The sequence below is a fragment of the Streptomyces sp. NPDC051217 genome (assembly GCF_044455465.1).
Taxonomy (GTDB): domain Bacteria; phylum Actinomycetota; class Actinomycetes; order Streptomycetales; family Streptomycetaceae; genus Streptomyces.
Genome location: NZ_JBITEV010000021.1, coordinates 1 through 56,778, shown reverse-complemented (window position 1 = coordinate 56,778; position 56,778 = coordinate 1). Strand labels below are relative to the sequence as shown.

Genomic DNA, 56,778 nt, shown 5'->3' with positions numbered 1-56,778 from the left:
TTGTCGGCGTGGAGTCGCTGGGGCTTGAAGTACCGGCCGTGGTGGGGGTCGTGTCTCGTTTGGTGACCCGCGACCATGGGCTTCAGCGCTTGGCTGTCGTGGGTGTTCGCGGCCGAGACGCCGACGAGTAGGGGCAGACCGTTCGCGTCCGACAGGACGTGCGTCTCGGAACCCCGCTTGCCCCGGTCCATGGGGCTCGGACCGGTGAGTTCGCCCCCCTTTGAGGTGGTGCAGGATCGCTTCGTGCAGCCGGCCGGCCCCACGGCCGTGGCAAGCGTCAACGCCAGTGCCGCTCGCAGACCCCGAGGACTCGACAACGTGTGTGCACCCATGATGTGCACTCCCGAACGCAAGGTCGGCCCCAACGGGCCTGATGATGAAGAACCGTCCGGCTTCTCACCCGGTCGCTGTCTGACAAGGAGAACTCCGTCGCTGAACGCCCCAGGAGGGCCATGAGGCAACCACCCATCACAGGAGGGGATTAGCCCCCTACCAGCCACCGTGGGGGGGCGACGTTCCCGGCGAACTGCTGTGTTTCCTGGAGGAGCACCCGGGCACCGCGGTCCGCTTGGCCGTCGCCCGGTACATGCCGCCGCCGCACGGCGACGTCTGGGCACGCTGGTACAGCGGCTGCACCGAGCCCATGAACCTCGGCGAATGGTCCGGCTGCCTGGCGGTCGGCCGCGGTGGCGAGTTGTGCGGCGGTCCCGCCGCCCACGACGGCGCACACGGCTACGACCCCACCGACCAGCGCGGCGACCGGTTGGCATACCCCTACCGGCCACGACTCCTCATCGCCCTGGCTCAGCAGAACTGTCCACTCATGATCAACTAATGCACAGCCACGCCGGCCCGATCCCCGACGCGACCGGCCTCCGGACGGCGCCTCCGCCCCCGCCCCTCGGGCCGGGGGCGTCGTCACGCCGGTTCCGCGACCGGGCGTATGGCCCGCAGACAGTCCGCTTCCCGTGGAACTGTCGCACAGTCGACGGGCTGCGTTCATGGACGCTCGCTCACCACGACCGGCTCCGTCGCCGGGCCGGGGCAGACGGTGGATACGCCTCGGCCATCCGTGTGCAGGTTTCCTGCTTTCCGCGCGTCGCGTCGGGGCTGGGAGAAAGGGTTCTCCCATGTCTCTGACCGCAAGTTGACCTAGTGGGGCTGGTTGAGGCCCTGTCACTATCGTTGGCATGTCGACCACTGGTGCCGGCTACGGCAGCAGTGCCACGTCACCGCGTCCGCCTCCCCCGAGGGACGACGAGCTGCAACCGCCGGACCTGGTCTTTTGAACAGCCGTCGCCGTCCGCCAAGTACGCGAACCGGCTGATGGTTTGGAGATGCCGTTGCCCAGTCATGACACACCCGCCCACGACCACAGCTGTTCATCCCCGGCTCCGGCCCCGGGCCCGTTCCGCGACCCGAGGGAAGTCGCGAACTTCGCGCCCGCCGCGCTCGGATACGCCCTCTTCGCCACCCGCTGGCTCCAGGCTCCGCTCTATTTCGGCTTGGTCGCCGCACAGGGTGTCTATGTCTACAAGTTCTTCAACGAGTTGTGGACATTAATCGTCCATGTCATCAACGGTCACGCCGACGAGACGTATGTCATGCTCGCCGTCCTCAAACTGGTCGACGTCGTGATGATCGCCAATCTGCTGATCATGACGATCGTCGGCGGCTACGAGACCTTCGTCTCGCGCATCAATCTCCAGGGCCATCGCGATCAGCCGGAGTGGCTCTCGCATGTCAACTCGAACGTGCTCAAGGTCAAGCTCGCCACCGCCATCGTGGGCATTTCGTCCGTCCATCTGCTGCAGATGTTCGTCGACGTGCACCACACCTCCCGGCACGCGCTGCTGTGGGGGACCGTGATCCACATGGCCTTCATCCTGTCCGCCGGGATTCTGGCCTATATGTCGGGCCCCATGTTGGAGTCGCGGAAGAGCAATCACGGGTGCGGTGGCCATGAGGGCGGTGGCCATGAGGGCGGTGGCCATGCAGGCAGTCACGGAGCAGGGAACCTGCGGCTGATCCCGAAGCCGTCCACCGGGTGGCACGACGATGCCACGTCCACGTCAGCAGGGCGCGCGGCGCCCTCCGCCTCCGCACCGACGTCGGCTCCGGCAGCGAAGTCGGCCTCCGCTTCGTCGCGTGGAGGTTCGGGCGCCGAGTCCCGTATCCGCGCCGCGGGCTTCCCCGCCCCCAAGGCGCTGGAGGACTTCGACCACGACTACCCCCGGTCACTTGACCGGGAGGCCGTGGCAATGCTCGGCAAGCTGAACTTCATCACCGCCAAGGAGAACGTGGTCCTCCTCGGCCCACCGGGCACCGGCAAGACCCACCTCGCCGTCGCCTTCGGCACGCGCGCCTGCCAGGCCGGCCACCAGGTACTGTTCGCCACCGTCGCCGAATGGGCCGCCCGACTCGCCGACGCCAAAGCCGCAGGCCGCCTCACCGGGGAACTGGCACTGCTGGACCGGTACCCCCTACTGATCGCCGACGCACTGGGCTACTTCCCCCTGCAAGCCGAAGAGGCCCAGCTCTTCTCCTGCCTCGTCGCGCACCGCTACGAGCGCGGCTCGCTGATCGTCACCAGCGACAAGCCCCTGAGCGGCTGGGACCTCGTCCTCAGCGACACCGTGGTGGCCTCGGCCGTGATCGACCGCCTCGTCCACCACTCCGAGATCATCAGCGTCGAGGGGGACAACTACCGGATGCGCGACCACGGCAGTTTCGGTTTCGCGTCCCCGGCCGTCCGTTAGCCGCACACCTGGGCCCTGCTCCAGGTTGGCATCTTGACTTTTGCGTTTTGGCCGTGGGGTTCTGAGGGTCTTGCCCAATTAGTAGTCGAAATCCATGTAGTCGATGTCGTTGATAGCGACATCCGAAAGTCCCAGAGCGCGCCCGCCGCCGTCCTGGAAATAGACGTCCTTAAGCCCATCAGCGATGATTCCGCGCATCTGCTGGTCGCTGGCACCGGCGTCACGCGCGTCGAACAGGCGCCGGGCGTACGTCGCGGGGAGGTGCACGGTGACTCTTCGGAACCGTCCGTCGTCCGTTGTGCCGACCGGCGCGGTGTAGCCGAAGCGGGCCCTGGTCTCCACGGTGATGCCTCCGGTGGCGGCGGCCTGTTTCTGCCGGCGTTTGCGGACCTGCGGCTGCCAGCGTGCCCGTACCGCGCCGTCGATCTTCGCGGCGACGTCGGCGCGGGCGTGCTTGCGGGCGCCGCGCCGGTAGCGGTTGACGGAGTCGGCGGTGACCCCGAGCTCCGCCGCGACGGCGCGCGCGCTGCCCATCTGCCGGAGCAGGTAGCCGATCTGGCCCTTCAGTGTCTTGGGCGGCCGGCGGGTGAAGGCTTCCCGGTCGGCCCGCTCGATCGCGTCCTCGATCTCCCCCACCGTGCTACTCCCCTTCGTCCAGGACGGCGTCGCCGCCCTTGATGTGGCGGGCCGGGTTGAGGCCCTTCTCCATCAGGTCGACCGCCCACAGCACCGTCTGGACGCCCTCCAGCTTCGCCAGGCCCGGGGTGGACCCGAGACGGAATCCGCCCGGCTGCGGCTTCCCGGACGCCGCGTACGGCAGAAAGTCCAGCGGGCTTTCCCCTGGCGAGGGGTAGACGACGCAGTCGGACAGCACCGCCAGCGGGAACAGCCCGGTCATCTTCGCCATGTTGTTGAGCTTGCGGTGCATGTTGACCCGGGCCTTGCTGATGACGGCGGCCCGGATGTCCGGGCGCCAGGTCGGCCGCTGAAGGGCCGGCCACGTCTCGCCCTGCTTGTAGTGCTTGCCCTGCGGGCGCTCGCGGAGTTTCCCGACGCCGCCCTTCACCGTGGCCTTGATGGCCGAGAGGACGGCGGCCAGAGCCGGGTCGTTCTGCTTGTGCTGCTCCATCGCCGCCAGGAACTGGTGGTCGTCCAGGTCCTTGGTGACTCCGAGGTCGGCGAGGGTGTCGACATACGCGTTCTTGAGCCGGTCGTGCCACGGGTCCAGGTACGCGCCGGTCTCCCGCCGCAGATACGCCTCGATGGGCTGGACGTTGTGGCCGAGTTCCTGGGCGTAGGCCACGGTGTGCGTCTGGTACCACGCCGGGCCCGCCGGGCGGGCGCCGTCCGGGGTGAACGGCGACGGCAGGCGCGGGTCCAGCTCGATGTGGGACAGGTCGACCAGCCAGGAACCGGGGATCTTCGGGTTGAACGCCGGGGCATGGAAGTGGTCCGGGGCGGACAGGCCCACGACCAGGCGGGCCGCCGCCGCGAGAAACGCCGTGTTCAGGTCCAGGCCGACCGCGAAGGGCAGCGTGCACTCCTCATCGGACAGCGTGTCCACCGACCGCACCCACTGATACGCCTCCTCATTCAGGAAGCCGCCACTCCAGCCGGAGTTCACGACGACGGGATGCTCCGCGGTGGCCTCCGGCGGCGCCGGGTCCATCGGCTCCGTGCCCAGCGAGCCCGCGTTGTGACCGGACACCCAGTTCCCGCTCGCGGGGTCCTGCACGGCCTTCGTCGGCGGGCGCAGCGCCGTCATCAGCTCCAGCCCCGAGACAGCCGTGGAGCCGCGCGGGGTGATGACCCGGGTCGCGTAGATGCCGAGGACGCGGGCGATGTCGGTCGGCGCCATCTCCGTCACACCGGGCCAGGACCGGTCGTCGAAGGCGTCCCAGGAGAGGATCGCGAGCTGCACGCACTGCCGCTCCCTGCCCTGGGCCTTGCGGTAGACCCTGGCCCACGGCCCGAAACCACGCTGCGTCAACTGCCACTTCGCGCGTCCGACTTGCTTGACCACCGGGTGGTCCTCCGGCAGACGCAGGGAACGGCGCTGCTCGTGGCCCTCCAGGCGCTCCGGCAGTCCGAGCTTCACCGCAGCCGCCGCCGTGAGCACGATCAGCGGATCGGAGTCCTTGCCGTACCGGTGCAGCTTGGGCGAGCCGATCCCGGACTCCTTGAGGGTCCACTCCACCAGTTCGGGGATCGTGGTGGCCGGGCAGTCCAGCACAATGCCGTCGATCCCGTACGCGGAACCGCCCCCGTCCAGGACGGCGAGCGGACCGTGCGGGAAACGCGGATCGACGGCGGGCTTCGCCGTCCTCTTCGCCGCCGGACGGCGCGACGACGTCGCCGGGCGGGCGGGGCGCTCCGGCACGGCTTCGACGGCGGGGCCGGCGGAGGTGCCGGGGGCCTCAGGCGCGGAGGGTCCGGTAAATGTCTCCGGCACCTCCGGCCGGGGCGCGACCACCGGGGCGGGCGCGGGAGTGCCGTGGGCTGGGAACTTCGCCGTCCACCCGTCCAGCAACCGCCGATACGCCGACAGACGCGGCTCCTTCGGCTCCGACCTGCCGTTCTCATAGTTCTTCACCGACTGCGTCGACGTCTTCAACGCGACCGCGAGACGGGCCTGCGTGACACCGGCAGCCTCACGCAGCCGGGCACGCTCCGCCGGGGGCGGCAGCTGCGGCTCCTCCTCCAGCAACGCGTCCACCGACGCGAACAGCTCTTCCTCGGATGCCATGGGTGGATCTCCTTTCACACCCCAACCCTAGCACTATTTACCCTAGTTATTAGCCCATTTTTTAACCCGTTCAGTTCTTCCGGTGGGTGGAGAAAGGACTGTCCTTCGACATCGAAGATAGTCACGTGCAGCGCGCTGATCTGGGGCGGCTGGGTTGGATGTCAATGGATGCGGCTCGTCGTGAGTGAGCTTGGTGTGCTGCCTCGTGAGGGTGGTGCCGCTAGGCGGAACTGGTGGTACTGGTCGGCAGAGCCTGCTGATAGAGCGCCACCAACACACCGTGCACAGGTTGATCCTGTGCATTTCCCTCGGTCTCGTCGACCAGCTTGGCGAGGGCCTCGCCGAGTTCTCTTGCCTTCGCAGAGCTGAGACGCAGATGGCGCAGGGTCAGGTGGGTCTCGGCGGGAGACCGGTCCAGTTCCTGGGCGACCGCGGCGAGCATCGCGGCGGTGCCTGCCGCCTGGGGTTCGGCGACGACCATGCGACGGGCCGTGCGCTGGTAGTACTGCTCGGTGCCGCCGCGGACCTGGCGGGTCTCGGCGACGTGGACCAGCCCGGCTTCGCGGAGCACTTTGAGGTGGTGGGCCACGTTGCCCTTCTTCGCGTCGAGCCGCGCCGCAAGCTGTCTGATGGTGGCAGGCTGGTGTCCCAGGGCGAAGAGCAACCGCTGGCGCAACGGGTGGGCGAGCGCCGCGAACTGCTCAGGCGCACCGATCTCCAGAACATCCTCAGGAGGCGGCAGATGGGAAGGCTGATCACGCATACCGTAAGTGTCTAAATTCTTTGACGCTTTCGCAAGGCAGTGCTCTACTCCCGGGCATGACGACTCTGACGAAGCTTCAGCCTGCCCCTGTCATCGACGAGACAGCCCGACTGCTGACCGAGCACTACGTTTTCCCGGAGATAGCCGAGCAGCTCGCCGGCCTGCTGCGACGACGCCTCGCCGGGGGCGCCTATGACGTCGACGGCGCCGAAGAACTCGCCCGTCTTGTCACCTCGGACCTGCAGTCCGTCAACGGCGACCGGCACCTGAGACTGAAGCACCACCCCGACCCGGTGCCCCCGCAGCAGGGGGCTGCCACCCGGGCCTCCATGCGCCGGGACTTCGGCACCTCGCTGGGCGGGGCGCCCCGCGTGGAGCTGCTCGACGGAGGGGTCGCCGTACTGGAGCTGGCGCCGATGCTGTTTCCGCTGGAGTGGGCCGCCGAACCGCTGAGCGCCGCGCTCACCCTCGCCTCCCGTGCCCAGGCGCTGATCGTGGACCTTCGCGCCAACCGGGGCGGCGACCCGGACACGGTCGCCTTCGTCTGCAGTTACCTGCTGGACGAGCGCACCCACCTCAACACCATGCACTGGCGCGACGGCGAGCGCGGCGAACAGTCCTGGAGCCTGCCGCACGTACCCGGCGCGAGCTTCGGTGGCAGCAAGCCGTTGTATGTGCTGTCCAGTAACAGCACCTTCTCCGCCGCTGAAGAACTGGCGTACGACCTCCAGCAGCTCGGCCGCGCCGAGGTCGTCGGCGAGCCCACCCGCGGCGGCGCACATCCGTGCAAGGGCTGGACCGTGCACCCGCACCTGGAAGCCACCGTCCCATTCGGCCGCGCCATCAACCCTATCTCCGGCACGAACTGGGAGGGCACCGGTGTGCAGCCGGACACCCCTTGCGCCGCTGCTGATTCCCTCGACCACGCGCACGCACTGGCCCTCGCCCGACTGGCAGGCTGACCCAGCGCTCCAGGGCCGTCAGCCTCGCGGTCCAGCGACCTGCCGGCTCTTCCAACTCGGTGGAATCAACGCTGACTCCCAGTTCAACCACGGCGGCAGGGCTGGCACTTCAACGCCAGCCCGGTCCTCTGCGGCGAGCCTTGTCAGAGGTGGCTGTCATAGTGCCCGACATGGACCGCGACACCTTCTGGAAGCTCATTGAGAAGTGCCGAGGTCCGGCACTTGGCCGGGCCGGGCGGCTCGCCTGGTTGCGGGGTGAGCTGGCACGGAAGCCCGCAGCGGAGATCGTGGGGTTCCAGGTGTGCCTCGATCGCCTGTGCGAGCAGGGGTTCACTTGGGACCTTTGGTGTGCCGCCGAGCGGATCTTCGGGGGCTGGTGTTCGGACGACAGCTTCTGCTACTTCCGCCTGTGGGCAGTCGGCCTGGGCAGCACCACGTTCGAACGGGCTGTCCGGAACCCCGACACACTGGCCGAAGCTCCAGAAGTACACCGCTTGGTGGGCCGGCCACGGCGCTCCTGGGACGATAACCGGCCGGAGTGGGAGGAGCTGGACTATGTCGCGGCCATGGCCCATGAACAGGTGACCGGAGTTCCTTACGACGCTGGGTCCTTCTACGAGGCCGTGGCCGCCCGCCGGAGCGGCGACGACGTACTTCGGAATCCGCTGGGAGAGCGTTGGGACGTACGAGACGAACTCGAAGCGACGCGCAAACTGCCGCAGCTGAGCACCAAGTTCCCGATCACGACACAGCCCTGACCTGATCTCACTCACGCATGATGCACTGAATGAGGCCGGTACAAGGCGGTGCCGTTCCACCCTCGCGCTACTCTTCGGCCCGGGTTCTTCCGGGACTGCGCTCGGCTCAGAGCTCTCCTCGCGGCAGCTGAGGATGCCCGCGGCAGAGCAATCACTTTCCGGATACAGCCTCGCTGCTCTGTGCTTGTTCGACCCGGCCGGGTCCCGGGAGGATCCGCTCGGCCCGTCCACGCCGGTAGTGTCGGCCAAGACCGGTCCCCTGGGACAGGGCAGAGCCGACCTGGCGCACTGGCGCAGCCCTCCCCGTCCCGCGCGCCTTCCATGCGGAGCGGGTTCGCGACTGCGCAACCGCGCCGTCGGGGCCATGAACCTCTTCCACACCGCCAGCGGGCCACTCACCACCCCCGACATCTCCCTCGCCCGGGCCCTCGCCGACATCGCCGCCATTGACCTCGACACCGCTCGCACCCCCCGCCCTCGAAGCCTCCCATCGATTGGAGTCATCATCAGCCCTCAAGTCATCGATGCAACTGGGGGCGTCATCGCCGTACCACCACAACGGGTTTGGTATACGTCGTACGGCTCGAACATGGATCTTGCCCGCCTTGCGCACTACATCACAGGGGGACAACCTCCTGGCAGCACGAGGGAGTATCCGGGGTGCCGAGATCAACGGCTACCTGAGCGATCCCTGCCCGTGGAGATCGTAGGCTCCATGTACTTCGCCACCGAGTCGACAGTCTGGACCGGCGGGAGGGCGTTCCTCGATCCGGGCGCCGAGGGCCGCGTGCTGGCGCGAGCACACCTTGTCACCGCCCAGCAGTTCTCGGATATCGCCGCACAGGAGATGTACCGGGAACCGGGAACCGACCTCGACCTGAGCGAGGTTCTGAGCCGTGGCCATGCCGTGCTCGGGAACGGGCGATACGAAACGCTCGTATGTCCGGGGATCCTCGACGGGGCGCCGATGCTCACGTTCACGGCGCCCTGGAGCGTTGATGAGGTCGAACTCAACGCGCCATCGGCCGCGTATCTCACCGTCCTGACGCGCGGTCTGCTTGCCGCAGGGGCGTGGGAGTTCGCCACGATCGCCGAGTACGTCGCTGCCTGCCCCGGCGCGTCGGGCCACTGGACAGAGCGAGAGATCAGAAATCTGATCGCCGCGTAGGGCGCGCCTGTGCCGACACCGCGCTCGACCGTCCTGTTCCTGGGCCCGGCGGTACCGACCACCTTCCGCAGGGCCGCCCGCCGCGCCGGCTTCCGGATTCTGAACGCCGCCTCTCCCAGATCTGAAGACAGAACACTCCCCGACACCGCCGGGGCACGGCCCGTCCCTCCCCCGCTTCCCCCGCTTCCCCCGGTTGGCCGGCGCCTGCGAGACGCGCCGGCCAACCGGGGGAACCGCGTGGAGACGGGGGCGGATCAGCCCAACCCGGCCGCCCGCACGACGGTCTGCGCAACTGAGTTGCCCCTGGCGTCGGAAGCGTGCACCCGCACCGAGAGGAAGTCCGCCTTCGCCGGTGCGCGCAGGTGGGTCAGAGCGCCTCGTGAGGAGTTGCTCAGCGTCGCCCGCTGCCAGGTGCGGCCGTCGTCGTAAGACAGCTCCACCTTGTCGGTACGTACCGCGGCGACCGAGACTCCCGGGATGTGCGCGGGAGTGACGACGAGCTCGGCGTTCCGCTTGGCCGTGCCGTCGGCCCTGGTGGCGATGGTGTAGTCGACCTGGACCAGCGGCAGCGTCTGCCTCGTTCCCTTCTTGGGGGCCTCCGAGACAAATCCCCACTCGGTTGTGGTCGCGGTGGAGTACGGGTACCCCTCCGTGCGCGCGGTGGTGGTCACCAGCCGGTAGCCGGAACGTTCCGCGGGCACCTCGGCGCCGACGAACGAGCCCTCGCCGGAGGCGAGCAGGGTGTCGCCCCGGTAGAGGGCGCTCGTCTGGGACGTGGTGCCGAAGCCGATGACTCCCGCGTGGTCCTCCCCGCTGTCACCGAAACCGGGGAGGAATGCCTGCACGCTGTTGCCGGTGCGCTCCGGCAGCCACTGGCTGCTGTTGAGACGGGGCCGTTCCATCGGACCGAACCACTGCACGTCAGTGGACTTGCCCGCCGAGTAGTCGATCACCCCGGAGAACTGGAAGGACTTGATGCCGACGCTGGCCTCCTCCATCCACGGGACGTTCTTGTCCGCGGTCACCCAGTCGGTGCGGTGCGCAGCCGCGTTGGACACCCGTGTCCCGCCGATCTTCACCCCGAGGTAGGGCTGGATGTCGTAACGGAATTCGTCGACCTCGTCGGCCGGATCGTTGCGGAAGTCGACGTTCACGCGGGCGAGTTGGTGTTCCTTGGGCGCGTATTCCAGATCCCGCGGAATCTTGCCGTGCCAGGAGTGGACCAGGTCGTACAGGTACTCCGTCTTGGCATGGCCGACCACCCGCATCGGTACCGAACCCGTGTGGCTCTTCTGGATGCGGCTGATCAGGGTCTCGCCCTCGGTGCGGGACACCCCCGCGACAGTCAGCGGGGTACGGCGGACCGCCTCGCGGAGCCGCCCGTCGAGGTCGTTGACCATCACCAGGAGCGCCACACCGGCCTGTTGTGCCGCCTGCACCTGGTCGGCACCGGACGGCGCGAAGTCACCGTCCTCGGGTGCGTAGCGGACGACGGCGACCTTCCCCTTCGCGTCCAGGGAGGCGTAGTCCTCGGTCCTGCCGTTGCCCGCGAACACGGCGGGGAGGGTGCGGTTGCCGTTGGAGGGAAGTGCGGAGCCGGGCTGGATCCACAGGTCGTCGAAGTCCTGGTCGCCGGCGGTGAGGGCGAGCAGCGGCTGCTGCATCCGCCAGCGCGCGGTGTAGACCAGATCGCCCCTGGCGGGTTTGGCGGTGGGCAGAGCCCACAGGCTGTCGAATCCGTCGCCGACCATGTGCGCGTCCGCGATGGGGGGCGCGTCGCCGCCGAAAGTGCGGCTGAAGTCGACGCGGACGTCGCTGTCGGTGCTGGTTCTGGGTGTCCTCAGTTCGACCTGGCGTACCCGGGTGCCGTCCAGCACGATGTCGGTGTCGCCGCCGTGCAGGTCGATGGTGGGTGCTGCCAGCAGGGCCAGACCTGCCGACGACTCACCGTGGGTACCTTCGACGGCGAGCCAGGTCCAGGCGGTGTAGGTACCCGCCGGTGCGATGACGTCGAGGACGCCGTTCCGGCTGTACTGGGCCGAGTAGTACTCGTCGCCCTCGCGCTGGTAGTTGACCAGGACGTTGACAGGGGCACCGCTGCGGTCACTGACGTGGATCCGCAGGTGGTGATCCTCCTCGCGGGTGCTGACGGCGACGAGGGTCCTGGTCGTCGTCTTCCCGTCGACCGATCCTGTGACGTGGCCCGTGTAGCGGTTGCCGGCCGGGGCTTGGTCGAGGTGCGTGGTCAGGGTGGTCGAGGCGCTGCCGCCCGCCGGGACGACGAGCTGCCGGTCGGCCAGCGTGAACAGATCCTGTGGCGCGTCGGGGGCGGCGACCTCCAGATTGACGGTCACCGCCTCGTCACCGCTGTTGTTCCACCGGACCGTCTTATCGACGGTCTCGCCCGGGGCGCCGCCGAGCGAGTGGATCCCGGCATCGACGGTTCCGGTCGCGAACAGGGTTCCCTCGGTGGCGGCGACCAGGTCGACGCGGCCGTTGCCGCCCTCGTCGGGGTTGGCGGGTGTCGGGAGAGAGCTGCTGATCAGGGCGTCCTTGATCCGGTCGCCCTTCCAGTCGGGATGCTCGGCCGCCAGCAGGGCCGCGGCGCCCGCGACGTGCGGGGTGGCCATGGAGGTGCCGCTCATCTGTGTGTACGGACCGGTGCCGCCCCCGTACTGGGAGCGCGCGGCGAGGATGTCCACGCCCGGCGCGGTGATCTCCGGCTTGATCGCGTCATCACGCAGCCGTGGTCCTCGGCTGGAGAAATCGGCGACGGCGTCCTTGGAGTCGACCGCGCCGACGGTGAGGGCCGCGTCCGCCGCTCCCGGTGAGCCGACCATGTGGTCGGCGGGGCCGGAGTTGCCGGCCGCGATGGTGAACAGTGCCCCGGTTTCGGCGCTGAGCTCGTTGACCGCCCGGCTCATGGGGTCGGTGCCATCGCCCGGGGCGTCGGAGCCGAGGCTGAGACTGACGATGCGCGCGTCGGCGTCGCGGGCGGCCCACTCCATGCCGCTGATGATCCAGGAGTCCTGCCCGATGCCCAGATTGCTGAGCACCTTGCCCACATGCAGGTTCACGCCGGGGGCCACACCTTTTTCGGTGCCGCCGGACGCGGCCCCGCTTCCGGCGATGGTGGATGCCACATGCGTGCCGTGGCCGTGGTGGTCGTTGACGTCCTCGCCCGGCACGAAGCTGGCGGAGGAGGCGACGCCCGCGAGATCGGGGTGCCCGGTGTCGTATCCCGTGTCCAGGACCGCCACGTCAACACCCTTGCCGGTGTTGCCCTTGGCCCAGACCTCGGGGGCGCCGATCTGCGCTGCGCTCTCCGCGAGGGAGGCCTTGACCTTCCCGTCCAGCCATACTTTCGCAATGCGGCCGGCCAGTTCCGGTCCCCCGTTACCGGGGGCGGACGCGGTGAGCGAGCTCGGTTCGGTGCGGGACGGAGCGGAGGGGGACGGGGAGGTGAGGGAGTGCCAGAAGCTCTCGGCCCGGTCGCGGTCCGCGGTGAGCGCGGTGCTGTCGATGCTGCTGAGAGGCCGTGCGTCGGTCGCGCCTTCAGGCAGGGGCGGTGCCACGAAGGAGCGTCGTGACGAAGGGGTGTAGCTGACGATCACTGGCAGACCCTCGGTGTGGGCGTCGTCCAGTTTGTCGGCTATCAGGCGGGTGACGTTGAAGAGTTCCGTATCGAGTCTTCCCGCCGCCACATAGGGATCGGCGGATGACGGGTAGACGTAGGTGTCCCCATCACGGGTGGTTATGCGGGCGTCGGCGCGGCGACCGTCCGGTCCTTCGACGGTGACGGAGTCGGGGCCTTTGCCGCCGGGTGTGACGGTCACCCGGTCACCGGTCAGCAGGGTGACGGTGTGGCTGCCGGTACCGGAAGGAGCCTCGCCGACGGCTGCGACAACGTTGTCGGGGATGTCGGTGCTGTCCTGGCCGGCAGCGGCGGCCGACGGGGTGGCCGTCAGCACCACCAGGGCCGAGCCGATTGCCAGCAATTTGTGTCTGCTGGTGCGCTTCTGTCTCACTAGGTGTTCCTTGCATCGAAGTCTGCGCGGACGCCAGGACCCTAATGTGATGATCATTAGAAGGGACAGTGATCTTTCGGAAAAAACATCGAGGAAATCTGGCTGTCATCGAGACAGCGAGTCGCGCTCGGGGCAAAGCCTGTCAAAGCTGTCGGCGCCGGGCTCCCGGCGGGTCACGGTCCGAAGCGCATGCTGATGTGGACCGCGAGGTGTCCGCGAAGGGGGCACGGGCGCAGGTCGACGCCCGCAGCCACGACGACGAGCGCGAGGTCATCGAACTCGCGCTGAGGCGGGGTGAGGAACCCTCGTCGGCGGGACCGATATGCGGGTCAACACGGAGCGGACTTCCCTGTGTTCGCGCTCACCACCCAGAGAGTGACGATCGCGGCCCGGCCGGCTTCGGCCGGAGGGCGGATCGGACCGGCCGGCTTGGCCTTCCGTCCGTCCCGGTCGGGCAGGTCGTCCCACGCGGCGACACGTCCCGGCACCAGCCGTGCGAGGGAACACGCTGCCGGACGGCAGCCCCGCCGCGGCGACGGCCAGGTCGGCCGCTCCGCCCAGGACGCGGCGTCGGCTCGGCCCGGAGTTCTGCTCATGGCTCATGAGGGGCTCCTACTTCGCTCAAAGATCAGGGGATCGTGCGGCTCTGCGCGATCTGTGGGCGGTGGTCCACCCGCCGGGCTCGCTGCGCGGTCCGTCGGCACGAGGGGCCGGTCGGACCACTGCGACGGCGCCCGGCGTCCAGGCTGTCCCACCGAAGGACGCCCGTGGTCCCGGAGATCGGCGCCTCCACCAGGGCTCCGGCAACCGTGACGAGGTGACACCCCGGGCAGCACACCCGAGTTCCGATGATCACCCACGCGGACAGTCCTACTCAGGAAGAGGCGCCCTGGCAGGACTTCGCCCCTCCGCGAGTGGCTGCTCTCCATCGCCACCGGCGGCCGGCGGCTCCACCTCTCGCGCATCCACCTCGCCCCCCCTTCCGCATCAGCACCGCGGTGCGGCGAGGCGCGCGCGGGGATGTGACGGCGGTTCGCCGTACGGGACGCGCAGCGGCCCGCGCCGGCACAGACACGGCGCCGCATGACCCGCGCTTTGCGTTCTTGACCGGAACCTGCCAAAGCGGTTGGATCAACCCGGCTGCCCTGTAAGGCCGTTCAGCACGCATGGCCAGTGCCCGACGATCCGAGGAGCCCACATGCGCAAGCCTGTCCCCGCCGTCCGCAGATCCGCCACGCTCTCCGCCGCCCTCGCGGCCTCCGTCCTCGGAGTGACGGTCGCCGTCGCACCGGCCGCGCATGCCACCCCGCCGATCGAGACCTGTCAGGTCCCGGAGAACCCCTCCTGGGACGGCTGGACCAACTATTCGGAGCTGGTCCGCTCCCTCCAGTCCATCGAGCGCCGCAGCCACGGCCGGGTCGACGTGGAGAAGGCCGGGCGGACCACCGAGGGCCGCACCCTGTGGCGGGCGCGGGCCGGCAACGGCAAGAAGGTCGTGCTGGTCACCAGCGCGATCCACGGCAACGAACGCACCGGCACCGAGGCGCTGCTACAGATCCTGAACCGCCTCGGCACCTCCCAGGACCCGCACACCCGCGCCCTGCTCCGCCAGGTCACCTTCGTGGCGATGCCGATGGTCAACCCGGACGGAGGCGAGCTCAACCGCCGCGCCAACGTCATCTCCTGGAACCAGGTCACCGACCGCTTCCCGCAGCTCAAGGGCGCTCCGAAAGCCTGGTACCACTCCGAGACCGGTGACGGCATCGCCAAGCCCGGCTTCGACCTCAACCGCGACTTCAACCCGGACCTGAACTACGTACCGAAGGCGTCCGACCTGCCCGGCGAGCAGACCGACGCAGGGTTCTTCCTCTCCCCCGAGTCGCGCGCGATCCGCGACACGTACGTCCAACTGCGCCGCGAGAAGGGCCAGGTGGAGGCGTACATCGATCTGCACCACATGGGCCCGTGCGACCGGCTGACCAGCGGACCGCAGGCCGGGAAGTTGATCTCGGCGGCGATCGACTACCCGCCGCTCGGCGTCGAGGACGGAGCCAAGTACAAGAAGGACTGGCCCAAGCTCGACCAGGACAAGTCGCGGCGGTACGCGCTGGCCGCCGCCAAGGGGATCTACGGCAAGTACGGCATGAACCAGGCCGAGTCGGCGATCGGGCGGTACGTCCACCCGGACGAGCGGGAGTACGCCGGGCAGGGCCGGTCCGCGTTGGCGCTGAACGGCACCGGGACGGTGCTGTTCGAGGTCCGGGGACAATCGGACGACCTCGGCGAGCAGCACAAGGAGGTGTTCACGGCGACGGTCCGCACCGGCGTGGAGTCGATCATGACGGGGGTCGCCACGGGCGCCGCGGACCGGCTCGACGGGGACGAGTTCTTCACCCTGCCGACGTACGGCTGGGATTCCCCGAAGCCCTAGGTGTATTGATCACGAGCGTTGTTGACGCTGGCGGGGCTTGATCATGGCGAAGACCTCCGGGTGGTGGAGCTGTAGGGGAACTCACCGCACGGAGGTCTCCGTCTCCGACCGTGATGCCCGGCGACCCGGACGGATTCGGTCGAGGGTGAACCGACCCGACTACCGCCGCCCGGACGCTCATTGGTGCCACCTCTGACACTTTGGGCTCGCATCTTGACCTGCGGCTCTCCTGTGCCATCCTCGAAAAGCCCGTCAGCTGAGCCTGCCCGCACGCTGTCCACCCAGTGATCCGTCGTCACCCGGCGTCCTCGTGTCCGCAGTGCGGCACCGCGGGCACCGGTCGCCGCCGCACCTCGGCCGAGCGGGCCCGAGCGCGTGCGGGCCAGTCCGGAGCGCCGCCCCGCACGCCGGCCGGAAGCCGGCACACCGAGGAGGAAAGATGAAACGACTGCTTCGCTTAGTCAAGCTGTTCGTGGCCGTCGCAGCTTCCGCCGTACTCGCCTTCCAGGCCGGTGCGCCGGCTTCCGCGGAGGGCGTTCGCGCCCGGTCCGCGCCGCCCATCGACTTCCAGCTGCCGTTCACGTGCGGACAGCAGTGGCGGCTCGACACCTGGGCGCACGCGCCCGCCCTGGACATGGTGCGCGAACCCGACCAGGTCGGCACCGAAGGGGCCGTGCTCGTCGCGGCGGCGGACGGCGTCGTGAACATGTCCTTCTCCCACGCCAACGCCGGGAATGTCATCCAGATCAATCACGGCAACGGCTACTTCACCACCCATCTGCATCTCCAGTCGCGCTCCGTCGGCGTGGGCACCACCGTGACGCAGGGCCAGACGATCGGGAGAGTCGGGAAGACGGGTCCGACCTCCAACGGCCATCCCCATCTCCACTTCGAGCTCGGCTACGACGCCAACGGCAACGGGGAGGCCAGTTGGGGCACATCGACCTCCGAACGGGTCAGGCCCTGGTTCGACGGGGTCGAATACGGTCAGTCGAACGGTCGGACCTGGCGCAACGTCGCCCGGGACTGCGGCGGCACTCCGCCCACCAGCTGCTCCGGGGTCAACCTGAACTTCTCCGCGTACGCGACGATCCGGAGCGGCTCCAGCGGTGATCTGGTGAAGGCCGCGCAGTGCCGGCTGAAGGACTCCGGTAACGACCCGGGTGCGCCGGACGGCGCGTTCGGTCCGAATGTGCAGACCGCGACCCGGGGTTTCCAGGCCGATGTGGGGCTGAGCGTCGATGGCGTCATCGGTGCGAAGACCTGGACGGCGCTGCTGTCCTACGGCTCCACCCCGACGCTGCAGAGCGGCTCCAGCGGTGCGGACGTCAGCAGGCTGCAGCGCGCGCTGACCGCGGCTCTCGGCAGCACGGTCGGCATCGACGGTTCCTTCGGCCCGGAGACCGGTCAGGCCGTCCGTACCTACCAGTCGTCCAGGGCGCTGGGCGCCGACGGCATCGTCGGTCCGGCCACCTGGGGCGCCCTTCAGGACGGCGAGTAGCGCAGCCGCGCGAGGGGCGTCAGAGCCCGGCCAGGGCCCCGATCCGCACCAGCCGTACGCGGGGACGGCGAGCGCCGGAACGCGTCGCCGGAGCACCTTGTGCACGCCTCATCCGCGGGGCCCCGTCCCGTGGGTGAGGCATGACCCGCCGATCCCCGCCATCCCCCTCCCGAGAGGTCCCGTATGAGTCCGCTGTCCCGCCGCGCGCTACTGGCCGGAGCCTCCGGCACGGCACTGGCCCTCACACTGCCTTCCTCCGCGAGTGCGCAGGAGGTCGCGTATGCGGCCTTCCGTCTCGTCCGGGCGCGCCCCGGTGAGCCGGGTCAGCCCGAGATCACGCTGCCCGAGGGGTACGAGTTCGTCCCCGGCGCCAAGTACCACGTCGGCAGCCGAGCCGAGTACTACTCCTTCGTGCGCGGCCCGGCGAACCCCGCGGGGATCCTGGTCGCCGTGCGCTGGCCGGGCGTCGCGGTGAGCGACGTGGTGCACATGGACACCCGCTTGAGGGTCGAGCGGGACCCCTCCGACCGGAGCCGGTTCACCTTCGTACTCCCCGTCACCTTGCCAACGGCCGACGCCAACCAGCCGACGATCCAGATCTGGAGCCACCCCGATCGCTCGGAGGGTATGTACCTCAAACTCGACCACAACGACCCGGACCGGGTCGCCGGGCCGTGGCTGACCGTGCCGTGGCCGGGGAACGCGGCACGGTCGCAGCTCCACCAGCTCATCGCGACGCACGCCATCCTGCTCGACTCCGGCCTCAAGGACACGGCTGCCGCGAAGGGCCACCGCTGGTTCCTCGCGGGCTTCGAGACCAACAACACCCTGCACACCGACAATCCGCCGCACTGGCACATCTCGTACAACTCCGGCGCCGATTTCGACTCCCCGACGCACAACACCCACTTCTGGCTGAACAGCGGAGCCGAGAACTTCTACAACGGCATGGACGTCACGGGTCTCGGCCGTTTGAAGCACTATGTGGGCGACCCGGCCAGGATCTTCGACTTCATGGGAGACGCCAACGACGGCCGGGGCGACCTCGTCGCCACCGTCACCATCCGTACGGACGGCGGCCTCGACATCGCACCCCCCTCAGGCCCGGGCTACGCCGTCGCGGCAGGGCGTGACGGCACGCTCATCGAGGAAGTCACCGTCCTGCGTGGCGGCGAGCCCTGGCTGCGCGTCACGACGGAGGACCGGTACAAGGTCGGAGTGCTGACCGTCCAGGTGCTCGGCCTGCGGGACGCGTCGGAGAGCCGTGTGAGGGTGATGCGCTACGACAGGTTGACCGGCGTCCTGCTCTGAAAGCGCGATCGGCGGTGCGGCGGGGCACGTCGCGGTCCGTCCGCGCGGTGAAGCCGCTCGGACGGGGTGTCCCGACCGCTCGGACATGGGCGCGCCGCCGTAACGGGCGACCTGTGGGCCGCCACAAGGACGTCCACTCGCGCTCCGACCGGGCCGAGACGGGGTCGGTAACCAGTGGACTACACCACTGTAGTAGCGCTGACCTGCGCGAATGCCTCTCATCAAGGAGCGCTCGCCCTCTTGACCCGAGGTGCGAATGAGCCATAGACACAGGCACACAGGCCTGTCGAGTCCACGCCAACCCGCCCAACGGCAAAAGGAGTGCGCGATGGTTCACGCGATGCGCCGAGACCGACGCTTCCGCAGACAGATCACGGTCACGGCGACCGTGTGCGGTCTGCTGCTGTCCATGCCGACCGCCGTGTCGGCCAAGGCGCCGGTGCCGCGGGGGTGGGTGGAGAAGACCATGGCCCGGATGACACTGGAGGAGAAGGTCGGTCAACTGTTCACCACGTACGCCTACGGCACGTCGGCCGACACCGACAAGGCCGCCGACGTCACGAGGAACCAGAACTGGCTCGGCGTCGACAACGCACAGCAGGCGATCGACAAGTATCACCTCGGCGGCGTGATCTACTTCGCCTGGTCCGACAACCTCCAGAACCCGAAGCAAGTGGCCGCGCTCTCCAACGGGCTGCAGCAGGCCGCGCTCAGACAGCCGGCCGAAGTGCCGCTGCTGGTCAGCACCGACCAGGAACACGGCATCGTCCAGCGGCTCGGCCCGCCCGCGACGCAGTTCGCGGGGAACATGGCGCTGGCCGCCTCCGGCAGCGAGCGGGACGCGCGTGAAGCCGGGAAGATCGCCGGAGAGGAGCTGCGGGCGGTCGGCATCAACCAGAACTTCGCCCCGGTCGCCGATGTGAACGTCAATCCCGCCAACCCGGTGATCGGCGTGCGGTCCTTCAGCAGTGATCCGCGGCTGGCCGCCGATCTGACCGAGGCACAGGTGCGCGGCTACCAGAGCGGGAGTGCTGGCGTGGTCGCGACCGCCAAGCACTTCCCTGGGCACGGCGACACCGATGTGGACAGCCACGTCGGTCTGCCCGTCATCACCCACACTCTCGAACAGTGGCGGGAAATGGACGCGCCCCCCTTCCGGCGGGCCGTCGACACCGGTATCGGCGCCATCATGACCGGTCACATCCAGTTCCCCGAGCTCGATCCCACCGGCGACCCGGCCACCCTGTCGGAGCCGATCATGACCGGACTGCTCCGCGACGAGATCGGATACGACGGCGTGGTCGTCACCGACTCCCTCTCCATGGCCGGGGTCCGGGAGACCTATCCGGACGAGGACGTACCGGTCAAGGCGCTTCAGGCCGGCGTGGACATGCTGCTGATGCCACCCAACCTGGACACGGCGTACAACGCGGTGCTGGAGGCCGTCGCCGAGGGCGAGCTGACCGAGAAGCGCATCGACAGGTCCGTGCGGCGGATCCTGACCCTGAAGCACCAGCAGGGCATCGTAAAGCGGCCTTTCGCCAACCCGTACGGAGTTGACAAGACCGTCGGATCGCCCGCACACCTGCGGGCCGCCCAGCGCATCACCGACCGGACCACCACGCTCGTCAAGAACGACGACCGGGTGCTGCCGCTCGCGGACGACGGGCAGAGCGTACTGGTCACCGGCTGGGGCGAGGGCACGACATCCCAGCTGACCGCGCTCATCGACAAACGCGACGTGACAGCCACGTCGCACTACACCGGCGCCAACCCTGGCGCCGCCACCATCGCCGCCGCCGTGGCCGAGGCACGCGGGCACGATTCCGTCGTGGTCACCACCAGCGGCGCCGGGGCCGGCCCGGGACAGTCCGCCCTGGTGAACGCCCTGATCGAGACCGGCAAGCCGGTCGTCACCGTCGCCGTCGGCACGCCGTACGACATCGCCCGCTACCCGGAGGCGGGCACTCACCTGGCCACGTACTCCTACCGCGAAGGCGCCCTGGAGTCGGCGACCCGGGTGCTGTTCGGCGAAGTCCGCCCGCGCGGCACGCTGCCGGTGACGATCCCCACGGCGGACGATCCTGACCAGCCCCTGTTCCCGCTCGGCCACGGTCTGAGCTACCGGCACTGACGAACCGCCGACACGAACGAACAAAGGACACCACCACCATGCGACGCAGAGATCTACTGACGGCAGCGGCGACCTCGGCCGTGGCCGCGGGCACGGCCGGGCTGGCAGCGGCGGGCCCCGCCGGTGCACAGGGCAAGGGGGACGGCGCGAAAGGCGGGGTGCGCACCGGCTTCGAAACCCTGCGCCGGAGCGGCTACGCGTCCGTGACCGGGCAGCGGGTCGGCATCATCTCCAACCCCACCGGCATCGACCGCGAGTTGAACCACATCGTCGATGTGATGGTCGCGGACGCAGCCGTCAACCTGGTCGCGATCTTCGGTCCGGAACACGGGTTCCGCGGCATCGGGCAGGCCGGCGAGGGCGAGGAGTTCTTCATCGACGAGAAGACCGGACTTCCCGTCTACAACGCCTACAACAACTCCGCCACGATGGAGCGGCTGTTCTCCGACCTCGAACTGGACACCGTCGTCTTCGACATCCAGGAGGTCGGCGCCCGCTTCTACACCTACATCTGGACGATGTATCTGGCGCTGGAGGCCGCGGCGAGACTCGGCGTGAAATTCGTCGTCCTCGACCGGCCCACCCCGCTGTCCGGAAAGGACGCGTACGGGCCGGTGCTTCACCCCGAGCACTCCACGTTCGTCGGGCTCAAGGCCATCGCACAGCAGCACGGCATGACGCCGGGAGAGCTGGCCCGGCTCTACAACGAGGTGTTCGTACCGGCCGCCACCGGGGGCAAGCAGGCAGATCTGCATGTCCAGCGGCTGTCGGGCTGGGACCGGCGGATGCGGTACACGGACACCGGGTTGCCCTGGGTGGCGCCCTCACCCAACATGCCTACGCTCGCCACCGCCGACATCTACGTCGGCACCTGCCTCTTCGAGGCGTCGGCACTGTCCGAGGGCCGCGGCACCACTCAGCCGTTCCAGCTCATAGGCGCTCCGGGCATCGATCACCGCTGGGAGAAGGCGCTCAACGCACGCGAGATGCCGGGGGTCCGTTTCCGCGAGGCGTACTTCAAGCCGGTGTTCTCCAAGCAGCAGGACAAGACCTGCGGTGGCGTCGAGGTGCTGATCACGGACGTCGACCGCTTCGAGCCGATCCCCACCGCACTCGCCATGATCACCGAGCAGTGGCGGCTCTTCCCCGAGTACCGCTGGCGGTCCCAGGACGTCACCAGCTTCTGGATGGACAAGCTGAGCGGCGACACCCGGGTGCGCGAGGCGATCGAGAACGGTACGGACGCGGCGGACATCCCCGAGGTCTGGCACGACGACCTCAAGCGATTCCGCGCACTGCGAAGAGAGTTCCTGATCTATCGCTGAGTCTGTCCCGACCAACCGGTGAGAAAGCAGAGTTGACGCATGAGACGCAGGAACTTCCTCTACGCGGCGGCTGCGGTGGCCGGCGCCGGGTCAGCCCTTCCGCTCGGCACCACGGCCTACGCCGCCCCGCCCACGGGGGCCCGAACAGGACCGCCGACCATCACCCCTGACGACATCCGATTCCCCACCGTCTCGCGCCGGCTGCGCCCCGGCTCCGCCGGCCGGGCCGGGCTGATCGCCGAGCACGTCGACCGGATGGCCGACGAGGCGGCGCGCTACATGGAGCCCGGACCCGGTCGGCCCAACCCCTCGCACCCGGGCTTCGTGCTGATCGCGGCGCGCAACAGCGTGATCGTCACCCACGAGGCGCGCGGCCATGCCGTCCGGTACGAGAGTTGGGACGCGGCTACCAAGACCCCGGTCGAGCTGCCTCCCGACCAGTGGGTGCCCATGGAGAAGGACACCCTCTTCGACATGGCGTCGGTGAGCAAACTGTTCACCTCGACGGTCGCGACGCAGTTGTGGGAACAAGGCGTCATCGACCTGGACGAGCCGGTGGCGAGGTATCTGCCCGAGTTCGCGGCAGCCGATCCGGCCAAGGCCACCATCACCCTGCGTCATCTCCTGACGCACCGCTCGGGCCTCGTCTCATGGATGAACCTGGCCGACTACCCCGACAACGACGCGCGGATGGCGGCCATTTACGCGTCGGTACTGCGGCGGGAACCGGGGAGCGGCTACGAGTACTCCGACCTGAACCTGATCACGCTGGGGCAGTTGCTGCACCGCGTGACAGGAGAGGCGTTGGACGACCTGATCGCCGACCGGGTCACCGGACCGCTCGGCATGACCGAGACGATGTTCAACCCGCCGCGGAGCCTGCTGCCGCGGATCGCGGCGACCGAGTACCAACCGGGGACGGGCCGGGGCATGGTCCACGGCACCGTGCACGACGAGAATGCCTGGTACCTGGGCGGTGTCGCGGGCCACGCGGGCATCTTCTCGACAGCCGCCGACATGGCCGTCTTCGGTCAGATGCTCGCCAACGGCGGGCACTACGCGGGCACCCGCGTCCTGTCCGAGGCGACGGTCAGAAAGATACTCGTCAACTACAGCGCGGACATCGGCGCTTCGCCACGCGGGCTCGGCTGGCAGGTCGACCAGCGGTTCTACATGGACGCGCTGACGTCCCCGGTGACCGCCGGCCACACCGGCTACACCGGTCCCTGCATCACCGTCGACCCGGTCGACCGCACCGTGTTCGTCTTCCTGGCCAACCGCGTCCACCCCACTCGTGACTGGGGCACGGACAGCGACTACCGCCGGGCGCCCGCACGGGCCTTCGCCCGCTCGGTGCCGGTGAAGCCCGCCACCGGGAGGACGGCGTGGTTCTCCGGCATGCCGGACAGCGCCGAAGTGAGACTCGTCGCACCGCTGAGCAGGATGCGTACGACGGGCAAGGTTTCCTTTCATCTCTGGTACGACACCGAGCCGAAGGTCGACAGCGGCAGCCTGGAGGCATCCACGGACGGCGGCTCCAACTGGACCCACGTCCCGCTGGACCTGAGAGCGAAAGGCCGGCGCTGGAGCACCGGGGGGACGTTCGACGGTTACTCGGGCCGGCAATGGATCAAGGCGTCGGCCGAGGTCGCCGCCGACACCACCCACCTGCGCTGGACGTACCGCACCGATGGGGCCTACCAGGGCCGCGGGGTGTACATCGACGGAATCCGTGTCACGAGCGCGGGCCACGACGCCTTCGATGTCAGGCGCCTGGAGTCCGACGGCTGGCAGGAGTCGGCCAACTGATGTCACCGGGGTGCCCGGCGACGGGCACCCCGGTGAACCTCTCTGGTGGCGGATCCACTCCCACACGTCATGAGTCACGGAGCGCTGCACGCCGCGGAGCTTTCTTCGGGGGCGCCCCCGGCGTCCGGGGACCCGTAGACCTCGTACCAGATGACACGCGGACAGTTCACCATCGGGGACCGCGCCCTGGAGATCGAGCCGATGCGGCAGCGCGGAGGTCTGGTCGCGGAGACCGCGTGGACGGTCGATCATTCGCCGGCGCGCCTGGCCGACGACAGCCAGTGCCGCCGACGACCCCGGTCAAGGTTCGCCGGGTCAAGGTGGCGGGTCGAGGAGACGTTCCAGTCCGGAAAGGGCGTGGCCGGACTGGACGAGCGCCAGGTCCGCAGCTACGCGTCCTGTCCCCGCCGGGTCACCCTCGCCGTGCTCGCCCCCGCCTTCCTGGCCGTCGTCCGCGCAGATGAACACACCCGCCATCCCGCCCTGGACAACCTCGTCCCGCTCACTCGCAACGAGATCGCACGCCTGTTCATCACGCTCATCGCCCACCGCGTCCACGACCCAGTCCATCAGCCCCGCCGGCGCCCACTGGCGAAGCCGCCGCCAGGCCCGGTCCCGCGCCATCCACTACCACCGCCGGGCCGCAGCGCCAGCATGATCACGATCTACCGCTGGAGTACTGAGCGGGGCTGCCCTCGTTCGCGAGTTCGTCAACGGACGACGGGTCTCCATCAGCACAGCGGCGCCAGATGCAGCAGCAGGACGGGGCTATCCGTTGGGTGGCGGGTGAGACAGACTGGGTCGGCCTGAGCACGCGATCACCACTTGGAGCACGTCGGATGAGCAGCAACGTACTGACCATGTACGGCGGGCCGAGACGAGTCGACGGCCAGAGTCAGGCGAAGGTGGCGCACATGGTCAGCTTCTCCGACGGGTCGGGACCGGCGCCGTCGGCCGTGTACGTGGAGCGCGAACTGCCGCCGGGAGGCACGTCCGCGTACCTCGCCGCCCGGCGCGGCGGGGCCCGTTCCTTCGCCCTGTGGGCCGACGATCAACGCCGGGAGCGGGTGGCCACCGTGGTGACCCTGTCGGCCGGCGGCGGCGTCACGAGGTTTCAAGTGCTCGGCGCACAGGGCGAGGTCGTCGGCACGCTCATGCGCGAGAAGGCGCTCCGCGGAAGGGGCCTGCGCACCCGCTGGACCGTGCACCAGCCCGGCGGCTCCGAAGCGGTCGGCTTCAAGGGGAGGATCGTGTGGTGGTGGATGTGGTGGCTCTTGCTGCCCCTGATGACGGTGGTCCTCCTGATCAGCGTCTTCGACAGCGTCCCCGGCAACGAGGGCGGCTTCGCACGCGCACCCCGGCGCATCCGGTGGCGCGCGAACGGGCAGGTCCCGCTGGAGTTCAGGTCCAAGGGCAACAAACTGCACGTACACGCACCCGGTGTGGACTGGCGGCTCGGGGCCGCGCTGATCGCCCTCCTGCGCAGCTTCAACGACGGCGCGTGGGACTCCGTGAAGTAGCGACCCGGGGGACGACGCCCCGGCGCGGCGCGTGCTGCTGCGGCGGCGGCGGCGGCGGAAGTTGGTGTCACGTGGCCGCGCACCGTAGAACTGGGCCTCATGTCTGATCAGCGGCCAACCCAACCCCCGTCACCCCCGTCGCCAAGGCCCTTGCCCGGTCCGCCCGGTGGGTACGGGCCGCCACGGTTCCAGGGGGTCAGTGCCGGGTACCGGCGTTGGGCCGGCGTCCTGCTCCGGCTCGCGATCGCCGTCGCGGGGCTCATGGTGGTCGCTTTCGTGGCCGGCGTCGTCTTCCTGGTGAAGGCGGACGCGGACGTGGACGACGCCGCCTACGGCTATCTCGCGCTCATCCTCTGGTTCGCGATCGCCGCCGCGATCCCGGTGCTGCTGGCGCTCGGTATCCCCGCAATCGTCATGACGCGGCGTGTACGACAGCAGGAGCGGCTGGACCACGATGCTGTGTACCGAGGGCTCAAAGTCGGCGAACAGTAGTCGAGCGGGCCACGGCGGCAGCACACTGACCCGGACGGTTCACGCTACCCCTCACCCAAAGGGGTGACCCGCCTGACGCCGGTCTCAGAATCACGTCCTCCAGAACTTCACTTGAACATCCGAGCTGGGATGAGGACACGAAAATCCGAGAACCTACGAAAAGCGTAGGGTCTCGCGGTTGGTGTCGGAGACCGCCCTCGTGACCTGCTGTGTCCGGGTCGGCAGTGCAGGCACGCGTCGACGCCGTCGGCGAGGCCTGGACGCGAGCTGCCGGAGCGGAACTCGCTCGGACAAGCCTCCGGGTGTGTCCGCTCGATCGCTCCGTGCGGCCGACGTGCTGTCCCGGGCCCCGGTCGGACGGGCGGATCAGCGCAGTCCGGCGAAGAGATCGTTCTCGGGTACGGCCGCGCCGGTGGCGTCCTTGACGCGTACGAAGGTCTCCATGCCCATCAACTCGCCGAACCTCTCCTTGCCCATCTTGAGGAAGAAGATGTTCTCGCCCTGACTGGCGTGCGCGGCCAGCGCGTCGAACTTCTGACCGCTGAACGCCGTGGTGTCCACCCACGTGGTGATCTCATCGTCGGGGAGGCCGATCTCGGCCATCGCGGCGGCCTCGGCAGGATCCGGCTCCGGCGTGTCCTCCTGAAACTCGCGCATGGTCTCCCCGAACCGCTGCATCATCGAGCGGGGCATCGTCGTCCAGTACACCTTCGGTGTCAGGGCGGTCATCCCCAGCGCCGCCATCGTGATGCGGTTGGCCTGGATGTGGTCGGGGTGGCCGTAGAAGCCGTTCTCGTCGTAGGTGACGACCACATCGGGTCGGTAGTGGCGCATGAGTTCCGCGAGCCGGGCAGCGCTTTCCTCCACGGGGGTCTGCCAGAAGGATCCGGGGGCGTCGTTGCTCGGCCAGCCCGCCATCCCGGAATCGGCATAGTCCAGCGTCTCCAGATAGCTGACCTTCAGGACGTCACAGCTCGCCTGGAGTTCTTGACGGCGCATCAAGGCGACAGCGGCCGGATCATGCTCGGGATCGCCGGGCTTGACGCCCCCCGGTCCGTCACCGCACCCGCCGTCGGTACACGTCACGAGAACGGTGCGGATGCCTTCCGCCGCGTACCGCGCGAGGACCCCTCCGGTTCCGGTGGCCTCGTCGTCGGGGTGGGCGTGTACTGCCATGAGCGTCAAAGGCCGGTCAGTCATGAAACAGTCCTCCTGCAGAAATACGTCTTGGTCCGAGTGCGCGGCGGGCGTACCGCGATCCAGAGGGCCCGGATCCTGACGGGGCGGACTACCCTACGGTCTCCGTGTTCCCCGCCCGTGCGGCGCCGTCCCTCGGTCCATGCAACCGCGCTGGCCGGACCGGCTGTTCCCAACGCGGCCACTTGCCCTTCGAGGTGTCGGCGTTTCCACGTGAACGAGGTACAGGCGCGACCTGCATGTCTCAGCGCCACGTCGGATCCGGCTTCCATCCGGCACCAGCCGTGAGATTCCGACACGAGATTTGAGACCCTACAAAAATGTAGGTTCCCGCGACCCGTGTCATCTGCCGCGTCTCTGACCTCGACGGATCTCGGGCTTCTCACGCCGTGTCATCTGCTGGGTTCTCAGCTCCGTGTCATTTTCCTGGCTCGCCTGGCCAAGACGGCGACGCCGCTGCCCAAGAAGAGGTTCACCGGACGGTCAGAAGCTCCAGCTGTAGAGGCCGCCGCCCGGACCGGCCCCGCGAAGTATTCGGTTGGTCATGACGGGCTGAACCTGCGACGGTCACCGGCATGAACGTGGTTCTGGGAGACAAACTCAGGTTCGCCGCAGAGGTCGGCGAGCCAGGCCCACTGTGCCGGGTCGACCTCTGGTCATCCGGAAAGTGGCTGACCTGCGACGACAACATGGCGTATGTCCCCCAGTTTCGCCGCGATGTGCTGGACGCCGCCGCCTGGCTGCGGTCTGGCGAAGGTTCTCCCCTGCCGTTCGCCGGCTTGTCCGCCGAAGCCACACACCGCCGTCTCACGCAGCGCGCGGGGGACGACGAGTCCGAGGCCGACTACCAGCTGCGCGGCCGGTTTCGGATCCTGCTCTGGGGTCCCACCACCGACAACGTGACGGCCTACCTGTTCCGCGAAGAGGACCGCCTGGTGATCACGCTGGAGTTCTGGCGTGAGGAACACCTGCTCAGCCACCCTGAAGACGCCGGTACGGTCTTCGTCGTCGAGATCCCGGCTGAGGAGCTCATCGGGATCCTTGAAGGCATCGCAGCCGCGCTCGACGCCAGCCCAAGCGAGAGCCATTCCTGAATCTCCGGTGACATCAAAAAGGGCTTCTCCCTCGCGGCCGCCCCATGTCTCCGAAGCAGCCCCGCCGGCCGCCAAACGCTGGGGTCCTGCCCTTAGGTCCGCGGCTGGCGGCCATGGAGAAGATGTACCCGGTACACCCATGCACGGAGTACGGAGACGGCGTACCGGGCGAGGTCGTTCTCGAAGGCCCTTTACCCGCGTGCCCTTGAACCCGTCCTCGGCCAGCAGCTGGAGTATCCGCCGGTCGGCCATCCGCCGGTCGATGCTCTGCTCCCGCTGCGGCCAGCGACGCCGCAGGCCCGACAAGCTCCACACCGATAAGGCCTACGACTACTCCCACCTGCGGCGTTGGTTGCGCGGGCGCGGCATCACCCACCGCATCGCCCGAAAGGGCAGCGAGACCACCCAGCAATTGGGTCGGCATCGCCGGACGATCGAACGCGCCACGGCCTGGCTCGCCGGATGCCGTGCCTGAACCGACGCTACGAACGCAAAGCGGACCACTTCCTGGCCTTCACCAGCATCGCCTCTACCCTCATCTGCTACCGCAGGCCGAGAGCCATGTGTGCCGCTCATTCGACGGCGCGCATCGAACGGTGCTCCCACGCTGGTCACTGTGACAGAACCCCAGCACCAGATCCGCGCCCTCTACACCGCTTCCACGGTCACCGTCTACCAGGCGTACGGGCCGGAGATCGGCCTTCCCGCGGCCCGCGGCAGCCGCTTCCCGGCAGCCTGGCAGCCTGGCAGCGGGACCGGATGACATATGTCGTCAAGCTGCGCTCGTAGTCCTTTTCTTCAGTTGAGTCGGTAGGGGCCGGAAGACGGAACCTAGGACTTGTCCGGTCGATCAAGTTCGTGGCCGGATGGCGAGGCTTGCTGCTGGGGCGGTGCCGACGAAGACGTAGCCGCGTCTGTCGTGCACCATGGACAGCGCGTACCCAACTCACCACACGGGGCACCGTCTTAAGGGGAACTCTTTCCGGCGGTCAGCTGCCACCTCCGCCGCCATCGCTATTGTCCTTCCGACCGCCTACCACTGCGGATATGATCCATGCCGCCAGCGTGACGAGGAAGAACACGACAATGATTGTCGGGAGCACTGACTTCACAACTTGGTCCCCCTATGGGATTCGTGACCGCTCCTGCCCGAAGTGTGCGGTACCTGAAGCGGATTGAAGGTATCGAGAGCTTCGTCGCGGCCTCCACGCCTGGCAGGGCCACAGGTCCTTTTCAGGACCGACTGGATCCTACGCGGCTCCGATAATCTCCCACCAGTGGGGCGCTACCACACCTGGCGCTGAACCGCCTCACCACATAGGACACGGTCCAAGGACCAAGCGAGGCGAGTGTCGTGTTCTCTGTGAGTGTTGCCGCACCGGGTGTTTGTTCCGGTATGAGCTGGACTACGCCGACCCACGGGAACTCGCCGGTTTTGTGGAACGCGCGGATTCTCCAGCGGCCTGCCGGTACATCGGCGGGGGCTTGCTCCGGTAGTTGCATGTTATGGGGGTAGGGCTGGCCGAGGTCGTCTCCGGCCTCGGCCGAGTCCATGAGTACCGACTCGCCGTCCGTTTCCCAAACCGCGCCGTGCTTCCAGGGGGTGGCGGGGTCGGCCAGGAGAGTCTCGGCAGCGGGTAGGAGTTCGGCGTATGAGTCGGCAGCGAGCCATCGGATGAAGATGTTCCGATCGGGGAGGAAGCAGGTCTTGGCCGGCTCATCTCCCAGCACCAGTGCTTGCGCGTCGCCCGTACCTACGTCGATCACCGCGGCGAAGTCCTCCACCGCGCAGGCCCGGTCGGAGTCGTCCGGCGTATCGGTATCCCCGATGACCATTCCGGACTCTGTGCAACCGGCCCAGTCTCGTAGCGCTGAGACGGGAAGGACGACGAGCGGGCCGCCCATCGACGTGACCCAGTTCGGATCCAGCAGCGGGTGGCGCGGTGGGTCCGCGTGGGGAGTGACGCTCATGGGGACAGTGTGCCGTCGCCCTCTGACAGTCTCTGGGCAACTGGTCTCTCCGCACGCGAAGAAAAGGACAATGAAAGCGACTTGACATGAATCAAGCCCTCCTTCCTCTGGATGATGTACCGATGCGGATGGGGCTCCAAGGACGGCCAGGAAACCGTCCTCGCCATCGCGATCACCCGTGAAGGCTTCGAATGGGCACTGGAACATGCCTGACTGGTCCACTAGGGGCACGGCCTGCGTCCTGACCGCTCCACCTGGAAACGCCAGTTGAAGCGGTCTCCAGCTCGGGTCCAGTGGGATACGTATCCACCCAATTCGCCGGACGGAGCGTGCGGCTAAGGGTTGTCCCGTAATTCGACGTTCGGTTCACTCCCGCTCATAAATCGTCGTCCACCACGCGGAGCCGGGCTCCCTGAGCGCCGGGGCGCTCACCCTGCTCAGCAGCCTTCCGTCACACGGATGCGGGAGGTAACGTCAGGCACACACCGTGTGACCCGGGGGCCGCGCGGTCACCATTCGAGCTGTACGCCTCGGGGAGAAGCGGTGGGCTGGCGATCACTCAACGGCGAACGGCGGACAGTCACCGGCGCCATCCAACGCGGTGATCACGCAATCGCCCGCGGCCAGTGGGCCCGTGCCCTGCACCACTACCAGAAGGCCAACCGCCATGCGGTCAGGGTCGCCCAGGCCGGGCAAGGCGATCAGGACCAGGCGGTATTGGGCGCCGTTTACTACAACCTGGCCGAACTCCACGCGAAGACCGGCAACGTCTCGATGGCCTGGCTGGCCGCGCTCCAAGCCTGCCAGGTGTACAGCCCGCTGGACCCTGCGGCCGCTCGCCCCAGCGCCGTAGCCTCCTGCCTCACGGGCGCAAGCCCGCGCCTGGCCGAGGAGCGGATCGCCCTGAGCGCCGACGCCAGGTCGCGCTACGTCCTGCTCAGCGCGGGCTTGGTACGAGAGGTCGGGCCTCAGGCACTGCGCGTGGACATCGGTGGCGGTGCGCTCGATGGGATCACCGACGTCTCCCAAGCAGTCGAACGGATCGGTGAACCAGCCGTGCTCACGTACCAGGAACTGGTACGTCACGGCCACTGCTACACCGACGCCGACGTCACCCGCACCCGATGGCGCGTCACCCAGGCACGCACCATCGTCGGCACCTGACCAAGGATTGTTCCGTAACGCTTGGTCACGGGTGAGATGATCTTGATGTGGCTGGTGTGATCACAGCGTCGGAACCGTCCTGGACAGGTCCGTTCACCGGGCTGAGCCCGCGCTGCTCCGGCAAGTTGGTGACCGCCATACGCCGCGAGACTGCGGCCGACTGGCATCGCGGCCGACCAGGGAGCCTGTCGCTGGAGGACCGCATTCCGCTGGCAGCGGCCTACTGGCGCCACGAACTTGACAATGCGCCAGCTCGCCCAGCTGTTCGGCGTCTCAAAGTCGGCGGCCGACCGGATCATCGACCACCTCGGCCCCCCTGCTCGCGCTCCAGCCCCGCAAGCGACTCGCGAAAGCACCGTCCTCATCGTCGACGGCACGCTCGTGCCCACCCGCGACCACAGCATCGCCGAGCAGTCGAAGAACTACCGCTACTCCACGGCCCATCAGGTGGTCACCGACGCCGAGACCCGCCAGGTCGTCATGGTCGGCCAGACCGCCTCGTAACGGATACCGGAGATACACCTTGGCTTTGTCACAAGGTGGGGGGCGGTCGAACCAGCCTGCTGTGTATGGCGTTTGATCAGCTGAGATCAACAAGGAACAACGCCGAAAGGGCACCCCTCCATGCGACTCAGCCGTACGCGCACCCGCACGCTCACCGCTCTGGCCTTCCTGGCCGCCACCGGCCTGTTCGTCACGGCGTGCGATTCCGACTCCGTCGCCGACGGTTCGGGGAGCAGCAGCTCCAGCCCCGGGACGAGTGCCGGCGCCGGCGCGGCCACGGGCGAGGCTGCCGACCCCGCCGCGAGTGCCGGTGGCGACGACAGTGCGAGCCCCGGTTCGGGTTCGGGCGACGACGCCAATACCGCCGCCGGCAGCGGTACTGACAAGGGTCCTGTCGACGATCCGGATGCCCCTGGTGCCGACGGCACGTTCAGCGGCGTACTGACCTTCTTGGCGCCGGGCAAGCTGCTGGTCGGGGAACGTGCCTTCTGGGTCGCCGTGGACACCGAGATCATCGGCGGCGACATCTGCGGAGATCCCGAGACCCCGGAAGCCGAGAAGTGCACCCCGGACGACCTGGACGCCGCTGCGAAGAACGGCAACCTGAACGTCGAAGTGACCATCAAGAAGGGCAACGCCGAGCGGGTCCACCAGGCCTCATAACCCTGGGCCGGGCGACCGCACCAGGCACGGGAACGGTCCCTTGCCCCGCCCGCATCGATCGCCCCGGCTCGATCGATGCGGCCCACGCGCGCGTGGTCCGCTCGGGCCCGCGCAGCCAGCGGGCGACGGCCGAGCCGATGGCGTCCAGCTGGTCCTTTGGCGCGTTGCGCCCGCCCGGCCCGACCGTTACGTCACGTCACGTCACGTACGGACGGCCACCACCGCCGGGCGGGTCGCGGAGCGCGGACTCGCCCTGTCAGACGTCAGCCTTGCGGCGTGCCGCCGAGGGCGAACCGCGCAGTTCCGAGAATGACGATGCGGCAGGCGGCCTCGACGGGGGTGCCCTGATCAACGAGCTCGCGGACACGGGCAGCGATCTTCAGCTGATAGCGGGAGTAGCGGCGGTGTCCGCCCTCGGAGCGCAGCGGGGTGATGACGCGGGCTTCGCCGATGGCCCGGAGGAAAGCGGGCGTGGTGCCGAGCATCTCGGCGGCCCGGCCCATGGTGTAGGCGGGGTAGTCGTCGTCATCGAGACGGCAGAACGAGTCGTCCGCTGTCATCGCACCTCTCTGTGGAACACGTTGGAGGGGCCCTGGTGCCGTACGGCACCAGGGCCCCGAAGGAACTGCTACACCATCTGCCGACCCTCTTGCTGCGCCGGCCTTCTGTGTCCGCACGGCCGTCCGGGAGAGGACGGGCAATGCTGGGATCGCGGTTGCTTGACCGGAGACCACCTCACTATCGATGTCCTGCGGTACCCGGGCTCAGTGATTCCGCCCGGGCGATCCTGATGGCGCCTCAACTCCTCCGTTCTTCCCTCTTGATCAATTACCGGACTGTTTACCGCTGGTACTGCGCACTGCTTTGTACCGCTGGTGATGCGAATTGCTGGTGACCTGAGGAAGCGTCACTCTTCGGCAGCCAGCCCCGTTGCCCGTCGTGCATCTGCTCTGGCTTGGAACCCCACTGCCGAACCTCCCGGCACGCGCGCCCGCAGCCGACGCCTTCACCGAGGAACCGCTGGTACTGCACTGCGACTTGCGTGTACTGCGGTACTGCTTTGTGGCGGCCCCTGAGCCTGCGGCCACCCGGTCCGGTCGCCAGTCCCGTCACCGTCCTGCAACCGCTCTGGCTTCGGAACTCCACCACCGCACCGACCTGCACCTACGCGTACTGCTACCGGCAGTTCATCCCTGCCGGGCCTGCTCGACCTCTTGGCTACAGACAAGACACTAACCCAGCAAGCCGCAGATGTCTATCTCCGCCATGACAGATTTTCTGCGAGGGGCGACAGCGAAGTCCTGTCGTCCACCGAGGCTGGAAACTGCACCGGAGCACGCCCTCCGGAGGTGTGAGAACCGCCCGAGCGGGCAAGTGGGCTGCCACGGCACAAGCGGCACAACCAATCACAGGTGGGGCGTACGCATATGAACAGCACAACGACCGCCACCACCCCAACTCCCCCCGCACCGACCGTGGTAAGGGGCGACAGCGCGGCCGGCATCCACCAGGCCCGCCAGGCCGCCCGCGCCTTCACCGACCGTCTCACCCCGGCACCCGGCCCGGACATGGCGGACACCCTCGTCCTGGTGGTCTCCGAGCTCGTCACCAACGCCCTGCGCCACGGCGGCGGCCACTACACCCTGGAACTGTCCGCCGACCCCGACACGGTGACCACCGCGGTCAGCGACCCGAACCCGGCACACCCCCGCGAGCGCACACCCGACGTCAACGGCGGCACCGGCGGCACCGGCGGCTTCGGCTGGCACATGATCCGCCACCTCACCAGCCACCTGACCATCACCCCCGGCCCCGGGCACGGCAAAACCATCCACGCCGACCTCCCCCGCCGACAGAAGCCGGAGCAAGGGCGCAGTCTCAACGGCTCGCCGCCACCGCCCCGGGTCCGGCTCCCCCGCGCACCTGCTTTTCCTTCGACCGCGCCTCCTTGCCGGTGTCCCGATGGGGGCCTTCCATGTGCCGGGCTGCTGGGCCGTCCAAGGCCGCACCGGCGGCACCCTCACCCCGGCACAGGCCCGCCACATGGTCCGAACCGACCCGGTCGCGCCGGCCTGCGACGTGTGCGCCGCGCACAAGGCGCGCACCAACGGCCAGTAGCCGCCCGTCACCTGCGGAGAGCAGGTGCGCGGTGGCCTCTCGCTGGGCGGGGGGCCACCGGGCCCTCGTGTGCGGTCAGTCGGTGGTGACGTTGTGGAGGAAGAGACGTTCGCCGTACCGGGTATGGAGCCAGAGCTGGCGGTTGGCCTGTGTCCCGCTCAGGCGGAGGCTGAGGCATGCGCGGGTCGTTCCATTCCGCGTCCGCGACAGGCACGTTGGTGAAACCGCCTTCGCCGTTGTCCGGGCCGCCCTGCTCCCCGAGAACGAAGCAGGCCTTGGCGCCCTGCTCGAAGTAGCCGTTGCCGCTGCCGGGGTCCAGACAGAACTCGCGGCCGGCGATGCCGAGGTAGATCCAGCTGTCGGTACCCGCGCCCTTCACGTTGGCGGTCTCGATCCGGGCGCGGATCTGCGTGATGTCACTCATGGGTTTCCCTCCTCAGGGGGCGGGGTCCCGCCCCGTGTACCGGGGAGGTGCCCGGGCCCGGCACGCCCTAGAGGACGGCCCCGGCCGGTTGACCCGTACGAGCGACACGCTGGGGCGCGCGGCAACGCGAGTGAGTGACCGGATCCCCAAACGTCACCCCGCTCCACACAACTGGTCGACCCACACGTAGGGCCACGCGGGGTCCGCGGTCCTCACCACACGATTTCTGTACGGCTGGTGGCCGCCTCGGAGGACCGTGACGTGCACTTCCGACGCGTCCACCAGGAGGACATGTGCCTGGTCCGGAACCGCAAGGTGTGCAAGATCGACGGTGAGGAAGTCACCTCGGACGAGGCGGTGCGCGCCAGGAGAGGGGATCTGCTCAGGGCGGATCTTGAGGAGATGTCAGCCAGCCATGAGCGTGACGCGCTTTACACATGTTCGCCACCCGTCCCGGCCACAAGGAGGCGTGGCGCCTGTTGCCCGCGCGCGACTGTGCCGCAGCGATCTGGCCGAGAGCTTCGCACTGTCCGATATCTAATGGATTATCCCGAACGCGAAACGGGCACCCACGGTCCATGACTCCCTCGAACCCCGATCCCGATCCCGACAACACCCCCGGCCTGGAGCCTGGCGGTGGCGTGCCGCCGGGTGAGACGCCGCCAGCGGAGGGAAGTACGTCCGAGGCCGGGCCGAAGAATGACCCGCCGAAGGGGTGGGCCGCCGGCCCGCTGATCGCGATCGGCGTGGTGGTCTTGATGATCGTCGTCGGGTTGGTGGGGTACGCCGTACTCGTGTAGGTCGGGTACCTGCCACGACACCACCCGCCGGCGAGGGCCGGGTCCTGGTCACCCTTGGACTGATTGCCGTTGCCGGTAACCGGCGAACGGCCGGCCGCCGTCCGCGTCGCCGGGCGGCGAGCAGAGCGGCGGGGCCATGGCACAACAGTGCCCAGCGGCCTGCCGGACCGCAGGGTACGGGTCAGGATCCGGCCGGAGTCCTTGTCCACCGCCAAGTCCTCCATCGGGCCGATAGCCATCCCGGAACCGCCGCCGTCGGCTACCCATGGTTGCGGGTCCTTGGGGGCCGTACCGCCGTGTGATGCGGCTTTTCTCATTCGCACGGTGGCCGGCAGGAAAGCCCTGGGCCTGCCCGGTGGCGTGGCGACCTTCACAGCGAATGCTGTGGAGGCCGCCGAGACTCATCGGCCCGCCTCGCGGTAGGCGGCTCCGGACGCGTTGGGGGTCGTGCCGTTGTAGAGGCCGGTCCGACTGGTCTCGGTGGAGAGGGTGAACCAGGAGTAGCGCTCTACGTACGACTGGCTCTCCAGCATCGCCGTCGACGAGCGGACGAAGTCGGTCTGCTCCTGCTCGCCGGGGTAGCGGGGTGTGCCGCCGGAGAAATCGATCAGGGCGTACTCGGTCAGCCAGATCGGCTTGTGGTAGCGGTCGTGGACAGCTTGGAGATATCCGCGCAGCTGCTCGGCCGCGGCTGAACTGAAGTCGCCGCCGTACCAGTGCACCGGGATGAAGTCGACGCGGTAGCCGCGCGCTGCGGCCCCGGACATGAACCGGTCCAGCCAGCCGCCCGGGGTGTCGCCGCCGTAGGCGACGGAGGGCGCGCCGAGCCGCAGGCCGGTCGATTGCAGGCGCGGCCACAGGTCCAGCGCCTGTTCGACCGTCATGTTGGCCTGTGCTGTCATGTCGGGCTCGTTGAATCCCAGGAGCTGGGTGCCCTGCTCCTGGGCCTGGGCCAATTCGGCGTCGGTGACCGAACTGGCTCCCCAGATCATCGGTACGAACTCGGTGCCCGTCGGCTTGGCGACGCTGCCCGGATTCGAGGACCAGCTGTAGTACCAGGACGCACCGAGGTCGGCGAGTGCCTGTGAGGCGCCCGCGACGGAGTTCACGCTCACGCCCTTGCGCGACGACGCGGCGACCTCGGCATTCGCCGCGGGGCCGAAGAAGGACGCGCACAGCAGAGCCAGCAGCGGCGCGAGGATCATCAGCGGCCGACGGAAGGGAGACGGGGCGGGAGAGAAGGAAGAGGATCCGCTCACGGAGCTTGCTCCAGCAGTGTGTAGGAACTCGGGATGCGGCCGGCCCCCGGGCGTCAGTGGAAGGTGACCGTGAAGCCACCGCATGCCCGGCACTGGCGCATCACCTGGTTGCCCGGAATCGTGTCTTGCTTCGACCACGCATAGGCTTTGGGGCAGCGGGCGTTGACGGCACTGCTGTAGTTGGTCTGCGCGTCACGGTTGGGATTGACGCAGAGCATCGGTGCGCCCGTGGCCGGGTCAGAAGTCAGGTTCTCGGGTGGGCAGTACGAGAGCAGGTCGTTTGAGCAGCCCATCTCTTCGCATTCGCCGCCGTCCGGCGGGGGCGCGACACCGGCCGGGGTGATGGTCACCGGCAGCGACACCGCGTTGACATAACTGACGTTGTACCAGGGCGCCAGCCCATCCGAGGGATCGAAATTGAACTCCGCCAGACTCGCCGGCTGTTCACCAGTGCCGCAGTGGTCGGCGTACGGCCCGCAGTCGGCGACCTTGCAGTGGAATGTGCTACCCGACTCGCCGCTACAGCCCTGGCGCGCGAAGAATTTGCCGCGCCAGTGACCGGGCGCGGAGGTCTCCGGAATGGTGATGGTGGCCGATTGACCGTTGTCGAGCACGGGCAGACCGCTGAGTAACGCCGATCCATCGGCGTTGACCGTACTGCCGATCCACACGCGCTGACCGGACTGGTTGACGAAGGTGACGGTGTGCTCGGCGGCGGCCGCCGCCTGCGCCCCGGGGCCGACGGCTCCGGCCAGCACACAGGCGAGGGCAAGGAAGAGAGCGGACAACGCGGAACGGACAACTGACGCCGGCCGAGCGCCTGACACCGCCCGAATACCAGGTGATGAACGGACACTCATGTGGATCGCCTCTCGTGGGGGGATAACGCTGAGAGCGATGATCTGCACATGCCATGCTGTGGGTCGTCAGCCTACGACACGGAGTAACGACGTGTCACCGGCCCGGCCCCCGGCACCCTGCGTCCACTGCACGCGGTGACGCGTCGGGGGACGAGCACGGCGAACAGCGAACGGCGGACGGGCGCGCGGGTCGGCCGTCGAGCGCGGTGAGCGCTTGCGTGTGCTGATCGTCGGTCACGGGCTCCAGCCAGGTGGTGCCGTCGCCGTATCCGACCGCGACGTCCACATCAACGGGCCTCCCGCGGAGGACGCGGGCGGCGCGCAGGCTCCGCCGGGATGGGCACCCGGACCCGGTGTGCGCGACAGGGCTGATGGTCTCGCCGGGTGAGGTCCGCGGACTGTCGCGTCGGTGGGTCGTCAGCCAAATAGAGGCCAGGAAACCGCATCGCAGCGACAGAGCCTGACGGACTGGGATTTGGCCAGGCCCTGAAAATCCCGCTCGGCATGTGCGGCACTGGCGGGAGCGGCCGGAGGAGAGGGCTCAGCCGGAGGGAGCCAGTCTCTTCGCCGTACCGCGGTGGGCCGTCTTCTGGTGACGCCACAGCTGAATCACGGTCAGGCCCAGCAGACGCGGTGAACACCGCCAGAAGAAGCCCCGCGATCTCCAACTGCCGACCGCTGGTCGCCCGGCCCGACCGCAGGACCAGGCCCGGTCGACCGCGAGGAAGCGCCGGCCGGAGCGCCGGTCCTCACCCTGGAACGGGCCCCCATACACAGCCGAGCACGCCGGCAACCGGCTGTGCTCGCTGTGCGGCGCGGCCCTCGAACTGGACCCCGTACTCAAGGGCTTCGACCGCAACGTTGGCGAGACCTGAGCAGCAGGTCAGCGGCGGGTGACGACGGACCCAGCGTCGTTGACGGCCGTGGTCCGGACGTCGCGGTCGAACCACTCGGCGATGTTCGGCTGCATCTCGCTGATGGTGCGCGTCCGGACAACGCCCGCATGTCTCAGCCGGAAGCCGCCGGCGGGGCACCGCGCCGGCCTGCGTCGGGACGCTGATCGCCAACGGCCACCCTGCACCGGCGGAGAACCCGGCCGGGCGGGCCGGAGGCGCAATCGTCGGCGTGCAGTGTCGAGGAAACCTGGCGAGCGAACCCGATAGTCCGCGGAAAGATCGCCCGCCTCCTGAAAGAACACGATCAACTGGTTCTGATCGATGATCCACAGGAATTGACGACAGCTCGGCTCAGGGTGGTGTGGTGACCGGCGCCGGCCGAATGCGGGGCGCACACCGGCGGCGCTTGTCGAGAAGCAGTTGGGTGATGCCCTGCCCGTCGCAGTGCTCCAGCAGGGGGACGGTGACGCGTCGGGTGGTGTCCAAGGCGCGGCTCGCCGTTCCCACGGTGAACGGCTGATCGAGTTCGCTCAGCCGGTCGGCCGCCAGCCGGGGGGCGTCCGGTAGCAGCACCACGTGCTCCGCGAGCCGCAGTACCGCTCCGTGGCGGACCGCCGCGGCGAGTTCGCGGCGGCCGAGGCCGAGTTCCGCGAGCCGCTGGGCGTGAGGAGCGGCGAAGGGCCGGCCGGCGAGCTCGGTGGTGAGACGGTGCACCGCGTCGGCCACAGCGGCGGGCAGTGCGGCAGGCCCGGCGCTCACGCGCCCGCGGATCATCCGCAAGGGCGGGGTGACCAGTGCCTCCACCAGGGAGACGGTCGGCAGCCCCAGACTGTGCCGGGCGGCCTCCAACGGTATGCCCTCCTCGGTGGGCCGCTGGGAGCAGTACGCGGTGACCAGTTCGGCCAGCCGGGCGCGCAGGGTGGTCCAGTGGGAGGGGTCAGCAAGCCAGTCGCCCGCGACCGGTGTGGTGTGGACAGCCACCCCCATCGCGGTCAGCTCCCCGCGCCTGACCAGCAGCCGGCGCCGTAGCTCGGCCGCCTCGCTCGGAATGCCGGAAGCGTCTCCCAGCTCTGCCGCCCGCCGTTTCGCGGAGCCGCGACGCCGCAGTTCCGGTGGCTGCGGGTCGAGCAGCGTCAAGCCGGCCAGTACACGCCGCAGACCGGGATCGCGCAGCACCGCGCGGTCACCGATGCGCAGCGGCAGTGGCTCCGGCAGGGTAAGCCGGACGAGATCGGCATCGAGGGGCCGTACCTGTACGGGCACGGCCGCCGAGCCAATGTGGGCGACGGCGGTGCGGGGCAGCGCCGCGGCCGGTGTCCCGCCATGTATGCGCGCGTCGCAGCGCAGACAGGGGAGGAAGCTGTCGGGTGTGAGCAGGGCGTCGCCGCGGCCCGTCGACTCCTTGTCGAGGTCCCTGAGGTTGACGGCGACCCGGGCGGTGGCCCGCACCAGGCCGGTCTCCTCGCCGAGGGCCTGCAAGCCCCTGACGCGCACGGGACGGCCGGAGCGGGCGGTCACCAGGACGTCGCCCCGGCGGATCCGCCCCGCATCGAGAGTGCCGGTGACCACCAGCCCGCTGCCGCGCACGGTGAAGGACCGGTCGATCCACAGTCGCACCGGGGAGTTGACGTCCCCGTCCGGCAGTCGCGCGGCCAGTCGGCCGAGGGCGGCGCGTAACTCCGCGAGGCCCGCGCCGGTGCGGGCGCTGACGGCCACGGCCTCGACGCCGCCGAGAGTGCTGGACCGGATCCGGTCCCGAGCCTGCGCCGTGGCGGGGCCGGGGTCGGCCAGATCGCAACGGGTGACGGCGAGCAGACCGTGCCGTACACCCAGGGCGTCCACGGCGGCGAGGTGCTCCGCGGACTGCGGCTTCCAGCCCTCGTCGGCGGCTACCACGAACAGCACAGCGGGCACGGGCCCCACGCCGGCCAGCATGGTGGGGACGAACCTCTCGTGTCCCGGGACGTCGACGAACGCCAGCCGTTCGCCCGATGGCAGATCCGTCCATGCGAAGCCCAGGTCGATGGTCAGACCACGGCGCCGCTCCTCCTCCAGCCGGTCGGGGTGGGTGCCGGTCAGCGCGTGGATCAGTGTGCTCTTGCCGTGGTCGACATGCCCGGCCGTCGCGATGACCCGCATGATCAGCGCCCCGCCGCGCGCAGCACCGCGGCAAGAATGTCGCTGTCGCACGCCTGCGGTACGCACCGCAGGTCCAGCAGCAGCCGGCCGCGCACCACCCGGCCGAGCACGGCCGGTTCACCGGTGCGCAGCGGTCCTGCCAGGCCTTCGGGGAGGCTGAGCGCACAGGACGGCAGGGCGGTTCCGGGGGCGCCGCCTCCTCCGACCACCGCCTCGCAGGGCACGACACGCGCGTCCAGACCTCGGCGCGCAACGCCTTCGGCCAGGCGCAGCGTGCGTGTACGCAGCTGTGGCAGCGGCATGTGCACGGCTGCGTGCACGGGTGGCTCGGGACCACGCAGTGTCGCTTCCAGCGCGGCCAGGGTGAACTTGTCCACGCGCAGGGCGCGGGCCAGCGGATGGCGGCGCATCCGCTCCACGACGGCGGCGCGGCCGAGGACCAGCCCCGCCTGCGGACCGCCGAGCAGCTTGTCTCCGCTGGCGGTGACCAGCGTGGCCCCGGCGCGCAGGGCCGTGGCCGCGTCCGGCTCGTCCGGCAGCACCGGGTCAGGCGCGAGGAGGCCGGAGCCGATGTCGACCACCACGGGCAGGCCCAGCGACGCCAGTTCCCGGGCGTCCACTCCTCGGGTGAAGCCGCTCACCGTGAAGTTCGACGGGTGGACCTTGAGGATGAAGCCCGTGTCCGGGCCGGCGGCGTCCCTGTAGTCGCCGAGACGGGTCCGGTTCGTGGTGCCGACCTCGCGTATCCGGGCGCCGCAGGAGGCCAGCATGTCGGGGATCCGGAAACCGTCGCCGATCTCCACGAACTCGCCCCGGCTGAGCAGGATGTCGCGGCCCGGGGCCAACGTCGCCGCCGCCAGGGCCAGGGCTGCGGCTCCGTTGTTGACCACGTGCACGGCCTCTGCGGCCGGCACCGCTTCCCGAAGGGCGGCCATGGCGCTGCGGCCTCGCGACGCCCGTCTGCCGGTGCTCAGGTCCAGCTCGACGTCCGTGTATCCGCCGGCCGCCGCCATCGCCTCCAGTGCGGACCGCGACAGCGGAGCCCGCCCCAGATTGGTGTGCAGCACCACGCCGGTGGCGTTGAGCACGGGGCTCAGCCCGGCCGCGAGTGCGGGGAGCGCGGCAAGAGCGGCGTGGACGGCGTCGCCCGGGCCGATATGTCCGTCGCGTACGGCCTGCTGGGCGGTGGCGACCGCAGCCTTGACGATGGGCCTGCCCAGCCGTGCGGACGCCTCGCTCAGTTGGGGATCGCCGAGCAGCGCTGTGGTGCTCGGCACCTGCCGCCGGGTGTCCGCCGGCGGCTGCCGTATCTCCTGCGCCACCCGTGCCACCCCGATCCGAGTCAGCGGAGGCGGACGGGAATCGAACCCGCCTGGCCCGGTTTCCGGACCACACCGATTTTGAAGATCGGGAGGGGCACCAGCCCGCCCAACGCCTCCGAGCAGGATTGTGGTCCCCGCACGCTGCTGGGGCAAGAGTGAAATGATGGTCGTGTGACGACTGTTGGCTCCGCCGCCGGACCCGCCCGACCCGCCCGACCCGCCGAACCCGCCGCGCCCGTACGGCTGACCCAGTACGCACACGGCGGCGGCTGCGCCTGCAAGATCCCTCCGGGGGAGCTGGAGGCGATGGTCGCGGGACTGTTGCCGCCCCGGAACCCCGGACAGGCCCTGGGCGGAGACGAGGACCGGCTGCTGGTCGGACTCGACGACGGTGACGACGCCGCGGTGGTGCGCACCGGTGACGGCACCGCCCTGGTGTCGACGGTCGACTTCTTCACTCCCGTCGTCGACGACGCCCGCGACTGGGGCCGGATTGCCGCGGCCAACGCCCTGTCCGACGTCTACGCGATGGGCGGCCGGCCCGTCGTCGGGCTCAACCTCCTGGGCTGGCCCCGTGACCTGCTGCCCGCGGAGCTGGCCCGCGAAGTCCTGGCGGGAGCGCTCGACATCGCCCGCGGCGCCGGCTGCTTCGTCGGCGGCGGCCACAGCATCGACAGCCCGGAACCGCTCTACGGAATGGCCGTCACCGGCCTGGTGGATCCGGACCGGCTGCTGCGCAACGACGCCGGCCGGCCAGGTGTGCCGCTGACCCTCACCAAACCGCTGGGCGTAGGGATACTCAACAATCGCCACAAGCAGACCGGTGAGGTCTTCGCGCACGCCGTCGCCGGCATGACGGCGCTCAACGACAAGGCAAGTGCCGCCGCCCTGGAGGCCGGCGCGGTATGCGCCACCGATGTGACCGGATTCGGGCTGCTCGGCCATCTGCACAAGCTGGCCCGGGCCAGCGGCGTCACGGCCGTGGTGGACGCCGCCGCCGTCCCCGTGCTCGACGGCGCCTGGGAGTCCCTGCGGGCCGGGTACGTCAGCGGCGGCACCCGGCGCAATCTCGAATGGGTGCGCCCACACCTGGACGCGGGACGGGCGAGCGAGGACCAACTGCACCTGCTTGCCGACGCACAGACCTCCGGCGGACTGCTGGTCGCCGGCGAGATACCCGGACATCCGGTCATCGGGGAACTGGTGCCCGCCGTGGCCGGCACCACGCTGGTGATCCGCTGAGCGCCGCGGCCGGCCGCGGGTCCGTGGGCGAAGCCCCGGTCCCGCGGCCGGTCCGCTACCGGTAGCGGATGTGCAGGTGGTTGTCGTGGTTCGGGTAGCTCGTGGTCAGCCCCTCCGAGATCAGCTGCGGATCGTTGAAGAAGATCAGCTGGACGTGTCCGGGGGCCTTCGCCCGGATCTCCTGCACGAGCCTGCGGGTGGCCGCGCGGTCATAGGTGCTCGACTGCCAGGTGATACGCCCCGCGGTGCACTGCGCCGAGTCGGTGCGGACCGGCCACACGTCGATGTCCATCCCTACTTCGTGACTGCCGTGGCCTGGTATGTCCCCGCCGTGCTCGAAGCCCGCGTCGCCGACCGGCAGTCTGCCGTTCCCGGTGGTGGCAAAGGTGGCGGCGGCGGCCTCCAGTTGACCGACGGCGCCGGCTGTCGCCCAGTGGGCGCCCGCGTTGCCGTCGGGGCTCTGTGCGCACATCGTGCCGGCGCCGAAGTCGATGTTCTCGTAGTGCCACAGCAGGTTCTGCCAGGTGGCCGGCCCGACGACGCCGTCCGCCCCGATTCCCGCGTGGGACTGGAAGGTGCGGACGGCGGAGGTGGTGGCGGGTCCGAAGGCCCCGTCGACCGAGAGGCCGGCGCCCCGCTTGGCATTGAGCAGCGACTGGACGGCCGTCACCGCCGGCCCGTTGTCGCCCTGTCGTACGGTGATGGCGAGCGCGCCCCAGGTGGCGGGCCCGACGATGCCGTCCGCGGCCAGACCCTTGGACTGCTGAAAGCCCACCACGGCGGTCCGCGTGCCCGAGCCGAAGACGCCGTCCACCGCCACCGAGCGGCCGTGCGCGGCGAGCAGATGTTGCAGCGCGACAACGTCGGAGCCTCGGTTGCCGTTGCTCGTCAGCGGGAACGCGGCCTGCGGGAATGCCTGAGCGGGGACGCCCAGTCCGAAGAGAAGGCCCGCCAACGCGGTGAACAGGGTGATGATGCGTGCGACGTGTCTCACGATTTCTGCCCCACTTTCCTACTCACTTTCCTACTCACTTGCCTGCTCACTTTCCCGACTGGAGGGCGCCCCAGGTGGCAGGGCCGACGATGCCGTCGGCGCCCAGACCGCGCGAGGACTGGTAGTCGCGTACGGCCTGGGCGGTGCCCGAGCCGAAGACGCCGTCGATGGACACCGTCCGGCCGAGCGCGGCGGTCAGTGCGCGCTGCAGCCGGGTGACGGCCTCTCCCGTCGAGCCGCTCTGGATGGTCGGGGCGGATCCGCGGGACAGCAGGGCCGTCCAGGTCTTCGCGCCGACCGCACCGTCCGCCGTGAGCCCCTTGCCGGTCTGGAAGTTCCGGGTGGCGGTGGTCGTGTCGGGCCCGAAGATCCCGTCCGGGGTGCCCGGGTCGAAGCCGGCGGCCTTGAGCAGGCACTGTGCCGCCTTGACCCGGTCTCCGCTCGAACCGTTCTGGACGGTGGTGTACGCGGTGAAGTCGAGGTTCGCCCCAGTGCAGGTGGGTGTGGGCGGGGTGCCGTTGCCCACATCCAGGTAGTCGCGGTCGATGTTGATCGAGTAGCCGCCGTAGGACTCGGTGACCTCGCCCGCGTACTGGTGGATCCGCTGGTGGTTGGACCAGTAGCTGGACGGCACGTACGAACCGGTGTTGGTGTCGGCGGCGCCGTTCCACCACGCGTAGAAGAGGTGGTCGACCCGCGTGTAGGCACTGTTGTTGTACTCGCTGGCGGCGTCCTTGATGCCGGAGGCGGCGCTGGAGTAGAAGCCCGAGAGATAGCCGCTGCTGTGCAGCCGCTCGGTCCAGCCGGACAGGTACGACAGCACGGCTGCCTTGCAGGAGGCCGTGGAGGCGTACGCCTCGATGTCGCTGTAGATGGCACTGCCCGCCGGGATACCGAGGTTCGACGCGGCGGTGATGGCCCCGGCCGCCGCGGTGACGCCCTGGGACTTGGCCGTGGCCGGATCGGTGGACATCTTCAGCGAGTAGTTGGTGCACGGTGCCTGGCGCCCGACATCGATGGGGAACAGACGCCATCCGTTGTTGGTCTGGCTGGTCACCCAGCTCGCCGTCAGATTCGGCTGGGCGCAGCCGCGGAAGGAGCCGCTGATGTAGACGCCGACCGCGCTGTACGGCGAGCTCGCCTGCCAGGCGTTCATGGCGGCTTGCGAGGGCGCGGTGCAGGCGTCGAAGCCCTTGCCCACGTAGCTGCCGGGTTGCGGCCCGGCCGCGGCCAGGGGGGTGGCATCGGACCGCTGTGCCGCGCGGGGCAGCTCGGTGCGCTCGGCGCCCTTGGTCAGCTCGGCCGAGGCGAGAACGCTGCGGACGACGCTCTCGGTCTCCGGCGTGTGGGCGGCGGTCACGAGGACGCCGGCGTCCTCGACCGCGATCTGGATGGTGTCGTTGGTGGACGCGGCGTTCGGGGCGGTGGCCTTGCCGCTCCGGGTCCGCGCCGTCGCCGCCGTCGCCTGGCCGGCGGAGCGGGCGGTAATGGGCTCCACTACGATGCCCGCCGCACGGCCGACGACTCCGGCGGGGCAGTCGTTCTGGTCGGCGGGCTCACCGAGGTAGACGGCGGGTCTGTCGAACCGGAGGCAGGCGCGCGGGTTCTCGGCCAGATCGACCACCTGCCATCCGGCGGGCACCTCGATACGGTAGCCGTGGTAGGTGACGCTCTGCAGGCTCTCGGGCGGGGAATCGGCCACGGCGGGGGCCGGGACCGCGAACGCACCGATACCGGCGAACACCGCCAGCAGGGCCGTTGCGGCGCGGGCGCGCCATGGGATACGGGACGACATCAGAGCACTCCTACTTGAATTCGGGGGCGAGTGAGGGAGAGGGGCGCGGCAGGTCTGCTCTGCTTCGGCCACGAGCGGTGCCCGCCCGTGGCCTGCCGCGCGTCCTACGGACAACGCAGGCCCACCTGTCCGGGCTTGAGGCCGACCCGGGGAAGGTGGACCGCTGTGCGGGTGGGACTTGCCGGTCACACGCCGCAGTTGGGCGCGGACCAGGAGCGGCTGGTGCGTCCGTCCACGTGGGTGTGGTCGTTGTGGTCGGGATAGCCAGGGCCGTAGATGCCGCCGAAGCCGTGATTGCGGGCTCGCTGGGCGAGCTGACAGAACGACGGGCTGCCGACCAGGTCGGCGGCGTCACCGTACAGGTGCCGGCTGTTCGAGGCGCCGCCGACCGCACTGTTGCAGGCCGTCGAGCGGAATCCGCTGCTCACGGTGATCGGCACGTCGCCCATGGCGCGCCGCATGGCTTCCAGCTTCCACATCGTGCGCAGGCCGTTGGACTTGGCCGTCGCGGCACTGACCGCACCGCCGGACCAGTCGGAGTTGCACTTGTTCAGCTCGGCGTAGGTGAAGTGGATGGGGGTGCAGTCCGGATCCTGCAGTGCGTAGATCTTGCTGAACGTCTGGGAACCCGCGACGCCGTCCGCTGCCAGCCCGTACGCCTGTTGGAACTTGGTGACGGCGGCCTTGGTCCGCGGGCCGAAGTTGCCGTCGACGGAGAGGATCTCGCCGTAGTCGACATGCCCGGCCACCCGGATCTGTAGCTGGGTCACATCGGCGCCCGACATGCCCTCGGACAGGGTGCGGCCCCAGGTGTAGCACTCGTCGGCCTGGGCCGGGGCGGCCGTGGCCAGCACACCGCCCACCGCAGCAGCCATGATCATGACAAATGCCAGTGCGAGTTGGATCGTACGCCGCAACATCCCGCCTCCGTTATGAGTCCATCCCGAGTCCCCGCTAGAGGGGTGAGGCGAGTTTGACCTCCACTTCCATTGCGTGTCCACACCGTCACCATCTGCCACAGGACCAGACCTCCGGCACAACTGGCCTACAGGCAAAGGTCGTTGCGTAACCTGGTGCGATGCGGGTCCAGCCTCGATGCGGATTCCGGTTCGGCGCAGTGGCGACCTCCGCGCCCTGTCACGACATCGGGCGACGACGCTACCGAAAGATCGCGCAGGCGACAGTGGCGATCAGCACGGAGCACAGAACGGTCATGCCGGTCAGCCGCCGCGCAAGCATGTCGTCCCAGCGCTTCCCGTTTCCGGACAGCCTGCGCAGGGCCGGGGTGAGCGCCCGGCCCACCCCGAAGCCGAGTCCGGCGGCCAGTGCGGGCGCGTAGGAGCCCCCGGACAGCAGAACCGCGACCGCCATCGCGTACGGCGTACTGGCCGAGACGTAGGTACGCACGCCCGTGCCGAGTTCGAAGCCGAACTGCAGGGCACCGCACGCCAGATGGCGGCGCAATACGTCCTGCGGTATCTGCCGGGCGTTCTGCGGCAGCCGTAGCGACAGCTTGCCCGCGTCGCGCAGCGCGGCGAGCAGCGCGACGGCCACGATCAGCCCTTGCCGCACGCCGGCCGGGAGCGGTGTGGAGAGACCGGACAGGAGCCACAGCACCCCGGCCGTCAGCACCCCGCCGGCCAGCAGGCCCGCCGTGAATACGCCGAGGACCAGTGCCTGTCTGTACGTTGCCCGCCAACCTGGCGAGGCCAGCGCGAACGCGCTGTTACGCGTTCAAACGGAGCCGGAGAGCGAGTAGCCGGCCAGACCGCCGGTGATCGCCCAGGTGAGCATGGGGGCGTAGAGGGCGGCGGCGATCGCCGCGATCCCGAGGGCCGCAACGGGCAGGACCGGATCGGTGAGCAGCATCCGTACGTCACGGGCGCCGCTCGGCCGGGACACGGGACGGCCGGACTCACCCATCTAGACTGTCCCGGTCAGCGTGAGCCAGGTGTTCGGGCCGACCACGCCGTCGGCGGTCAGGCCGTACAGGGACTGGAACGAGACGACGGCCTGCCGTGTGAGCGAACCGAAGTTGCCGTCGACCGTCAGTGCGGAACCGTGCTTGTTGAGCTGCCACTGCGCGCCGCGTACGGCACCGTTCACCTGTCCTTGGCGCACGGTGACGACCAGCACCGGCCAAGTGGCCGGGCTGACGCTGCCCGTGGGGCTGAGTCCGTTCGCCGACTGGAACTCCTCGACCTGCGCCTCGGTGTCCGCCCCGAAGATGCCGTCGGCATCCGCCGGATGACCGTGATAGGTGAGCAGGTGCTGAATGGTGTGGACGTCGGGCCCGGTGGCGCCCCTGCCGAGGGTCGGCCAGCCGACGGAGCCGGGACAGTCGCAGTCGGTGGTCCAACGGCAGATGGACTTCACCCAGCCGGAGCCGGTGTCGCGGTACCCGTCGTGGCAGCGCCGCTCGATACCGCAGCCGCAACTGCCGCAGGCCGCGCTGTAGCGCCACAGCCAGCCGTCGTAAGTGCCCGCGTAGCACTGGTTGGGCCGCAGCGTCCAGGTGACACCGTCCGACCGGTGGAAGCCGGTGTTCGTCCCCGATGTCTCGCACGCGTCGGCGTAGACGGTGCTGGGCCCGCAGCCCGGGGAGCAGTTGTGGTCCGCGGCGTAACTCGGGCACGCACCGGTCCAGATCTCGTAGCCGTCGGCGTACGCCTGCCGGGCCGCGGAGAACACCCCCAGCGCGGCGAAGCCCGCGGCGGTCGCCACCTGCAGCACTGTGCGCCTGGACGGCGCGAAGGATGGCAGGGCCCCGCGCCCGGTCCGGGACCGGCGGCCACCGCTCCCGGGGCGGCGCAGTGTGGGCACCTCGTCCAGTGAAGTCATGGCCGGCTCCTCGGCGTTGCGGGTGCGATGTCGTCGAGCAACCGCAGCAGCGCGGTGGGGGAACCGAGCGGCTCCGAACGCGTGATCCGGCCCTCCGGGTCGATGGCCACCGCATAGGGAGTGGCGGGGATGTCGTAGGCCGTGAACAGCTCCGGACGGTGATCCCTGACCGGGACGGGGCCTTCGTCGGCCTGGGGCCCGGCGCCCGCGTAGAGGCCGAGCACCGCCGGGGCGGTGGCGCCCTGACGGGCCGTCCAGACGCCGGCCTCGGCGAGCACCTCACCGCAGGTGCGGCAGTCGGCGTCAAGGAAGAGCAGCAGCCCGGCGCGGCCCTGCGTCAGGAGGCCGTCGAGTCCGGCCGCATCGAACCGGGCCGCGTCGAGGCCGGGCGCCGGTGCGCCGGGGGCGATGCCCACTCGCCCGGGGCGGTGCGGCTGCGTGCGTGACAGTTGGTGCACCTGCCTGATCAATCCCGAGACGACGAGCGCGAGCAGCGCGATCGCCGCCCACGAGGCGATCACAGCGCTGGTGGTGAAGTCCATCGCGAGGACACTCCTTCGGCAGTCGGGTGCACCGTGGCTCTGGTCGGCAGGTGAACTGATGCCGCGGTCGGCTCGTGCATGGCGGCAGGCAGGGACCACAGCAGCACCGTGCAGGCAGGAGCGGCGAGCATCAGCGTGATCAGTTCCGCCGCGGAGAGCCGTACGGGGCCGGCCCCCGCGATGACCGCGCCGGCCAGCGCGAGCCCGGCAAGGGCCGCGGCCCGCCGGGTCACCCAGCGGCTCAGGGGCACATCCTGCCGTGAACAGCCGCACGGCCCCCCGCGGCCGAGGGCGAGCACGTACCGCGTGTAGCCGGCATAGAGCCCGAAGAGGGCGGCCCCCACGGCAAGTACCGCTTGCAGCCCCCACTGGTGACCCGTCAGCAGCGCGGCCACGCCGACCGCCCCCAAGACGCCCTCCGCGAAGGGCAGGACGACGGCCGCGAACCGGCGGAGCCGCGGGCCCAGCACGCCGTGCGCCCGCAGCGCCTCTCCCAGGGCAGCCGGACGGGTGGCGTGAGAGCCCGCACCCATGAGCAGGCTCAGTAGGGCGACCGAGGCGGTCAGCCCACCGTAGAAGCCCATCACCCCCGCCTCACCCGGTGTGCCGCAGCGCGAGCCGCCCGACAAGCTCGGGCACCCGCTCCACGGCAGTCGACGCCAGCGGCACCAGCGTGGCCCAGATCTTGGCGGAGGAGAGCACGAAGAACGGGCTGCCGTCGGAGAGCGTGTCGCGGAAAAGCTCACCGGACGCGACCGCCACTCCCTTCCAGGGCGGAAGCTGGGCGGTGTGCTCCTTCGTCCGCCGGGACAGCTCCAACAGCCCGAGGCCGGGCACCTCCTTGATCACCGTCGCGGGCCGCGCGAAGGCGCTTCCGGCCGACGGATCCGGCTGGAGTGTGAGCCCGTACTCGCTCTCCGCGATGCGCACCGACCGCAGCAGCCCGAGCACCTCGGCCACGCTCAGGCCGTACAGCCGAGTCACGAGTGCGTGGCGCTCGCCGAGCCACACGACGAGCGAAGGCCGCTCCACGAGCCCTGAGCGCGGCTCGCGCTCGATCGACTGGAAGATACGCAGCGTGCCCTTCTGGAAGGTGAACTCGGAGTCGGGTGCCCCGATGCCCAGGGAAGCGGCGACATCGTCCCCCAAGGAGGCCGGCCCGGCGGTGAACTCGACCAGTCGGCCACCGACCACCATTTCGACGGCCGAAGTGCACGGTGACTGGAGGTCGAGGTCGCCCTCGAGGTGATACGTCCCGCCATCGAGGGCGCGATGAGCGACGAACGATGCGACCATGTGCATCCTCCTGGGAGGGCGGGGGCCTTGTGACACCGCAGCCGCAGAGGAATCTAGGCAGTAGTCATGACCCTGTCAATCCATTAGTATCGCGCAGGGCACTGGAGACCGCCTGCCGGCTTCGCCTGCGCGGAGCGGCGGCCCAACTCGGGGTCGACACCACCACGGTCGCGACCCCGTACGCATTCGGCCAGGAGGTCACCCGGCTGCTGGAGGGGCCCCCGGCCCCGCCGCCACCCACGCCCCCGCACTCGACACCTCCGGCCGACCGAGCGCCGTGGCCAATTCGGGCGTTCTGTCACAACATCGGAAAGACCGCCGCTCTCCTGGGAACCCAGACCCCCGACAAGGGACCGTCGCAACCCGATGTTCTCTGTACGGGCGCCGTTTCGGCGGGACCGCCGACTACCCCGCTGCGTCCTACTGCGGATTGGCAGAAACCGCTGTGCGGTGTCAGAGCGGGTGGTAGATCTGCCGTGCAGTTCACAAGAAGAGCCGACGCCTGAACGCGCCGGTGCCGCGCACCCGGCGGGGGCGAGCGGGACGGCGGACGCCGTCAGTCGCGGCCACCCTTGTCCGGGGTCGGCCAGGTGCCGGTGGCCCGTTCGACGGCCTTGGCGCCCGACCGGTCCACGGCACTGCGTACCACGGCGAAGATGGCGCCCTGCACGGCCGCGGCGAACAGCACCTCGCCCCACCCTCGGTCGCGGTCCAGGGCGTCGGGTGCATCGTCCTCGTGCCGGATCACCTTCCACGTCTTCTGGAAGGCGAACCCGGCCAGAGTTCCGCCCACCCACCCGAGGGCGAATCCGACGGGCTTGTAGGCGAGTGGCAGCTTCTGCTTCTTCTTCACCGGTGTCTCCCTCTCTGGTACGGACCCCTTACCTGCGGGCTCGTGGGGCACCTCACGGGTGCCCTCCGATCGCAACCTCACACCGGGGGCCGCGATCCCGCCACCGCTGCCAGCCGCCACCGCCCGTGGCGGGCCTGCACCGACCCGGGCGACTTCCTAGTCCCCGACGCGTCGGACGAGATCCTCGCTGTGGCCCTCAGCGCCGTGCGCGAGGACGAACGGAACGGCTACGTGCGGCGCCTGGAAGCGTTCGCCGAACAGCACCGCGAGAACCTGGAGAAAAGGAAAGACATCAGGTCTTCTCCGATCGCCAATCGACAGGCGATACCCGAGCGGAATGATTCACTGGAATGAAATTAGGGACATGAATCATCAAGAGGATCCGAAAAGCGAGGTCGGCGGAGGCAGATCACACGCAGGCGTCGAGCGCATCGCGCAGTCGGATGGCTCGGACCCGAAGCATCTGAGAAGCCCCCAAGGGAGCTGCGGAGAGGTTTTGGCGATGACGTCGCACACCTCAATCACCATGACCCGAGAAAGCCACGCAGCGTCAGCCTTCACAGGAACGCAGCCATATATCCCCTGCCATCGCCGACAAGCCCTGCCGATGCGACCCAGAAGGATCCGGCCCGTCCGACCGCAGCAAACCCTGAGGTGTCATAACAGACCCCCAGGGGATTTGTGCTGTCAACTTCGAGTGCCGGAGGGCCGGCGAGGGCAACGGCGTCACGTTGGAACGGCGTTCGCCCGTCTTCGCAGGCCTTTTTTGGAATCAATCATCTCCAGACAGGGTGTGACCGCATGGTGCATGTACTGAGCAGCAGGACCCTGCTCCGGCCCACCGACCCCGAGCGCTCACGGATCTTCTACGGCGAGAAGCTTCGCCTGTCGGTTTACCGTGAGTTCGGCACCGGACCCGAGCGCGGCACCGTCTATTTCCTCGGCGGGGGCTTCCTCGAGGTCTCGGGCCGCTCCGACACCCCGCCCTCCCCCGGCCTTCAGCTGTGGCTGCAGGTCGAGGACGCGCAGGCGGCGTACGAGCAGCTCGTACCGCAGGGCGTCGAGATGCTTCGGCCGCCCAGAAAGGAGCCCTGGGGGCTGATCGAGATGTGGACCGCCGATCCGGACGGCGTAATGATCTGCATCGTCGAAGTGCCCCAGGACCACCCGATGCGCCACCGGCCCGGCATCTGAACACCGACACAGCCGCCAGGGCGCCAGGGCGCAAACACTGTGCCCGTCATGCCCTGGCTGCCGGTGGATCCGCACAGGTCGCCGGACGGCGGGCCTCATGGCAAGCTGCACGGGAACGTCACCTGGAAGGATCTTCCGCCCGACTGTCGACGCCCCCGACCTCGCGGTGTTCCCCCCACGGAGGCACATGTGTCCGGTCGCTCATCTCAATGGTCCGTGTCCCGCAGTGTCCGTGCGCCCATCGTCTCCCTCGCAGGTGTCGCCGCCATCGGCGCAGGCCTCCTGGCGGGCGTGGGTGACGCACCCACGACGCAGGCCGCAGGCGCCGTCCCGACCCCCGACCACACCATCGTGGTGGTCATGGAGAACCACTCTTACAGCCAGATCATCGGCAGCTCCAGTGCTCCGTACATCAATTCGCTGAAGTCGGGCGGCGCCGTCCTCACGGAGTCGTACGCCATCACCCACCCCAGCCAGCCCAACTACTTCGCGCTGTTCTCCGGCTCCACGCAGGGCATCACGAATGACAGCTGCTACAAGCCCGGCTTCTCCAGCGCGCCGAACCTCGCCACGGAACTCACAGCGGCGGGCAAGACGTGGGCGAGCTACAACGAGACACTGCCCAGCCGGGGGTCCACCACCTGCAGCAGCGGCAAGTACGCCCGCAAGCACAACCCGTGGTTCGGCTTCAAGAACGTTCCCAGGTCCTCCGCCTACACCTTCAAGCAGTTCCCCACGGACTACAACAAACTGCCGACAGTGTCCTTCGTGACGCCCAACCTCTGCAACGACATGCACGACTGTTCGGTGCGTACGGGGGACACCTGGCTGAAGAAGAACCTCGGCGCGTACGCGACATGGGCGAAGACACACAACAGCCTGCTTGTCGTCACCTTCGACGAGGACAACCTGCACTCCGGCAACAGGATCCCGACCGTGCTGTACGGACAGCCGGTGACGGCCGGCTCGTCGTCGGCGACGAAGTACACCCACTACAACCTGCTGCGCACCATCGAGGACATGTACGGCACCGCGCACGCCGGTCAGGCTGCCAATGCCACGGATATCACGGGTATCTGGGCTTCTTGACGTGCAGCCGGCAGGCAGCCCGCAGCACACCCGCGGTCCCCGCCGCCCAGGCCAGTCCCGGGCGGCGGCCCGTCATCGCACCACTGGGGGCTCCGGGCGCGTGGGCCGGGGCGCTGCTTGCGGTGGCGGGCGCCCACGAGGACCAGGAGCAGCGGGAGCTCCGCCATCGGCATGCGCTGGACATGAGGGGCACCGTCGTCACCGTGGCCGCCGCGCTCACAGGCGGCTACCTGCTGGGTCGTCCGCGCCCATGGCGGCGTCTGGGTAACTGGGCGGCCGACCCGGTCCGCTTCACCTGAACCTTGGCCCGGGGCGGCAGCGGCCTTACGCGCCCGAACTGGGTCCGGGTCAACGGCTCCCGAGGTCTGCCGTACGTACGCGGGATCCCGCGTACGTGGGATCACCCTCGCTGGCAGCGGCGCCCCGAGCACTGCATACCGGCCCCGGAGGAACGTGCCGACCGGTCAGTGCCGCGCCTGTACGACCTGCCTGGCCACCGGTCCGAGGCGGCCGAGGCCGGTTACTGATCGCGAGTCAGAAACCGGCTTCCTGCGAGACCACGACGGCGCCCCTTGCCCCCTTCTCCCAGGGGTGGGGCGCCGCCGGGCGGGCAGGATCATCAGCGTCGAAGCGTCTCGCCACATGAGGGAAGCTTCGGCAACATACCCAGCGGCTGACGTATCGGTCAGGACCTGTCGATCAGAGATATATCCCGCTGAAATTCATCGAAAGCGGTCCCCTGCTCAAGCAATGTCGCCTGCACGTGCGCTGTTCCAGAAGCCCATCGTTCATCGGACAAGAAGTAGGTCTGGAGGAACTGCGTGTTTATTTCGGTACAGCTGAACAGGCGCTGGTCGAACCCCTCGGCGCCGGTGCTCTCCTGAGATACCTGCATCAATATCTCCATGTCGGTCTGTGCGCGGCACAAGATGGAGATATCAAATCCGACCTGCTTCACTCCGTCGCGAACCTCGATATGTCCCGTGCCGAGGAGAACGTCGACGACGAAGGCGGGAGGCTCGTCGGAGTCGAGGGCCGCCGAAGGCGTGGCCGCCGTAAGCGAAATTGCCGCGACGATGCCGGTGATCGCCGCGGCAGCTGTACGCATCATGGAATTGTTCCCCCTCCGAGCGGATGGAGCGCGCCCGTTTCAAGTAAGCCAGAACCCTGCTTATGACTACTTTTCAGCAGATTATCAAAGCGCATCGCACCGTACCACCACGCGTCCGCCCTCGTCCGGACAGGCCGTCCAACACGCCTTCAGCAGCGGCCAGTTGGTTGCTCCCGGCCTCGGCGATCTCCCCGAAGGCGCGGCCCGCAGCCGCGAGGATCTTCTTCTGGCAGGCGCCCACCGCGTACCAGACGCCACCAGCATTGGTCTCCCCCTTGGAGGCCACGTCGGCTGACGCGCCCGCGGCCTCCTCCAGCGACACCTCAGGGCCCGTGAAGGCCTTGCCCTTCATGGCCTGCCACGCGTCGCATTCCGCGTGGCCCTTCGCGGTCATGCAGGGCAGACCAGGCGCACAACACCGCGCCGGCCCGCGGCTCCTGCTCAGCCATCAGCCCACTGCTGCTGCTGATGCGCCACACCGGCTTCCCATCGCCGATGCCGTCCTTGGCAGCGCCTGCCGCAGCACCGCCGGCCTCGCCTTCATCGGCCAGGTCTGCCGCAGCCTCCGGGCCTGGCTGTCCGTGGTCTCCATCGTGCGCGGGTGCCGTTGAGGAACAGGCTGAGCATGCTGAACCACCCGATCGTCGTGACGTACTCGCGCGTCCCGACATCGCCGAAGGTATCCAGGAGGGACCGCAGCGTGGGGTCCGTGAGCGTTCCGGTCCTGAGGAGTTCGTCGGTGGCATTGGCGAGCAGGGCGTGCTCCTTGCTGATGCCCTCGGCCGTGCCGACCGCCACGAGGGAATTGATCCCGGCTTCGGTGAGTCCGGCGTTCGTGGCCATCCGCTCGCCCGCCTGCTATCGAACGGGCAGTTCAGAACCGAGGCGGCGCGCGGGATGGTCACCTCGCGGTGCTTCGCGTCGACGCCGGAGGTACCGAAGACCGCCTTCACCATGCCGGTGAGCACCGGGCACATGTCCCGGGCGCCGGGGAACGTCTTCAGCACATGCAGGGTGACACAAGGGCCGTAGCCCTCGCCGATGACCTTCGCGATGTCCGCTTCCCCGGGAAGCGGGACTTTGACCGCCGACGTGCGAGGAGTGGGCCTGGCTGTGTCTTCTCCTTCTGGAGCACAGGCAATCGGCTTTGCCCCCCGGCGGCGGCTCCTGTCCCTTTCCGCGATCAGCGTGCGCGACTTGTCCTTGTTGCGCGATCCGTGACCGCGGGCATTGCTTTCCAGGGCGTGTGCGGCGCCCAGCGGCCGCGGGCTCGGGCCGAAGGAACTCCCAGGAGCCAACAGATCCAAGACGGTGAAGAGGGGGGTGACGGGGGCGGAGATCGTCTGACCACGGCAAGGCCGACGGAGCGATACGGCTTAGCCGTCTCCAATGTGCGGTACCAGGCTGCGCCATTCGCGGGAAAGCCACGGCAACGGCGCTGCGGCTCAGTACAGCTGAGCCGGGCAGTGCGATGGATCGCGCGGGACGGTACCGGCTCACCGGCGGACGCAGCGCCCCACCTCCCGCAATTAAGAAGATCAGCCTTTTGTTGCATTTTGCGGCAAAGCGGGCGGCGAAAGCCAGAAGCGGAGGTCATTCGCTGCCTAATACTCCAGCCGTAGATCGTGATCTCGATGGTGAGGGCGCCGAGGCGACAGGTGGCCGGCGTCGATCATCTCGCCCGAGATCGCCCACGCTGTCGC

At 69.1% G+C, this 56,778-nt stretch carries 49 protein-coding genes, 1 tRNA gene and 7 pseudogenes (1 of these 57 only partly in view); 28 read left to right on the top strand and 29 right to left on the bottom strand.

Going from position 1 to position 56,778, the window contains the following annotated elements; translation table 11 throughout:
- A pseudogene (locus ACIBBB_RS33170) lies at positions 1 to 221 on the bottom strand (IS5 family transposase); its annotated part reaches 253 nt to the left of the window's first position; the annotation flags it as partial.
- Positions 222 to 568: 347 nt separating this feature from the next.
- On the opposite strand from ACIBBB_RS33170, the gene ACIBBB_RS33165 reads away from it, so the two are divergent.
- A complete protein-coding gene (locus tag ACIBBB_RS33165) occupies positions 569 to 835 on the top strand; it encodes a hypothetical protein (RefSeq protein WP_398988627.1) in 267 nt (88 codons plus the stop codon).
- Between the two features lie 502 nt (positions 836 to 1,337).
- Positions 1,338 to 2,759 (top strand): IS21-like element helper ATPase IstB, encoded by a 1,422-nt coding sequence (gene istB, locus ACIBBB_RS33160; RefSeq protein WP_398988625.1) that lies wholly within the window; start codon positions 1,338 to 1,340, stop codon positions 2,757 to 2,759.
- Positions 2,760 to 2,837: 78 nt separating this feature from the next.
- Here istB and tpg read toward each other — a convergent pair whose 3' ends face one another.
- The 3 genes from tpg to ACIBBB_RS33145 all read right to left on the bottom strand — a co-directional run bounded on the left by tpg (position 2,838) and on the right by ACIBBB_RS33145 (position 6,268).
- Positions 2,838 to 3,395 carry a telomere-protecting terminal protein Tpg gene (gene tpg, locus ACIBBB_RS33155; protein ID WP_398988623.1) on the bottom strand — a complete coding sequence of 186 codons (558 nt, stop codon included), beginning with the start codon at positions 3,393 to 3,395 and terminating at the stop codon, positions 2,838 to 2,840.
- Positions 3,396 to 3,399: 4 nt separating this feature from the next.
- A complete protein-coding gene (gene tap, locus ACIBBB_RS33150) occupies positions 3,400 to 5,505 on the bottom strand; it encodes a telomere-associated protein Tap (RefSeq protein WP_398988621.1) in 2,106 nt (701 codons plus the stop codon).
- 220 nt (positions 5,506 to 5,725) lie between these two features.
- A complete protein-coding gene (locus ACIBBB_RS33145; protein ID WP_398988619.1) occupies positions 5,726 to 6,268 on the bottom strand; it encodes an ArsR/SmtB family transcription factor in 543 nt (180 codons plus the stop codon).
- Between the two features lie 56 nt (positions 6,269 to 6,324).
- Here ACIBBB_RS33145 and ACIBBB_RS33140 point away from each other — a divergent pair, with 56 nt between their 5' ends.
- The 3 genes from ACIBBB_RS33140 to ACIBBB_RS33130 all read left to right on the top strand — a co-directional run bounded on the left by ACIBBB_RS33140 (position 6,325) and on the right by ACIBBB_RS33130 (position 9,156).
- Positions 6,325 to 7,230 (top strand): S41 family peptidase, encoded by a 906-nt coding sequence (locus tag ACIBBB_RS33140; protein WP_398988617.1) that lies wholly within the window; start codon positions 6,325 to 6,327, stop codon positions 7,228 to 7,230.
- Between the two features lie 170 nt (positions 7,231 to 7,400).
- Positions 7,401 to 7,988, top strand: a complete 588-nt coding sequence (locus ACIBBB_RS33135; RefSeq protein ID WP_398988615.1) for a DUF4240 domain-containing protein — start codon at positions 7,401 to 7,403, stop codon at positions 7,986 to 7,988.
- Positions 7,989 to 8,352: 364 nt separating this feature from the next.
- Entirely contained in the window at positions 8,353 to 9,156 is an 804-nt protein-coding gene (locus ACIBBB_RS33130; protein WP_398988613.1) for a histone deacetylase, read from the top strand.
- 254 nt (positions 9,157 to 9,410) lie between these two features.
- Here ACIBBB_RS33130 and ACIBBB_RS33125 read toward each other — a convergent pair whose 3' ends face one another.
- Positions 9,411 to 13,184: a S8 family serine peptidase gene (locus tag ACIBBB_RS33125; RefSeq protein ID WP_398988612.1), complete on the bottom strand. Its 3,774-nt coding sequence runs from the start codon at positions 13,182 to 13,184 to the stop codon at positions 9,411 to 9,413.
- A 1,198-nt stretch (positions 13,185 to 14,382) separates the two neighbouring features.
- On the opposite strand from ACIBBB_RS33125, the gene ACIBBB_RS33120 reads away from it, so the two are divergent.
- From ACIBBB_RS33120 to ACIBBB_RS33095, 6 genes are all read left to right on the top strand, one after another.
- On the top strand, positions 14,383 to 15,615 hold the full coding sequence (locus tag ACIBBB_RS33120; protein ID WP_398988610.1) for a M14 family zinc carboxypeptidase: 1,233 nt from the start codon (positions 14,383 to 14,385) through the stop codon (positions 15,613 to 15,615).
- A 472-nt stretch (positions 15,616 to 16,087) separates the two neighbouring features.
- Positions 16,088 to 17,116: a peptidoglycan-binding protein gene (locus tag ACIBBB_RS33115; RefSeq protein WP_398988608.1), complete on the top strand. Its 1,029-nt coding sequence runs from the start codon at positions 16,088 to 16,090 to the stop codon at positions 17,114 to 17,116.
- A 183-nt stretch (positions 17,117 to 17,299) separates the two neighbouring features.
- Positions 17,300 to 18,427 (top strand): hypothetical protein, encoded by a 1,128-nt coding sequence (locus tag ACIBBB_RS33110; RefSeq protein WP_398988606.1) that lies wholly within the window; start codon positions 17,300 to 17,302, stop codon positions 18,425 to 18,427.
- 340 nt (positions 18,428 to 18,767) lie between these two features.
- Entirely contained in the window at positions 18,768 to 20,561 is a 1,794-nt protein-coding gene (locus ACIBBB_RS33105) for a glycoside hydrolase family 3 protein (RefSeq protein WP_398988604.1), read from the top strand.
- Between the two features lie 38 nt (positions 20,562 to 20,599).
- Complete coding sequence (locus ACIBBB_RS33100) at positions 20,600 to 21,886, top strand: exo-beta-N-acetylmuramidase NamZ domain-containing protein (protein ID WP_398988602.1); 1,287 nt, start codon at positions 20,600 to 20,602, stop codon at positions 21,884 to 21,886.
- Between the two features lie 39 nt (positions 21,887 to 21,925).
- Complete coding sequence (locus ACIBBB_RS33095; protein WP_398988600.1) at positions 21,926 to 23,695, top strand: serine hydrolase; 1,770 nt, start codon at positions 21,926 to 21,928, stop codon at positions 23,693 to 23,695.
- Between the two features lie 315 nt (positions 23,696 to 24,010).
- Here the strand turns inward: ACIBBB_RS33095 and ACIBBB_RS33090 are convergent, their stop codons facing one another.
- On the bottom strand, positions 24,011 to 24,319 hold the full coding sequence (locus ACIBBB_RS33090) for a hypothetical protein (RefSeq protein WP_398988598.1): 309 nt from the start codon (positions 24,317 to 24,319) through the stop codon (positions 24,011 to 24,013).
- A gap of 215 nt (positions 24,320 to 24,534) precedes the next feature.
- Here ACIBBB_RS33090 and ACIBBB_RS33085 point away from each other — a divergent pair, with 215 nt between their 5' ends.
- Entirely contained in the window at positions 24,535 to 25,215 is a 681-nt protein-coding gene (locus tag ACIBBB_RS33085) for a hypothetical protein (protein WP_398988596.1), read from the top strand.
- A 150-nt stretch (positions 25,216 to 25,365) separates the two neighbouring features.
- A complete protein-coding gene (locus tag ACIBBB_RS33080) occupies positions 25,366 to 25,707 on the top strand; it encodes a hypothetical protein (RefSeq protein WP_398988595.1) in 342 nt (113 codons plus the stop codon).
- Positions 25,708 to 26,073: 366 nt separating this feature from the next.
- On the opposite strand, the gene ACIBBB_RS33075 is transcribed toward ACIBBB_RS33080, so the two are convergent.
- Complete coding sequence (locus ACIBBB_RS33075; RefSeq protein ID WP_398988593.1) at positions 26,074 to 26,907, bottom strand: PIG-L family deacetylase; 834 nt, start codon at positions 26,905 to 26,907, stop codon at positions 26,074 to 26,076.
- 572 nt (positions 26,908 to 27,479) lie between these two features.
- Between ACIBBB_RS33075 and ACIBBB_RS33070 the strand changes: the two genes are divergently transcribed.
- From ACIBBB_RS33070 to ACIBBB_RS33060, 3 genes and pseudogenes are all read left to right on the top strand, one after another.
- Positions 27,480 to 27,998 (top strand): hypothetical protein, encoded by a 519-nt coding sequence (locus ACIBBB_RS33070; protein ID WP_398988591.1) that lies wholly within the window; start codon positions 27,480 to 27,482, stop codon positions 27,996 to 27,998.
- 271 nt (positions 27,999 to 28,269) lie between these two features.
- Positions 28,270 to 28,550 (top strand): annotated as a pseudogene (locus tag ACIBBB_RS33065) (transposase); the annotation flags it as partial.
- A gap of 64 nt (positions 28,551 to 28,614) precedes the next feature.
- Positions 28,615 to 28,740, top strand: a pseudogene (locus tag ACIBBB_RS33060) (DUF4291 family protein); the annotation flags it as partial.
- A 491-nt stretch (positions 28,741 to 29,231) separates the two neighbouring features.
- On the opposite strand, the gene ACIBBB_RS33055 reads toward ACIBBB_RS33060, so the two are convergent.
- On the bottom strand, positions 29,232 to 29,969 hold the full coding sequence (locus ACIBBB_RS33055) for an Imm21 family immunity protein (RefSeq protein ID WP_398988589.1): 738 nt from the start codon (positions 29,967 to 29,969) through the stop codon (positions 29,232 to 29,234).
- A gap of 90 nt (positions 29,970 to 30,059) precedes the next feature.
- Here ACIBBB_RS33055 and ACIBBB_RS33050 point away from each other — a divergent pair.
- The 4 genes and pseudogenes from ACIBBB_RS33050 to ACIBBB_RS33035 all read left to right on the top strand — a co-directional run.
- Positions 30,060 to 30,269, top strand: a pseudogene (locus tag ACIBBB_RS33050) (DUF4291 family protein); the annotation flags it as partial.
- 243 nt (positions 30,270 to 30,512) lie between these two features.
- On the top strand, positions 30,513 to 31,133 hold the full coding sequence (locus tag ACIBBB_RS33045; RefSeq protein ID WP_398988587.1) for a hypothetical protein: 621 nt from the start codon (positions 30,513 to 30,515) through the stop codon (positions 31,131 to 31,133).
- Between the two features lie 47 nt (positions 31,134 to 31,180).
- A pseudogene (locus ACIBBB_RS33040) lies at positions 31,181 to 31,625 on the top strand (transposase family protein); the annotation flags it as partial.
- A 132-nt stretch (positions 31,626 to 31,757) separates the two neighbouring features.
- Entirely contained in the window at positions 31,758 to 32,300 is a 543-nt protein-coding gene (locus ACIBBB_RS33035; protein WP_398988585.1) for a hypothetical protein, read from the top strand.
- 263 nt (positions 32,301 to 32,563) lie between these two features.
- Here the strand turns inward: ACIBBB_RS33035 and ACIBBB_RS33030 are convergent, their stop codons facing one another.
- Complete coding sequence (locus tag ACIBBB_RS33030; RefSeq protein ID WP_398988583.1) at positions 32,564 to 32,860, bottom strand: helix-turn-helix domain-containing protein; 297 nt, start codon at positions 32,858 to 32,860, stop codon at positions 32,564 to 32,566.
- A gap of 867 nt (positions 32,861 to 33,727) precedes the next feature.
- On the opposite strand from ACIBBB_RS33030, the pseudogene ACIBBB_RS33025 reads away from it, so the two are divergent.
- Both ACIBBB_RS33025 and ACIBBB_RS33020 read left to right on the top strand, forming a co-directional pair.
- A pseudogene (locus ACIBBB_RS33025) lies at positions 33,728 to 34,141 on the top strand (ATP-binding protein); the annotation flags it as partial.
- 121 nt (positions 34,142 to 34,262) lie between these two features.
- Positions 34,263 to 34,418: a DUF6233 domain-containing protein gene (locus tag ACIBBB_RS33020; protein ID WP_398988767.1), complete on the top strand. Its 156-nt coding sequence runs from the start codon at positions 34,263 to 34,265 to the stop codon at positions 34,416 to 34,418.
- A gap of 7 nt (positions 34,419 to 34,425) precedes the next feature.
- Here the strand turns inward: ACIBBB_RS33020 and ACIBBB_RS33015 are convergent, their stop codons facing one another.
- Positions 34,426 to 34,842, bottom strand: coding sequence for a hypothetical protein (locus tag ACIBBB_RS33015; RefSeq protein WP_398988581.1), 417 nt, complete (start codon positions 34,840 to 34,842; stop codon positions 34,426 to 34,428).
- Between the two features lie 578 nt (positions 34,843 to 35,420).
- On the opposite strand from ACIBBB_RS33015, the gene ACIBBB_RS33010 reads away from it, so the two are divergent.
- Complete coding sequence (locus tag ACIBBB_RS33010) at positions 35,421 to 35,642, top strand: DUF6480 family protein (RefSeq protein WP_398988579.1); 222 nt, start codon at positions 35,421 to 35,423, stop codon at positions 35,640 to 35,642.
- A gap of 72 nt (positions 35,643 to 35,714) precedes the next feature.
- Here the strand turns inward: ACIBBB_RS33010 and ACIBBB_RS33005 are convergent.
- The 6 genes and pseudogenes from ACIBBB_RS33005 to ACIBBB_RS32980 form a co-directional block, all read right to left on the bottom strand.
- Positions 35,715 to 35,872 (bottom strand): annotated as a pseudogene (locus ACIBBB_RS33005) (type 1 glutamine amidotransferase domain-containing protein); the annotation flags it as partial.
- 171 nt (positions 35,873 to 36,043) lie between these two features.
- Positions 36,044 to 36,901: a glycoside hydrolase family protein gene (locus ACIBBB_RS33000; protein WP_398988577.1), complete on the bottom strand. Its 858-nt coding sequence runs from the start codon at positions 36,899 to 36,901 to the stop codon at positions 36,044 to 36,046.
- A 53-nt stretch (positions 36,902 to 36,954) separates the two neighbouring features.
- Positions 36,955 to 37,659 carry a thaumatin family protein gene (locus tag ACIBBB_RS32995; RefSeq protein ID WP_398988575.1) on the bottom strand — a complete coding sequence of 235 codons (705 nt, stop codon included), beginning with the start codon at positions 37,657 to 37,659 and terminating at the stop codon, positions 36,955 to 36,957.
- 1,349 nt (positions 37,660 to 39,008) lie between these two features.
- Entirely contained in the window at positions 39,009 to 40,796 is a 1,788-nt protein-coding gene (selB, locus tag ACIBBB_RS32990; RefSeq protein WP_398988573.1) for a selenocysteine-specific translation elongation factor, read from the bottom strand.
- Between the two features lie 2 nt (positions 40,797 to 40,798).
- The gene (gene selA, locus ACIBBB_RS32985; RefSeq protein WP_398988571.1) at positions 40,799 to 42,118 is read right to left on the bottom strand and encodes an L-seryl-tRNA(Sec) selenium transferase; all 1,320 of its coding nucleotides are present in this window, start codon (positions 42,116 to 42,118) and stop codon (positions 40,799 to 40,801) included.
- Between the two features lie 23 nt (positions 42,119 to 42,141).
- Positions 42,142 to 42,235: transfer RNA gene (locus ACIBBB_RS32980), tRNA-Sec, on the bottom strand.
- A gap of 126 nt (positions 42,236 to 42,361) precedes the next feature.
- On the opposite strand from ACIBBB_RS32980, the gene selD reads away from it, so the two are divergent.
- Complete coding sequence (selD, locus tag ACIBBB_RS32975; RefSeq protein WP_398988755.1) at positions 42,362 to 43,360, top strand: selenide, water dikinase SelD; 999 nt, start codon at positions 42,362 to 42,364, stop codon at positions 43,358 to 43,360.
- 55 nt (positions 43,361 to 43,415) lie between these two features.
- Here selD and ACIBBB_RS32970 read toward each other — a convergent pair whose 3' ends face one another.
- The 10 genes from ACIBBB_RS32970 to ACIBBB_RS32925 all read right to left on the bottom strand — a co-directional run bounded on the left by ACIBBB_RS32970 (position 43,416) and on the right by ACIBBB_RS32925 (position 51,681).
- On the bottom strand, positions 43,416 to 44,354 hold the full coding sequence (locus tag ACIBBB_RS32970) for a penicillin-insensitive murein endopeptidase (RefSeq protein ID WP_398988569.1): 939 nt from the start codon (positions 44,352 to 44,354) through the stop codon (positions 43,416 to 43,418).
- Between the two features lie 46 nt (positions 44,355 to 44,400).
- Positions 44,401 to 46,149 (bottom strand): glycoside hydrolase domain-containing protein, encoded by a 1,749-nt coding sequence (locus ACIBBB_RS32965; RefSeq protein ID WP_398988567.1) that lies wholly within the window; start codon positions 46,147 to 46,149, stop codon positions 44,401 to 44,403.
- Positions 46,150 to 46,334: 185 nt separating this feature from the next.
- A complete protein-coding gene (locus tag ACIBBB_RS32960; RefSeq protein WP_398988565.1) occupies positions 46,335 to 47,069 on the bottom strand; it encodes a D-Ala-D-Ala carboxypeptidase family metallohydrolase in 735 nt (244 codons plus the stop codon).
- A 238-nt stretch (positions 47,070 to 47,307) separates the two neighbouring features.
- The gene (locus ACIBBB_RS32955; RefSeq protein ID WP_398988564.1) at positions 47,308 to 47,781 is read right to left on the bottom strand and encodes a hypothetical protein; all 474 of its coding nucleotides are present in this window, start codon (positions 47,779 to 47,781) and stop codon (positions 47,308 to 47,310) included.
- A gap of 102 nt (positions 47,782 to 47,883) precedes the next feature.
- Complete coding sequence (locus tag ACIBBB_RS32950; RefSeq protein ID WP_398988562.1) at positions 47,884 to 48,072, bottom strand: hypothetical protein; 189 nt, start codon at positions 48,070 to 48,072, stop codon at positions 47,884 to 47,886.
- On the bottom strand, positions 48,073 to 48,990 hold the full coding sequence (locus ACIBBB_RS32945) for a peptidoglycan-binding protein (RefSeq protein ID WP_398988560.1): 918 nt from the start codon (positions 48,988 to 48,990) through the stop codon (positions 48,073 to 48,075).
- The gene (locus ACIBBB_RS32940) at positions 48,987 to 49,532 is read right to left on the bottom strand and encodes a hypothetical protein (RefSeq protein WP_398988558.1); all 546 of its coding nucleotides are present in this window, start codon (positions 49,530 to 49,532) and stop codon (positions 48,987 to 48,989) included. Before ACIBBB_RS32940 ends, ACIBBB_RS32945 begins: the two co-directional genes overlap by 4 nt.
- Positions 49,508 to 50,116: a MauE/DoxX family redox-associated membrane protein gene (locus ACIBBB_RS32935; protein ID WP_398988557.1), complete on the bottom strand. Its 609-nt coding sequence runs from the start codon at positions 50,114 to 50,116 to the stop codon at positions 49,508 to 49,510. Before ACIBBB_RS32935 ends, ACIBBB_RS32940 begins: the two co-directional genes overlap by 25 nt.
- A gap of 10 nt (positions 50,117 to 50,126) precedes the next feature.
- The gene (locus ACIBBB_RS32930; RefSeq protein WP_398988555.1) at positions 50,127 to 50,828 is read right to left on the bottom strand and encodes a hypothetical protein; all 702 of its coding nucleotides are present in this window, start codon (positions 50,826 to 50,828) and stop codon (positions 50,127 to 50,129) included.
- Between the two features lie 556 nt (positions 50,829 to 51,384).
- Positions 51,385 to 51,681 (bottom strand): DUF4235 domain-containing protein, encoded by a 297-nt coding sequence (locus tag ACIBBB_RS32925; RefSeq protein ID WP_398988553.1) that lies wholly within the window; start codon positions 51,679 to 51,681, stop codon positions 51,385 to 51,387.
- Between the two features lie 42 nt (positions 51,682 to 51,723).
- On the opposite strand from ACIBBB_RS32925, the gene ACIBBB_RS32920 reads away from it, so the two are divergent.
- The 4 genes from ACIBBB_RS32920 (at position 51,724) to ACIBBB_RS32905 (ending at position 54,263) form a co-directional block, all read left to right on the top strand.
- Positions 51,724 to 52,035, top strand: coding sequence for a hypothetical protein (locus ACIBBB_RS32920; protein WP_398988551.1), 312 nt, complete (start codon positions 51,724 to 51,726; stop codon positions 52,033 to 52,035).
- Between the two features lie 447 nt (positions 52,036 to 52,482).
- Positions 52,483 to 52,875 (top strand): VOC family protein, encoded by a 393-nt coding sequence (locus tag ACIBBB_RS32915; protein WP_398988549.1) that lies wholly within the window; start codon positions 52,483 to 52,485, stop codon positions 52,873 to 52,875.
- A gap of 216 nt (positions 52,876 to 53,091) precedes the next feature.
- Positions 53,092 to 53,964, top strand: coding sequence for an alkaline phosphatase family protein (locus tag ACIBBB_RS32910; protein ID WP_398988547.1), 873 nt, complete (start codon positions 53,092 to 53,094; stop codon positions 53,962 to 53,964).
- On the top strand, positions 53,961 to 54,263 hold the full coding sequence (locus ACIBBB_RS32905) for a hypothetical protein (protein WP_398988545.1): 303 nt from the start codon (positions 53,961 to 53,963) through the stop codon (positions 54,261 to 54,263). The genes ACIBBB_RS32910 and ACIBBB_RS32905 overlap by 4 nt, the downstream gene beginning before the upstream one ends.
- A gap of 386 nt (positions 54,264 to 54,649) precedes the next feature.
- On the opposite strand, the gene ACIBBB_RS32900 is transcribed toward ACIBBB_RS32905, so the two are convergent.
- From ACIBBB_RS32900 to ACIBBB_RS32890, 3 genes are all read right to left on the bottom strand, one after another.
- Positions 54,650 to 55,075 (bottom strand): hypothetical protein, encoded by a 426-nt coding sequence (locus ACIBBB_RS32900; protein ID WP_398988543.1) that lies wholly within the window; start codon positions 55,073 to 55,075, stop codon positions 54,650 to 54,652.
- A gap of 73 nt (positions 55,076 to 55,148) precedes the next feature.
- A complete protein-coding gene (locus ACIBBB_RS32895; protein WP_398988541.1) occupies positions 55,149 to 55,469 on the bottom strand; it encodes a hypothetical protein in 321 nt (106 codons plus the stop codon).
- 146 nt (positions 55,470 to 55,615) lie between these two features.
- Positions 55,616 to 55,918: a hypothetical protein gene (locus tag ACIBBB_RS32890; protein ID WP_398988539.1), complete on the bottom strand. Its 303-nt coding sequence runs from the start codon at positions 55,916 to 55,918 to the stop codon at positions 55,616 to 55,618.
- Positions 55,919 to 56,778 lie beyond the last annotated feature (860 nt).

Bases quoted from the DNA above. Each gene is read 5' to 3' on its own strand.
- ACIBBB_RS33145 (WP_398988619.1), bottom strand. From the start codon at position 6,268: ATGCGTGATCAGCCTTCCCATCTGCCGCCTCCTGAGGATGTTCTGGAG.
- ACIBBB_RS32900 (WP_398988543.1), bottom strand. From the start codon at position 55,075: ATGATGCGTACAGCTGCCGCGGCGATCACCGGCATCGTCGCGGCAATT.
- ACIBBB_RS33055 (WP_398988589.1), bottom strand. From the start codon at position 29,969: ATGAGCGTCACTCCCCACGCGGACCCACCGCGCCACCCGCTGCTGGAT.
- ACIBBB_RS33130 (WP_398988613.1), top strand. From the start codon at position 8,353: ATGAACCTCTTCCACACCGCCAGCGGGCCACTCACCACCCCCGACATC.
- ACIBBB_RS33010 (WP_398988579.1), top strand. From the start codon at position 35,421: ATGACTCCCTCGAACCCCGATCCCGATCCCGACAACACCCCCGGCCTG.
- ACIBBB_RS33110 (WP_398988606.1), top strand. From the start codon at position 17,300: ATGAGTCCGCTGTCCCGCCGCGCGCTACTGGCCGGAGCCTCCGGCACG.
- ACIBBB_RS33135 (WP_398988615.1), top strand. From the start codon at position 7,401: ATGGACCGCGACACCTTCTGGAAGCTCATTGAGAAGTGCCGAGGTCCG.
- ACIBBB_RS33105 (WP_398988604.1), top strand. From the start codon at position 18,768: ATGCGCCGAGACCGACGCTTCCGCAGACAGATCACGGTCACGGCGACC.
- ACIBBB_RS33035 (WP_398988585.1), top strand. From the start codon at position 31,758: ATGCGACTCAGCCGTACGCGCACCCGCACGCTCACCGCTCTGGCCTTC.
- ACIBBB_RS33090 (WP_398988598.1), bottom strand. From the start codon at position 24,319: ATGGCGCGGGACCGGGCCTGGCGGCGGCTTCGCCAGTGGGCGCCGGCG.
- ACIBBB_RS32960 (WP_398988565.1), bottom strand. From the start codon at position 47,069: ATGTTGCGGCGTACGATCCAACTCGCACTGGCATTTGTCATGATCATG.
- ACIBBB_RS33140 (WP_398988617.1), top strand. From the start codon at position 6,325: ATGACGACTCTGACGAAGCTTCAGCCTGCCCCTGTCATCGACGAGACA.
- ACIBBB_RS32915 (WP_398988549.1), top strand. From the start codon at position 52,483: ATGGTGCATGTACTGAGCAGCAGGACCCTGCTCCGGCCCACCGACCCC.
- ACIBBB_RS33015 (WP_398988581.1), bottom strand. From the start codon at position 34,842: ATGAGTGACATCACGCAGATCCGCGCCCGGATCGAGACCGCCAACGTG.
- ACIBBB_RS33030 (WP_398988583.1), bottom strand. From the start codon at position 32,860: ATGACAGCGGACGACTCGTTCTGCCGTCTCGATGACGACGACTACCCC.
- ACIBBB_RS33020 (WP_398988767.1), top strand. From the start codon at position 34,263: ATGGGGGCCTTCCATGTGCCGGGCTGCTGGGCCGTCCAAGGCCGCACC.
- ACIBBB_RS33070 (WP_398988591.1), top strand. From the start codon at position 27,480: ATGAACGTGGTTCTGGGAGACAAACTCAGGTTCGCCGCAGAGGTCGGC.
- ACIBBB_RS33120 (WP_398988610.1), top strand. From the start codon at position 14,383: ATGCGCAAGCCTGTCCCCGCCGTCCGCAGATCCGCCACGCTCTCCGCC.
- ACIBBB_RS33085 (WP_398988596.1), top strand. From the start codon at position 24,535: ATGAGCAGCAACGTACTGACCATGTACGGCGGGCCGAGACGAGTCGAC.
- tap (WP_398988621.1), bottom strand. From the start codon at position 5,505: ATGGCATCCGAGGAAGAGCTGTTCGCGTCGGTGGACGCGTTGCTGGAG.
- ACIBBB_RS32935 (WP_398988557.1), bottom strand. From the start codon at position 50,116: ATGGGCTTCTACGGTGGGCTGACCGCCTCGGTCGCCCTACTGAGCCTG.
- ACIBBB_RS32930 (WP_398988555.1), bottom strand. From the start codon at position 50,828: ATGGTCGCATCGTTCGTCGCTCATCGCGCCCTCGATGGCGGGACGTAT.
- ACIBBB_RS33100 (WP_398988602.1), top strand. From the start codon at position 20,600: ATGCGACGCAGAGATCTACTGACGGCAGCGGCGACCTCGGCCGTGGCC.
- istB (WP_398988625.1), top strand. From the start codon at position 1,338: ATGCCGTTGCCCAGTCATGACACACCCGCCCACGACCACAGCTGTTCA.
- ACIBBB_RS32965 (WP_398988567.1), bottom strand. From the start codon at position 46,149: ATGTCGTCCCGTATCCCATGGCGCGCCCGCGCCGCAACGGCCCTGCTG.
- ACIBBB_RS32950 (WP_398988562.1), bottom strand. From the start codon at position 48,072: ATGGGTGAGTCCGGCCGTCCCGTGTCCCGGCCGAGCGGCGCCCGTGAC.
- ACIBBB_RS33075 (WP_398988593.1), bottom strand. From the start codon at position 26,907: ATGACTGACCGGCCTTTGACGCTCATGGCAGTACACGCCCACCCCGAC.
- ACIBBB_RS33095 (WP_398988600.1), top strand. From the start codon at position 21,926: ATGAGACGCAGGAACTTCCTCTACGCGGCGGCTGCGGTGGCCGGCGCC.
- ACIBBB_RS32945 (WP_398988560.1), bottom strand. From the start codon at position 48,990: ATGACTTCACTGGACGAGGTGCCCACACTGCGCCGCCCCGGGAGCGGT.
- ACIBBB_RS32940 (WP_398988558.1), bottom strand. From the start codon at position 49,532: ATGGACTTCACCACCAGCGCTGTGATCGCCTCGTGGGCGGCGATCGCG.
- ACIBBB_RS32895 (WP_398988541.1), bottom strand. From the start codon at position 55,469: ATGACCGCGAAGGGCCACGCGGAATGCGACGCGTGGCAGGCCATGAAG.
- selB (WP_398988573.1), bottom strand. From the start codon at position 40,796: ATGCGGGTCATCGCGACGGCCGGGCATGTCGACCACGGCAAGAGCACA.
- ACIBBB_RS32890 (WP_398988539.1), bottom strand. From the start codon at position 55,918: ATGGCCACGAACGCCGGACTCACCGAAGCCGGGATCAATTCCCTCGTG.